Consider the following 57671-nt stretch of genomic DNA (forward strand, 5'->3'; position numbering starts at 1 on the left):
AGACACCATTTTAGAACAAGGTGAAGCAGCAGGTTTAATTATGCCTTATTCCTGCCGCGGTGGTATGTGTGGCAGTTGTAAAGTCAAACTAGAAAGTGGTGAAGTGAAGGTAATGGCTGACGATGGCTTACTTCCCTCAGAAAAAGAGCAAGGCTATATTTTAGCCTGTAGTTGCGTACCAGAATCCGATATTGTTATAACTAAGCCATAAAAACCAAGCTATAAAAACTAAGCCATAACGCCTTGTTACTTTTAAGATGAAAAGTTTTAAGGTAAAAAATTTTAAAATGAATAAGCGAAAGCCGCGATGACGCCAGCAGTAACCTTTGCCGATAAACTCAAGCTAACCTACAACTTGTTAGAATACCATCACGACGCCAATGCTCCTTCGTTTGGCTTAGAGGCAGTTGAGAAGTTAAATTTGCCGGCAGAAGCGGTTTTTAAAACCTTAGTGGTGGCCTTAGATACTGGCGCGTTGGCAGTAGCTGTTGTGCCAGTAGCGCATCAACTTAATTTAAAAAATTTAGCAAAAGCGGCTAAAGCAAAAAAAGCTAAAATGGCCGAGCAAGCGCTAGTTGAACGTACTACTGGTTATGTGCTTGGTGGCGTTAGCCCGCTAGGTCAAAAAAAGAAGTTAGCGACCTTTATTGATAACAGTGCCCAAGCGTTAGATAAAATTTATGTCAGCGCCGGCCGTCGTGGTTTGGAAATTGAACTGACTCCAGCTGATTTAATTCAAGCGACGCAGGGTAAATTCGCCGCTATTGCCGCTGAATAAAATACACTTGGCTATTTACTTTTGTATTAACGAGATAAATTTTGCAATCATCTAATTACAAGACACTGGCACTTAACTGCGACTTAGGCGAAAGCTTTGGTGCGTGGAGCATGGGCAATGATCAGGCGATTATGCCCTATATTGACCAAGCCAATATTGCTTGCGGCTTTCACGCTGGCGATCCCTTAGTCATGCAAAAAACAGTAGCCTTGGCTGTTGCTCACAAGGTTAGTATCGGTGCTCACCCTAGCTACCCTGACTTGCAGGGTTTTGGTCGACGTTCAATACAGATGCAGTCCGATGAATTAATTGCTTGTTTGCATTATCAGCTCGGCGCTTTATCCGGCGTGTGCCACGCTCAAGGTCGGCAACTGGATTATATTAAGCCCCACGGCGCGCTTTATAACGATATGATGAAAAATATCGAACTATTTGAAGTGATTTGCCAAGCAATTCAATCTTTTAAACAAACTCAAACTTTAGTGATTCAAGCACTACCTGAGCCGCAAGTTTTTTTAACAATTGCCAAGCAATATGGTGTTAGCTTGCGCTTTGAAGTATTTGCTGATCGCAACTATTTAGATAATGGTTTATTGGTACCACGTAGTGAGCAAAATGCGGTTATTCATAACCCTGAGCTGGTGGTAGAGCGCCTCAAACAATTAGCTAGTACTGGCACACTTTTCAGTGTTGATGGCAAAACCCTGTCGTTAACTGCTGATACGGTTTGTGTGCATTCTGACACGCCAGATGCCTTAGCCTTAGTAAAATTACTCAGTAACTCTTTGAAGAATGTCTAGCTTGCAACCAGAAAAATCCAACATCCGCTTTGAGTGTTTAGGGGAAGATGCACTGTTATTAAGCTGGCCGGAAAAAGTCAGTCTTAAGCAACATCAGGAAATTATCGCGGTTCAACGAATGATCACCGAACGTTTTCGCCCGCTAATTACTGATACCGTAGTGGCTTATCACACTTTGGCAATTTTTTATCATGTTGAAAAAATCGCGGCGAGCGAATTTATTGAGTTAATCAAGGGATTAATCAATAACTTTGTAAGTAATAACTTTATAAAAAATAAGGTTTTAGGTGATAGCCCCGAAACAACCAATTCAAATGGCCATACTAATGCCGGTAATCTAGTGGTGATCCCAACCTATTATCACCCAGAAGCTGGCTGGGATTTAGCGGATGTCGCTAAGCGCACAAATCTCACTATTGAGCAAGTAATTAAGCACCATACCAGTACCAGCTACCATGCTTATGCCTTAGGTTTTTTACCTGGTTTTTGTTATTTAGCCAGCCTGGATAACCAGCTGATACTACCTCGCAGAACAACACCTAGAACACAAGTGCCTGCTGGTGCAGTGGCGATTGCCGCTGAACAAACAGCGGTTTACCCGCAAGCAAGCCCTGGAGGCTGGCATATTATTGGTCAAACCCCAAAAGCTATGGTTCAAAAAACCGCCTCTGGTCTTATTCCCACCATCAAAGTGGGTGACACAGTGCGATTTCAAGCGATTAATCAGCTAGAATTTGTGGAGTTAGGTGGCAATTTGATGGTTGAGCGTAAATAACATGAATAGCCCACAACCTGCATTAACCGTAGCCAAAGGACAAGCCAGAGTTAGCCTTCAAGATTTTGGTCGTCAGCATAACTTATCTCTTGGCGTGTCAACTTCAGGCGTGGCCGACGAATACGGCATGTATCGCGCCAATCAACTAGTCGCCAATAACGCAAACTGCCCTATTTTAGAAATAATGTTGGGTGGTGTAGAAATTCACGCACAAACAAGGTGTACCATTGCCGTTTACGGGCTAGATATTCGCTTAGAAATTAATGACAAAGCGGTAAATACCACACAAGCCATTACCCTTGAATGCAATGACAAGGTTGCAATACTGCCGTTTCAAAAAGGAATATATGGCTATCTCGCCATCAGTGGTGGTTTTAGCGCACAGCTATGGCTTGGCAGTGTCGTTGAACAAAATGTCAATCAAAGCCAATATTTTCAGGGGAGTATTGAACCAACTGATCCCACAATCACTTCAAGCTATATACGGTCAAACTTAGCCAATAGCCGACAGTTTTATGCAGAAAAAGAACTAACTCTGCGCTTTATACCGAATAATAATTATCAACAACTTAGCAAGGAGCTGAAAAAGTCACTAGAAAATTTAACTCTGACCATTGATCATCAATCCAACAAAATGGGTTATCGATTAACAGTAACTGACGATAACGCAGATATTGCTAAGGATATTACCACTGAAATAACGGCCAATAGCGCTAAGTTATCAACCCCAGTTAACTTTGGTCAGCTACAACTGCCTAGTAGCAAGCAGTGGATTGTTTTAATGAAAGATCGCCAAACCATGGGCGGATATCCAACGCTGGGAACGATAATGAGAATCGACCTATTTCGACTGGCACAAATGCGCCCAGGGTTGCAAGTTTCACTCAAAGCGGTAACCATTGAGCAGGCGCAAAGCCAATTAACCGCCTTTTACCAAAAATTAAAACTCATACCCTAAGCTAACAACAAAGCGATAATCGTCTTTATCAGGGGTAATGCCATTTTCATTTCTCTTAGGATTATCCACTCGGTCTAAATAAAAGGCCATATCAACATCAATATTACCAATAACATCAAATGAAAATGCCGCTTTTAAATGGTGGATTTGCTTGCCAGCGTCTTTGCTAACCCGTTGCAGTTGATAGTCTAAATCCAGATCGATGTCGTCTGTCATTTCCCATTCAATATTATTACTGATAATTAATACTGCTGAGTTTTCAGAGACTTTCTCACCCGCCTCTACATTGATATAAGCAGTTTTTTGATAACTTGGACCTGCTGCAATATTCCAAGTAAGTTTTTTAGTATCATAAAAATGGTAACCGATGCCCGGACCTAAGGTAGTTCGGTAATCGATATTACCTAACTCATCACTAAAGTATTCAAATCCAATCAACCGAAAGAAGGTGCGATGGGTAAAGAACCAATCATAGTTGGTCTTTAAGCGATCACTGTTGGCACTTTCAGTAGTTTGCCCAGTATCTTGGTCTTTGCTTTTACTTAAATTGGCGACGTAATCTATATCAAAGCGACTAACTGCACTGCGACGGTGAGCTTGGGCAGCAAAAGTCAGGTCGAGTTGTTCAGTATTACCTTTACGTAAATTAGCCCCCAAGTTAACTTTTGCAGACCATAAATCCGACTCGTTAGACTCAAGCCCGGTAATCGATAATAATTCGCTAAGCTCTAGAGCAACCGACTGTTCAGGACTGATCACGGTTAGTCTGCCCGCATTAACCCAAACTTTACCGGTAATAATTTCACCAGATTTCATACGTACGCTTTGCATATTCATACTGCGTATTTGCGCGACATCGTCTAAATCAATGACCTGAATGCCAAACTGATCACTATCAAATTTAAGCTGATGCTCAAATAGCACAATAATGTCGCCTTTTAACCATTCGCCTGAGGTGGTTTGCACCCAATCAAATTTTTGTTCAAATACAGGGTTAGGCGCATTTATCGGAGTGACATTAGTTTGTTTTTCACCAATTTGTTCTGCACTAGCAGAGTGAAAAAAACACAAGCCAGTCAAAGACAAGAAAAATACCAAGGTGTTAATGACAAAATTTTTCATAAATACGTTATCTGCGTCGTTTTCACTTATTGTTTTCGCTTATTTATGTGAAATAACCACACTACATAAGCTTAGCCTAGCATATAAATTCCATTGATCTCGGCAAAATCATCCAGCAAAGATCAACCCACTCTCGCTTAATTTTTCGCTTAGTGAGAATCAGCCGATATTTCATAGCTTTTCGCCATTGACCACTATAAAATACTGCGGTTTTATCTGCTTGGAGTAACGCGTGCTATTAATGATCGACAATTACGATTCATTTACTTTTAATCTTGTTCACTATTTTGAATCACTCGGACAAGAAGTCAAAGTCGCACGTAATGATGAAATAACCCTTGAGCAGATAAGCGAGATGGCTCCACACTATATTGTGATCTCCCCAGGCCCATGTGATCCTGACCAAGCGGGCATTTCTTTAGCAGTAATTGAAGAATTTGCAGGAAAAGTTCCACTACTTGGTGTGTGTTTAGGTCATCAGGCCATAGCTCAATGTTTTGGCGCTAAAGTGGAAAAAGCCCGCCAAGTTATGCACGGTAAAACCTCTAAAATTCGTCATAGTGGTCAGGGGCTATTTAACAATTTAAATCAACCTTTAGAAGTCACTCGCTATCACTCGTTGATTGTTAATCGTCAATCTTTACCAGCATGTTTAGAAATTACCGCATGGTCAACCGATGAACACGGTGAGTTTGATGAAATTATGGCACTTAAACATAGCAATTTGCCGATTGCCAGTGTCCAATTTCATCCCGAGTCAGTTTTAACTGAACAAGGGCATATACTCCTGCAAAATTTCTTGGCAGAATACCAAACAAGTACCACATCTAATTAATGTATTAGGCGCTGGTGTCGATACAAATTTCATTGACGTTAATAATAATTATCTTACATGCTGCTTTTTGAACAAAACGATCTTACTTGGTCAATCTATCAACGCTATATTAGTTTACTGATCGGTAAGGACTTTGCCAAAAAACAAACGGGTAAAGTTACCGTTACCGCTCAGCAAGATAGTGAACAAGCCAATCGACGTCGCCAACTACTGGAAGTTGAAGAGCAAACCAATCAAAGCAAGCTGATTAAAGCCCACGGTGAACAACATTTTCGTAACCAAGTACAAAATAAGTTTTTCACCCAAGTTGGTATAGAAATCAATGAAGAATTTGAAAACAAACAAAAATTCTATCAACAGTTTTTATCCATTGAAGATGCCGCGCCAGCAATTTTAGAGCTGTTATCTTTGCGAGCAGCATCAATCAATCGAGTAACACCATTAGTTAGTAGCCTAAGTTGGTTGGCTAATGAGGTGGTCAATTTAGTCAATAAACCCCAATATAGAAAGCGTGCCGACGTTAAAGTTACCGACTCTAATTTAGCCATCAGCTATATAGGGTTAGAAAACCTCAAACTGGTGATGCCAACCTTTATTTTAAAACATTGGTTGCCAATAAGTACGTCACCCTACCCGTTAATGAAGCGGAAACTGTGGAATGACAGCCTATCAATTGCTTTAGCCTCACGAGTGTTGGCAGAACAAGAGAATATAGACTGGTACACGGCTTTTACCGCAGGCATGCTATCAAACGTTGGCATATTAGCTGTCAGCCGTTGTTTTCTAGCAAAATACAATGAACTTTATAACCAAGAAATAAAAGATGCCTATGATAATCGTGATAAACGATTACATGACGCCTTAGTAAGTTTGGAAAACTCGCCGGAATTAATTTTAGAGCAACTCTCAAGCCGCAGTTATCAAGTGGGTGCGGATTTAATTGAACAAATGAACTTTGATCGGTTACCGATTACCGAGCCATTGTTTGACTTGGCGTTTTCACGCACCACCCAACAAATGAGCAAAATAGCGCAGGTAGTCACTAAAGCTAAGGCCTATGTTGCCTTTAGAAGCCTTGCAAAAGAAGAACTCATTGATAATGATGAAGCCAAGCGCTTTTTAGCAGCAGCTAAAATTACCCCAGCCGATATTGCGATACTGAAAAAAAGCGATATTGACCACATTAAATTGCACTTTGCCTAACCACTAATTTCTATTTAGTCGCGAAAAAAACAAAATTAGTCGCAAATTCACAGATTTTTTTTTGATTAGTTATGAAGTCTAGCTATATCTAAAAATTGAGCGATGTCGCTTTCCACCGCTGACAACACACTATGGTTAACAATTTTTAGCCAAAACATAGTTATGCACCTCAAGTGAATAAAACCATTAACCCCTTGATTTTACTGGCCTACAAAGCAATTTAAACAAGACAGTTGGAAATTTATCTGCCATACTGTTCGCCTTAAATTTGGCTGTTTTAGCTACAATAAATTACACAAGCCCCTAATCTAGCCCCTAAAGAGGAGATACAAATGTCAGATCATTTTCCTGTAAACCGTGCGTTATTTGACGATGTTATGGTGCCGAACTATTCACCATCAAGCGTAATCCCTGTACGCGGTGTAGGCTCTCGAGTGTGGGATCAAGAAAACCGAGAATTTATCGACTTTGCCGGTGGTATTGCCGTGAACTGTTTAGGTCACTGTCATCCGGCATTAGTTACAGCATTAAAAGAGCAAGGTGAGAAAATTTGGCATTTATCAAACGTAATGACAAACGAACCAGCATTACGTTTAGCAAAAAAATTAGTCGATAATACGTTTGCTGAAAAAGTATATTTTGCCAACTCTGGTGCAGAATCAAATGAAGCCGCATTAAAGCTTGCTCGTCGTTGGGCACTAGACGTTCATGGCGCAGAGAAAACACAAATTATTTCATTTAAGCAAGGTTTCCACGGCCGTACTTTCTTTACGGTAACAGTTGGTGGTCAAGCAGCATATTCTGATGGTTTTGGCCCTAAGCCAGGCGACATTGTTCACGCTGAATACAATAACCTAGATTCATTAAAAGCACTGATTTCTGATAAAACTTGTGCGGTAATGATGGAACCACTACAAGGCGAAGGCGGTATTGTTTCGCCAACACCAGAGTTCGTTCAAGGTGTACGTGACTTATGTGACCAACACAACGCGTTATTAATTTTTGATGAAGTTCAAACAGGCGTTGGCCGCACTGGTGAGTTATATGCATACATGGGCTTAAATGTAACGCCTGATATTTTAACCACGGCCAAAGCATTAGGTGGTGGTTTCCCTATCGGTGCAATGTTAACAACAACGGAAATTGCTCAGCATTTAAAAATTGGTACTCACGGCAGTACATACGGTGGTAACCCATTAGCTTGTGCAGTTGGTGAAGCAGCATTTGATACGGTAAACAACCCAGCAGTATTAACCGGCGTTAAATTAAAACACCAACTTTATGTAGATGGTTTAAACGCGATTAACGCTAAATACAATGTTTTTAAAGAAATCCGTGGTAAAGGTTTATTAATTGGTGCTGTTTTAACAGATGACTACCAAGGCCGCGCTAAAGACTTCTTAAACGCAGCAATGGAAGAAGGTGTTATGACCTTAGTTGCAGGCGCCAGCATTGTGCGTTTTGCTCCTTCGCTAATTATCCCTGATGCTGATATTGCCGAAGGTTTATCACGCTTTGAAAAAGCTGTAGCTAAATTAGCTCAGTAATACCACGTTACGACAAAATGCTTGTCAATTATGGCAAGCATTAACATCTACCGAGAAAGTCTTATGATTATTATACGCCCTATTCAAGCCAGCGATTACGATGACTTACACCGTATTGCTATCGAATCAGGACACGGTTTTACATCACTTCCTGTTAATGAAGAACTACTTCAAAACCGTATAACACGCTCAGAAGTATCGTTTGATGCACAAGTTACCCAACCAGGTGATGAGGGTTACTTATTCGTTATGGAAGATACTGAAACGGGTAAAGTTGTCGGAACAAGCGGCATTGAAGCGGCCGTTGGTTTAGAAGATGCCTTTTATCATTATCATTTAGGTAAAGTTGTACACAACTCGCGAGAGTTAGGTATTTACAATACGGTCGAAACATTATCGTTATGTAACGATTACACTGGTGCCACGGAAATCTGCACCTTGTTCCTAAGTGAAAGTCACCGCAAGAATAACAATGGCCGCTTTTTATCACGCTTCAGGTTCTTATTTCTTGCAGAGCACAGTGAGCGCTTCGCCGATACCGTAATCGCAGAAATGCGTGGTGTGTCAGATGAAAATGGTCGTTCGCCATTTTGGGCATGGTTAGAAGAGTTTTTCTTTTCAATGGACTTTCCAACCGCTGATTACTTAACTGGCATTGGTAAAAAAGTATTTATTGCCGAGCTCATGCCTAAGTACCCTATTTACGTAAACTTACTGAGCAAAGACGCTCAGCAAGTGATCAATAAAGTACATGACAAAACGGTACCTGCATTACGTTTACTTGAAAACGAAGGGTTTTCTCGTCGCGGCTATGTAGATATTTTTGATGCAGGTCCAACTGTAGAAGCGAATAAAAATAAAATTCGCAGTGTCGTTGAAAGCCAGAAATGTCAGGTCATTATTGGCGATGTTCAAGAAAAAGCTAAATACATTATTTGTAATACCAGTGTTAAAAATTTCCGTGCAACGCAAGCGTGTATTTCTATTAGAGAAACGGCTAATCAAGTGGTCATCAATCAAGATGTCGCTGACGCGTTAATGGTCAGTGAAGGCGATTGGCTGCGTTTTGTCGCAATTTAACACTTAGGTTTAAGAGGAATTACCATGACACAACAAGTTCAATTTATTAATGGTCAATGGCTTGCAGGCCAAGGCCATGCAATCACCTCAGTTAACCCTGCTCGTAACGAAGTTATCTGGCAAGGTAACACAGCTACCCCCGAACAAGTTGAAACCGCGATTTTAAGTGCTCGCAAAGCATTTGAAACTTGGGGCACCACAACATTAGCAGAGCGTATCGCACTAGCTAATAATTTTGCCGCGCAACTTGAAGAAAATAAAGAAGCTTTAGCGGAAGTAATCGCCCAAGAAACGGGTAAACCAATTTGGGAAACCCGTACGGAAGTTGCGGCAATGGTTGGCAAGGTGGCAATTTCTATTCGCGCTTATGACGAGCGTACTGGCACCGTAGAAAACCCAATGCCAGGTGCCAAAGCATTTATCCGCCACAAGCCTCATGGTGTAGTAGCCGTATTTGGCCCATATAACTTCCCGGGACATTTACCCAATGGTCATATTGTTCCAGCGTTAATCGCCGGCAATACGGTGGTATTCAAGCCAAGTGAACTAACACCTAAAGTTGCAGAGTTCACGTTAAAATTATGGCAAAACGCGGGATTACCAGCTAGCGTAATCAACCTAGTACAAGGTGAAGTTGAAACGGGTAAAGCACTGGCATCACACCCGCAAATTGACGGCTTATTCTTTACTGGTAGCTCGCAAACAGGCCATTTATTGCACGAGCAATTTGGTGGACAGCCAGGTAAAATTTTAGCGTTAGAAATGGGTGGTAATAACCCGTTGATTGTTAACGATGTAAGCGATATTAATGCTGTTGTTCACGATATTATTCAATCTGCTTTTGTTACCACAGGACAACGTTGTACCTGTTCTCGCCGCTTATTTATTGAAGCTGGAGAACAAGGCGATGCGATTTTAGCTAAATTAATTGCCGCAACTAAAGCGATTAAAATTGGCTACTACAATGACGAAGAACAACCGTTTATTGGTTCGATGATCTCTGAAAAAGCAGCCCTTGGCTTAGTTGCAGCGCAAGCACAATTAGTAGAGCTTGGCGGTCAACCGCTAGTAGAGCTTAAGCACCTAGAAGCAGGTACTGGTTTTGTTTCACCTGGTATTATTGATGTTACTAACATTTCGGCAATGCCAGACGAAGAACATTTCGGCCCATTATTAAAAGTCTATCGTTACACTAATTTTGATGCAGCAATTGATGAAGCCAATAATACCAGCTTTGGTTTGTCGGCTGGCTTACTAAGTGATAGCAAAGCGTTATACGAGCATTTCTTTAGCCGTATTCGCGCAGGTATTGTTAATTGGAACAAGCCAATTACCGGTGCTAGCAGTGCAGCGCCATTTGGCGGCATTGGTGCCAGCGGCAACCACAGAGCTTCTGCTTATTATGCGGCGGATTACTGTGCTTACCCTGTAGCTTCAGTAGAAGCTGAGAAAGTCACATTGCCAGCAAGCTTAAGCCCAGGCCTTAGCATCTAATATTGTATAAACTTAAATCTAAAACTAGCAGGTATTACTTTTCAAACCCACCTGCTAGTTTTAATAAAATTTAAATTGAGTATTAACTTTAAAATCGATTAAAATATCGGCTATGAGTTTAAAATATCAACTACAAACGGCAGGCTTCCGTCCTACGTTTTTCAAAAGTATCGATCAAATCTAGAATTCTGACGAATAGTTAGCGCACGCTTTCGTCATCAAAAAACTCACGTAAGCCTACGCTGACCCCAAAACACTCCTTAATGTATGTTTTATTAGGAATCATAATGACTGCGCAAGTAACACATTTATTTAACAACATTTGGCAAAACTATTTAGAAGTAACGCCTTCTGCAAAAAAAGTTCACGAACTATTAGGCTCAGGTAATGATGTGATTAATGACCACGTTGCCTACAGAACGTTTAACATTGAAAAAGTTAACTTAGAAAAGTTAGCTGCTCATTTAATTAAATTAGGCTACAAAGAATGTGGCGAATATCACTTTGAAGCGAAAAAGTTATACGCTAAACACTTTGAGCATGAAAATGACACGCTACCTAAAGTGTTTATTAGTGAGTTATTGGTTGAAAAATTTTCTCCTCAAGTACAACAAATTATCCATAACTTAGTAGACCAGCTTCCTGAAACTGCCGTAACTGAAGATAACTTTTTATATTCAGGTAAGCAGTGGAATGTTAGCTATCAAGACTACCAAACATTGCTTGCAGAAAGTGAATATGCAGCATGGATGGCCGCTTGGGGTTACCGAGCTAACCACTTTACCGTGAGCATTAATCATTTAGCTAATTATGATTGTATCTCAGCGGTAAACGAAGCTGTCAAACAAGGTGGCTTTACACTTAATAGCGCTGGCGGTGAAATTAAAGGTGATGAAACAGTTAAATTAGAGCAATCGTCGACAATGGCAGATGTTGCCAACGTTCAATTTTCTGATCAATTAGTGGCTATTCCTAGCTGTTTTTACGAATTCGCCAAACGCTATCCATTAGCTGATGGCAAGTTATACAGTGGCTTTGTAGCGGCATCAGCTGATAAAATTTTCGAAAGCACTAACGCTGCTGCCTAGTAGGAGTCAAGCGTTTATTAGCCCGCTATTTATGCGGGCTTTTTTATTTCTAAAATTCATTGAGATCATGAACTTGCTATCAAAGGGTTAAAAAGAGTAAAGTATTAACCATCTGCAAGCAAAAATGATTGTTATATGGTTACGGATACTGAAGGCTACGTTCACATTATTGAATACCTAACAGAACACTTAAACTTGTTCGAAAATGCCGAACAAGCGGCAAGCAGTAGTGAGTCTGTGATGGAAGTAATAGAACAAGAGTTAAGTGAGCAAATCATTCTTGTTTGTAGCCAAAATGAAGATCTAACCTTCAACCAACGTAATATGATCATTCGTGAAGTAGACGCTATAGTATACGACTTGGAAGAGATTCTATCTGCCGTGGTGAATAACCCCGTATCAGATCGTCAACGCACGTTTATCAAAGAATTTGCCAGCTTAATTAAAAACCTATTTGATACCGAAATACATAGCCTTCCACATTAGGGTCTGTTGATCTTCCAGTTTATTACTCTGTTGTTTTTGAAAAAGCGGTCAATCGCAGCGCTTAATATAAAGTTTGATTGTGCCAAATGCATATTAAGCAACAAAGAGTGACACTTTTTCAAAACAACCCGAAGGGCAATGGCTCATTTTCAACCTAACTGCGTTGAAAATCGTTAATGTAGCATAACTACATTACACTCTGTTCGCCTTGTCACCTTAAAATGGCCTATAGCAGAAACTAAAATGAAAAATCAACAGACCCTAGCTAATAATAAAATACTCCTTTAGCCGACACAGTTTTATCGCTACAATCAGCGACAAAATTTAAGAAAGAGGTTTTTTATGAAAGCGACGGTTAAATGGGTTGGTGACGAGTTATTTTTAGCTACTTCAGAAAGTGGGCATCAAATAGTATTAGATGCAAATGGTGGTAAAACTGCACCTAGCCCACTAGAAAACGTCTTACTATCACTTGGTGGATGTTCATCTGTCGACGTCGTTAGTATTCTCGAAAAAGCCCGTCAAAACATTGCAGGTTGCCGCGTAGATATTGAAGGAACGCGAGTAGATACCGTACCGCGTTTATTTTCTAAGATTCACCTGCACTTTGTAATTACTGGCACTGATGTCGCAGAAAAACATGTTGAGCGAGCTGTCAGCTTGTCTGCTGACAAATATTGCTCTGTCGCATTAATGCTAAATAAAACGGTAAAAATTACTCACGACTTTGAAATTATCGACGCTTAGGCGATCAAAAATACAAAAAAGGCTGAAATATTTCAGCCTTTTTTGTGTGCAATATTACCTGATAATTTTATAAATCCGACATCCAGTCCAATTGTTTATTTGCCTCTGCTTTCTTATCCATTAAATCGCGAATTAACGGAGTTAAAATCAACTCCATAGCAAAGCCCATTTTGCCACCTGGCACCACTAAGGTGTTCACCCGAGACATAAAGGCGCCATCAATCATTGATAAATAAAAGGGAAAGTCGACATGGGTCGAGTCTCGAAAACGGATCACCACAAAACTTTCATCAAGTGATGGGATTGCCTTAGCGCTAAAAGGGTTCGATGTATCAACCGTTGGCACCCGCTGAAAATTCACATGTGTACGAGAAAATTGCGGTGTAATAAAGTTGATATAATCATCCATCGAGCGAACTATGCTATGGGTGACGGCTTCGCGACTATGACCTCGTTGACTGGTATCGCGAATAATTTTTTGCGTCCACTCAAGGTTTACTATCGGCACCATGCCAATCAATAAATCGACATATTGGGCAACATTGTTTTTCTCAGTTACTACGCCGCCATGTAGCCCTTCATAGAATAGTAAATCTGTACCTTCGCCCAGCTCTTCCCAAGGGGTAAATGTTCCTGGCATTTGGTTATAAGGTACAGCCTCGTCGAACGTATGTAGATACCGGCGCATGCTGCCTTTACCAGCCTCTGAATATTCACGAAACAGCATTTCCAATGCGTCAAAGTCATTAGCTTGGTCACCGAAATAACTAAGCTTTCGGCCTTCTTCATCAGCTTTGCGTCGCTCTAATTCCATCTCTTGGCGCGAATAACGATGGAAACTATCACCTTCTACTTTGGCAGAGGTAATACCTAAGCTTCGAAATATATGTTCGAACGATTCCGTTGTAGTAGAGGTTCCCGCGCCTGACGAGCCTGTGACAGCGATAATTGGATTTCTGGATGACATTTATCAAGTCTTACTAAATAAATTACTGTGACTTGTTATACGGAGATTTTAGGCGGATAGCAAGTAAGGCTATTGTTATAGATCAACGATAAATGATTAAAGCATATATTTTTGCCATAAAAAAACGGAGCAAATGCTCCGTTTTTTCAATGTTAATCTTTCGATTAAGCGTTAGCTTCTTCCGCTACTTCTGCTGTTTCTTCAACAACAGGACGGTCAACTAATTCTACATAAGCCATAGGCGCTTTATCACCAGTACGGTAACCGCATTTTAAGATGCGAGTGTAACCACCTGGACGCTCTTGGTAACGAGGACCAAGTTCGCTGAATAATAAACCTACTACTTCTTGATCACGTGTACGAGCGAATGCTAAACGACGGTTTGCAACGCTGTCAGTTTTTGCCAATGTAATTAATGGCTCAACCACGCGACGTAATTCTTTAGCTTTAGCAACAGTAGTTTTAATAACACCGTGCTTAACTAAAGAGCTTGCCATATTGCGGAACATCGCTTGGCGATGACTGCTATTACGGTTTAACTGGCGACCGCTTTTACGATGGCGCATAAGTTAATCCTTCTCTACTATTAGTTTACGATTCAATTTAGTCGTTATCAGCGATGCTTTCTGGTGGCCAGTTTTCTAAGCGCATGCCTAGAGATAAACCACGAGATGCTAACACATCTTTGATTTCAGTAAGTGACTTCTTACCTAAGTTAGGCGTTTTAAGAAGTTCAACTTCTGCACGTTGGACTAAATCACCGATATACTGAATTGCTTCTGCTTTTAAACAGTTCGCTGAGCGAACAGTTAACTCTAAGTCATCAACAGGACGAAGTAAGATTGGATCAAATAGAGGTTTCTCTTCTTTTTGTTCCACTTCAGTCACGTCACGTAACTCTACAAACGCATCTAACTGTTCTGCTAGGATGGTTGAAGCGCGACGGATTGCTTCTTCTGGATCTAACGTACCGTTAGTTTCCATGTCGATAATTAACTTATCTAGATCTGTACGTTGTTCAACACGTGCAGAATCTACATCATAAGCAATTCTTGCTACAGGACTGAATGAAGCATCAACCAATAAACGGCCAATTGCTCTTTCATCTTCTTCGGCTTCACGACGAGTAGAAGCAGGAACGTAACCACGACCCATTTCTACTTTGATGCGCATGCTGATAGAGCCGTCACCTGTTAAATGACAAATTACGTGCTCTGGATTTGCAATTTCTACATCACCATCATGCTGAATATCAGCAGCCTTCACAGGGCCTTCACCAGACTTTTCAATTGTTAGTACGGCTTCATTTTTGCCCTCTAAACGAACTGCAAGTCCTTTAAGGTTTAACAGTATCTCAATGATGTCTTCTTGAACACCTTCTTTACTACTGTATTCGTGTAATACGCCATCAATTTCTACTTCAGTAACTGCACATCCTGGCATTGAAGATAGTAAAATACGACGTAAGGCGTTACCTAAAGTGTGACCAAAACCACGCTCTAACGGCTCTAAAGTAACTTTAGAACGTGTAGGGCTGATAGTTTCAACATCTACTAAACGTGGTCTTAAGAATTCGGTTACGGAACCCTGCATTATGTCCTCTCTTAAAGTTCAGCTTTACTTAGAGTAAAGCTCGACAATCAACTGTTCATTAATTTCAGCAGACAAGTCTGAACGCTCTGGAACACGTTTGAAAACGCCTTCCATTTTCTTGTTGTCTACTTCAACCCAGATTGGTTTCTCACGTTGTTCTGCTAATTCTAAAGCAGCAACAATACGTGCTTGTGCTTTTGATTTTTCGCGAACAGAAACCACATCTTCAGCCTTAACAGTGAAAGATGGAATATTTACTACAACTCCGTTTACTACGATAGCTTTGTGGCTAACTAGTTGACGAGCTTCTGCACGAGTACTTGCGTAACCCATACGATAAACTACGTTGTCTAAGCGAGTTTCTAAAAGCTGTAACAAGTTTTCACCTGTGTTGCCTTTAAGACGAGCCGCTTCTTTGTAGTAGTTACGGAATTGCTTCTCTAATACACCGTAGATACGACGTACTTTTTGTTTTTCACGAAGCTGTACACCATAGTCAGATAAACGACCGCGACGCGCGCCGTGCTGACCTGGGATAGTTTCGATTTTACATTTAGTATCAATCGCGCGAACACCAGACTTAAGGAATAAGTCGGTACCTTCACGACGGCTAAGTTTTAGCTTTGGACCTAAATATCTTGCCATTTTCTTTCTCCAACTATCCTATTAAACGCGACGTTTCTTAGGAGGACGACAACCATTATGAGGAATAGGAGTAACGTCAGTAATGTTGGTGATTTTAAAACCAGCAGCATTTAAGGCACGGATTGCAGATTCACGACCTGGACCTGGACCTTTAACGAATACTTCAATATTCTTCAAACCAAACTCTTGTGCAGCTTTACCCGCACGATCTGCAGCTACCTGAGCAGCAAATGGAGTAGATTTACGTGAACCACGGAAACCTGAACCACCAGCAGTCGCCCAAGATAATGCATTACCTTGACGGTCTGTAAGAGTCACGATTGTGTTGTTGAAAGAAGCATGGATATGAGCCATGCCATCAGCAACTTGTTTTTTTACACGTTTACGTGTACGAACTGGAGTTTTAGCCATGTCTAATTACCTCGCTACTTCTTAATAGGCTTACGAGGACCTTTACGGGTACGCGCATTAGTTTTAGTGCGTTGACCACGTAGAGGTAGACTGCGACGATGGCGAATACCACGGAAACAGCCAAGGTCCATCAGACGCTTGATGTTCATAGAAACTTCACGGCGTAAGTCACCTTCAACAGTGTACTTATCCACTTCTGCACGAAGCAAATCAATTTGTGCTTCGTCTAATTCACTGATCTTAGTAGATTCTGCGATACCAGTTGCCGCTAAAATTGCTTTTGAGCGAGTTAAACCGATACCGTAAATCGCAGTAAGGGCGATTACTGCATGTTTACGATCAGGGATGTTAATGCCAGCGATACGGGCCACTAACACATCTCCTATTTTAAAATTAAAAATTACAGGTTGAAAAGCCCGTTAGGATACTCAACCTGTCCACTTTTTTGCAAATCGAAGCGGCATTATACAGATAAATCTGAATAATGCCACATCTAAAGATTTAGCCTTGACGTTGCTTGTGTTTTGGTTCGTTACAAATAACACGAACAACACCAGCACGTTTTACCACTTTACAGTTACGACAAATCTTCTTTACGGATGCACGAACTTTCATCTTACTACTCCGTTAAACCTAGCGGCCATAGCCTTTAAGGTTAGCTTTCTTAAGCACGCTGTCATATTGATGTGACATCAAATGAGTTTGTACTTGTGCCATAAAGTCCATAATTACTACCACGATGATCAGTAATGACGTACCGCCAAAATAGAACTGAACATCCCAAGCAATCATCATAAACTCAGGAACCAAACAAATAAAAGTAATATATAACGCACCAGCTAAGGTTAAACGCGTCATTACTTTATCGATATATTTCGAAGTCTGTTCACCCGGACGAATACCCGGAATAAACGCACCAGACTTTTTAAGGTTATCTGCAGTTTCACGCGGGTTGAATACCAACGCCGTATAAAAGAAACAGAAAAATATTATCGCAGCTGCAAGCAACATTACATACAAAGGTTGACCCGGAGAAACTGCCATTGACAGGTTCTGGAAGATGTCAGCCACTGCACCATCACCTTGACCAAACCAGCTCGCAAGCGTGCCAGGGAACAAGATAATACTTGAAGCGAAAATTGGTGGAATAACACCCGCCATATTCACTTTCAATGGTAAATGTGTACTTTGCGCAGCAAATACTTTACGACCTTGTTGACGTTTTGCGTAGTTAACAACGATACGACGTTGACCACGTTCAACAAAAACAACGAAGAAAGTTACTGCAAATACAATCACTGCAATTAACAATAATACTAATAAGTGCAATTCACCTTGACGCGCCATCTCTGCAGTTTGACCTACAGCTGATGGCATACCAGCAACAATACCAGCAAAAATCAGAATCGAAATACCATTACCGATACCACGCTCAGTAATTTGCTCACCTAACCACATTAAGAACATGGTACCAGTAACCAAAGATACTACCGCAGTAAAGTAGAAGCCTATGCCTTCATTAATAACAAGGCCAGGCATCATCGCCGGTAAACCACGAGCAATCGCGATTGACTGAACTGTTGCTAATACTAAAGTACCGTAGCGTGTGTACTGGCTGATTTTACGACGTCCAGCTTCACCTTCTTTCTTAAGCTCTGCCATGGCAGGATGAACTACCGTGAGCAATTGCATAATAATCGAAGCTGAAATGTACGGCATAATACCTAGTGCCAGTACAGAGGCGCGCTCAAGTGCACCACCAGAGAACATGTTAAACATTTCTACGATGGTGCCCTTTTGTTGTTCAAACAACTGAGCTAATACAGCGGCGTCAATACCAGGGATTGGCACAAATGATCCTAATCTGAACACGATAAGTGCTAAGAACACGAACCATAATCTTTGTTTAAGCTCGGTTAAACCACCTTGAGCTTTATTTTCCATTCCTGGTGTAGCCATACTCTGTATTATTCCTCGATTTTACCGCCAGCAGCTTCAATGGCTGCACGTGCGCCTTTAGTAACACCAAGTCCACGAACTGTAACAGGCTTAGTGATCTCGCCCGCAAGCATGATCTTAACTGTTTCAATGTTACGTGTAACAAGGTTAGCGTCTTTTAGCGTGTGAATATCAACAACATCGCCTTCGATTTTATTTAACTCGTGTAAACGAACTTCAGCGTGAACTAAAGACTTACGAGAAGTAAAACCAAATTTAGGTAAACGTTGTTTTAAAGGCATTTGACCGCCTTCGAAACCTGGACGTACACCGCCGCCAGAACGAGACTTCTGACCTTTGTGACCACGACCACCTGTTTTACCTAAACCAGAACCGATACCGCGACCTACACGTTTCTTGGCTGATTTAGCACCTGGTGCAGGAGATAATGTATTTAAACGCATCGATTAGTCCTCCACCTTAATCATGTACTGTACTTGATTAATCATACCACGTACAGATGGAGTATCTTCTAACTCAACTGTATGATTGATACGACGTAAACCAAGACCTTTCAATGTAGCTCTATGCTTCGGTAAACGACCGATAGAGCTTTTTACTTGAGTTACTTTAACTGTTTTAGCCATGCTTAATTACCCCAAGATATCTGCAACGTTTTTGCCACGTTTTGCAGCTACAGCTTCTGGCGATTTCATGTTCGCTAGAGCGCCGATAGTTGCACGGACAACGTTGATTGGGTTAGTAGAACCGTATGCTTTTGACAATACGTTCTGTACGCCTGCTACTTCAAGTACTGCACGCATTGCACCACCGGCAATGATACCTGTACCTTCAGAAGCTGGTTGCATGTAAACTTTAGAACCTGAGTGACGACCCTTGATAGGGTGTTGAAGAGTAGTACCCTTCAAGTCAACAGTTACTAAGTTACGACGAGCCTTTTCCATTGCTTTTTGGATAGCAGCAGGTACTTCACGTGCCTTACCGTAACCAAAACCAACACGGCCATTACCGTCACCAACTACAGTTAATGCTGTGAAACTGAAAATACGACCACCTTTAACCACTTTTGATACGCGGTTAACGGCGATTAGCTTTTCAGCCATATCTGTTTGCTGTTGTGTGTTTTCTACATTAGCCATGATCAACTCCTAGAACTGAAGGCCAGCTTCACGAGCTGCTTCTGCTAACGCTTTTACGCGACCGTGGTAACGGAAACCAGAGCGATCAAATGCAACAGACTCAATGCCTTTTGCTTTTGCGCGTTCTGCGATTGCTTTACCTACAGCAGTAGCTGCAGCAACATTACCGGTTTTTTCAACTTGTGCTTTTACTTCTTTATCTAAAGTAGATGCAGCAGCAATTACTTCAGAACCTGAAGCAGCGATAAGCTGAGCGTAAATGTGACGAGGAGTACGGAACACGACTAAACGATTCGCACCCAACTCGCTGATTTTTGCACGTGCACGTTTTGCACGGCGTAAACGAGATGTTTTCTTATCCATCGTATTACCCTACTTCTTCTTAGCTTCTTTACGACGTACGATTTCGTCTGAATAACGGATACCTTTACCTTTATAAGGCTCTGGCTCACGGTATGAACGAATGTTTGCCGCAACTTGACCAACCAACTGCTTGTCTGCACCTTTAAGTACAACTTCAGTTTGGCTAGGAGTTTCACACGAAATTCCCGCAGGAATTGCGTGGTCAACTGGATGTGAGAAACCTAATGCAAGGTTTAAGCTCTGACCAGCAGCTTTAGCACGGTAACCAACACCATTTAAGATAAGTTTCTTTTCGAAACCTTGGCTTACGCCAACTACCATGTTGTTGATAACTGCACGTGCAGTACCGGCTTGTGCCCAAGCAGCTTTGCTTTCTTCTTTCACAGTTGTAGTGATTTGGTTCTCTTCTTGAGCAACCGCTACTAAATCGTGAATAGTGCGAGAAAGTTCGCCTACTGGACCTTTAACTTTAATGTCTTGACCTGATAACGTAACTGTAACGCCAGCAGGAATAGAGACAGGTGCTTTTGCAACACGAGACATATTCTTGCTCCTTACGCTACGAAACCAAGGATTTCACCGCCAAGACCCGCAGTGCGAGCGGCGCGATCCGTCATTAAACCTTTAGAAGTAGATACAATCGCGATACCCATGCCAGCTAAAACTTGTGGAATTTCAGTTGCGCCTTTGTATACACGAAGACCAGGACGTGAAACACGCTTGATCGTTTCGATTACTTCTTTACCTTCAAAATACTTCAACTCTACAGTTAACTCAGGTTTAACACCTTCAGTAACTGCGAAATCTGAAATATAACCTTCTTCTTTAAGTAAGTTAGCAATAGCTACTTTTAGCTTAGAAGAAGGCATAGTTACTACAGTTTTAGCTGCAGATTGACCGTTGCGGATGCGTGTAAACATGTCCGCGATAGGATCAGTCATCATAATTGCGTTCTCCCTTGATTACCAACTAGCTTTCTTAAGACCAGGTACTTCACCGCGCATCATGTGCTCACGCAACATAATACGGCTTAAACCGAATTTACGTAGGTAGCCGTGTGGACGACCAGTAACGTTACAACGGTTACGCTGACGTGATGAACTTGAATCACGTGGTAAAGCTTGAAGTTTTAATACTGCATCCCAACGATCTTCTTCAGAAGTATTTACGTTAGAGATAATTTCTTTAAGTGCACGGCGCTTTTCTGCGTACTGAGCCACTAATTTAGTGCGCTTAGCTTCGCGTGCTTTCATAGATGATTTAGCCATAACTCTACACCTTATTTCTTAAACGGGAAGTTAAAGGCAGTCAGCAAAGCACGACCTTCCTCGTCAGATGCCGCAGTAGTAGTGATAGTAATATCCATACCACGGATCTTATCGACTTTATCATAGTCGATTTCAGGGAAAATGATTTGCTCACGCACGCCCATGCTGTAATTACCACGACCATCGAACGACTTAGGGTTCAAGCCACGGAAATCACGGATACGAGGAACTGAAATAGAGATTAAGCGCTCTAAAAATTCCCACATGCGCTCGCCGCGTAAAGTTACTTTTGCGCCAATAGGGTAGCCTTCACGAATTTTGAAGCCAGCAACTGATTTGCGTGCTTTCGTGATTAAAGGCTTTTGACCAGAGATTGCAGTAAGATCATTTGTGGCGTTCTCTAATACTTTTTTATCAGTAATAGCTTCACCAACACCCATGTTTAGGGTGATCTTTTCAATCCGAGGGACTTGCATGACACTTTTGTATTCGAACTTCTTTTGAAGCTCTGCAACAACTGTATCTTTGTAAAAATCATGCAGTTTCGCCATCGTTTACTCCAATAATTAAACTAATTCGTTATTAGATTTGAAGAAACGAACTTTTTTGCCGTCTTCAACTCTAAAACCTACACGATCTGCTTTACCCGTTTTAGGGTTAACGATCGCTACGTTTGAAACGTGGATAGGTGCTTCTTTTTCAATGATGCCGCCAGGTTGCTGTAACTGAGGTACAGGCTTCTGGTGCTTCTTAACTAAGTTAACGCCTTCCACAAATACTTTGCTGTCTTCAACAAGAACTTTAGTAACTTTACCAGTTTTGCCCTTGTCTTTGCCTGCAAGTACGATTACTTCATCATCACGACGAATCTTATGTGCCATTATCGTGACTCCTTATAGTACTTCTGGTGCAAGTGACACGATTTTCATGAACTTTTCAGTTCTTAATTCACGTGTTACCGGCCCGAAAATACGAGTACCAATTGGCTGTAAGTTTGCATTAAGCATTACAGCCGCGTTGCCGTCAAAGCGAATGGCTGAGCCATCCTGGCGACGAACGCCCTTTTTAGTGCGCACCACTACCGCGTTTAGTACATCACCTTTTTTTACTTTGCCGCGAGGAATAGCTTCCTTCACTGCAACTTTGATGACGTCACCTATGCGTGCATAGCGACGGTGCGAGCCACCAAGGACCTTAATACATTGCACGCGTCGAGCGCCACTGTTATCAGCAACGTCTAGCTGTGTTTGCATTTGGATCATTTTTTGTGCTCCGCTGTTAAATAAATTCAAGGCCAGAAATTTGACCCGTCACTGCCTTTATAACCCGACCGTAAATCGGCGGGCGCGAGATTATAACACCACCAATTTCAAATTGGTACTTTATTTGTACAATTTATTAGGCGAAGCGCAATTAGGCTATTAAGGAAGTAACTTGGGGAAAATTTATAATAATTCAAGCCAGCGATTGATAAATTTTTAATTACTAAGAGCTAATAAAATAATTAATTTTTATAAATTGCAATGAAATGACTAAGGGCATCAATTTGTGCATTAATTTCATCATCGCCAATTGTTCTCAGTTCATGCAACATTGTTTGACGATAAAGGCTATCTTCCAGCATTTGAGTTGGCGATATTGAAATTTCGAATTCAGCTTTAACCTTTCTGCCAAGTTGTTTGACAGCTCTTTTTATATCAGTCGCTACCGGTTTGACTGGGCATACACTAAAATAATTCAGCATTTTCTCTATCCTTATCCTTAACTTTGGCTGAACTTTTTAAACTTGAAAGTCAATTCACCCAACAACGCTAACTAGAGCGTGTTGAAAGCGTAATAAACTTGTATGTCATTTTTATTAACATTAATTCAAAGTCAGACAGCTCAAATAAGCTATTGTTATAAATTTCCCAAGACTATTGGCGGAAAAACACCGATAATTAGGTCATTAATTTGCTCTGGTGCCGACCTTAATCATTAATAAAAATGAACATTGGTATTTGCACACAACACTGGAAGCCCTCATGGAAATCAAAGTTAATTTTCTCGACAACCTTAGATTAGAAGCCAAATTTGATGACTTTACTGTTATCGCCGACCAACCAATTCGCTATAAGGGTGATGGTTCAGCACCGGGGCCTTTTGATTACTTCCTTGCTTCTTCTGCTATGTGCGCCGCCTATTTTGTTAAGGTTTACTGTAATTCACGCGATATCCCTACCGACAATATTCGTTTATCACAAAACAATATTGTTGATCCTGAAAATCGCTATAACCAAATTTTTCAAATTAATGTTGAATTGCCTGACAGTATTTCTGAAAAAGATCGCACCGGAATCTTACGCTCTATAGATCGCTGTACAGTTAAAAAAGTAGTACAAACTGGCCCTGAATTTAAAGTCGATATTGTAGACAGCTTAGATCAAGATGCACAAGCGATGATTATGGTGTCGCCAGATAACAAACATGAAACCTATATTTTAGGTAAAGATTTGCCATTAGAGGCAACAATCAAAAATATGACCAGCATACTAGAAAACCTCGGTATGAAAATCGAAGTTTCCTCATGGCGTAATATCGTGCCAAATGTCTGGTCATTGCATATTCGAGATGCCGCATCACCAATGTGCTTTACCAATGGCAAAGGTGCCACTAAAGAAAGTGCACTTTGCTCAGCCCTTGGTGAATTTATCGAACGGTTAAACTGCAACTTCTTTTATAACGACCAATTCTTCGGTGTTGATATCGCCAATGCCGACTTTGTTCATTACCCTAATGAAAAATGGTTTCAGCTAACTGATGATGACTCGCTGCCAGAAGGTTTACTCGATGACTATTGTCTTGAAATTTATAACCCCGATGATGAACTTTGTGGCTCACATCTAATTGATACCAACTCTGGCAATACTGATCGTGGTATTTGTGCCATTCCTTATATCCGCCATTCTGATGGTGAAACCGTATATTTCCCATCAAATTTAATAGAAAACTTGTTCCTAAGTAATGGTATGAGTGCGGGCAATAATCAGCATGAAGCACAGGTACAGTGCCTATCAGAAATATTTGAGCGCGCAGTAAAACGCCAAATTATCGAACAAGAAATTGTACTACCAGATGTACCAACAGAAGTACTTGCCAAATTCACCAGCATTGTTGCAGGTATTGAAGGGTTAGAAGCGCAAGGTTTTCCGGTAGTAGTTAAAGATGCTTCGCTTGGTGGCCAATTCCCCGTAATGTGCGTTACTTTAATGAACCCAAAAACCGGCGGTGTCTTTGCTTCTTTTGGTGCACACCCAAGTTTTGAAGTGGCGCTTGAGCGTAGTTTAACCGAGTTACTACAAGGCAGAAGTTTTGAAGGACTCAACGACGTGCCAAAACCAACATTTAATAGCATGGCAGTTGCTGAGCCAGAAAACTTTGTTGAACACTTTATTGACTCAACTGGTGTTATTTCATGGCGCTTTTTTAGTAGTAAACATGATTACGATTTTGTTGAGTGGGATTTTTCTGGCAGTAATGAACAAGAAAATGCTCAGCTTCTAGCAATTTTAGAAGCTATGGGTAAAGAAGTGTACATCGCAACATTCAATGGTCTTGACGATAACAATACCGCCGCAGCTTGCCGAATTTTGGTGCCGGATTATTCAGAAGTTTATCCCGCTGAGGATTTAATCTGGGATAACACTAATAAAGCATTGGAATATCGTGAAGACATTCTTAACTTACATCGTTTATCAGAAGATGAGCTAATTGATTTAGTCGAGCGTTTAGAAGACAGCCAGCTGGATAATTATATCGACATCAAAACCTTGATTGGTATCGAATTTGATGAAAATACCGTTTGGGGTCAACTTACGATTATTGAACTTAAGATATTAATCTATCTTGCGGTTGGTGGCTTAGAGCAAGCTTACGAACTAATTGGTGACTTTTTACAATATAATGATAATACCGCTGATCGGGTATTGTTTTATCATGCGGTGCACAACACGCTAGAAGTTGCCTTGAGTGATGATCTCGAATTCGAACACTACGCGAATAGCTTTGATCGTATGTATGGTAAAGAGCGTATGGCAGAGGTGATTGGTTTAATCAACGGTACCGCAAACTTCCACGGCTTAACCGAAACCAGTATTCACCTTGAGGGCATTGAGCCGCATTTGCGCTTGATAGAAAGCTACAAAAAGCTCCATCAAGCACGTGCGAAATTTGCCAGTAAATAGTATTAACCATTAAAGAAAACTATTAAAGTAAGTAGGCGCTGACAAACCAGCGCCTTTTTTATTTTTATGGGTTAACGCTTTTAATTAAATTGCTGGGATCGCCTGAATTAACATTGCTTCTATTTGCTCAACAATCGCCTTAACTTCAGCTTGTTGCCAGTCTTTTATCCGTGGAGTATGAATATGACCAACTGGCAATGTTGGCTTTAATTGATCGCGCAATAAAATACTACGATACGATATTTCATTTGATAAATAACCGCCGCCAGAGCCATTAACTGAAATTTCGCCATTAAGTTCGTCCAACGCTTTCGGTTCAAACTTACCTTTAGCTAGCGTTTCAATTTTATGATTGTCAATAACTTGGTACTTACCTTTGGCCTTTTGCATTGCGGTTATTGGCAGCGAGAACTCAACAAACTCTGGTCCTTGCAATTCAACGCCATTTAAAAATGGTTTTAGCGGATTAGTTGAAGTTGCGCCAGTATAAATATTTAAATTACCCGGTGCTTTTGCACTGCGCCTTAATGCTGGAAATCGCTCCAGATCAAAATCTTCCCGCCCCATGCTAATGGTGGTGATCATATCGACCTGATCGTAATAATCACTTAGTAGAGTCTCAATCATGCCTTGATCGAAGTCTGAAAACCTTACCGGCACAATAAACGCCTGAATTTCCGCGGTTTCACCATTTAGTTCAATCACTTTGTTATTTAACATTAACGCGGCAATACCTGATGGATTTGATTGGGTAATATTGCGATCTAAGAAAAATGGATCAAAGCCAGTAATTAAAATTTTCTTCGTGGTATTTTGAGTAAATTCTGCCTGACCATATCCTCTGCTTGCTAATTCATAGTCAAACATTAGCTTAGCTTGTTCATTTTCTGCTAAGCCTCGGTAAACTTCGTTGCCACGTAATAACTTGGCCATTTGCAATCGCGCCCAATATAGCGGTCTGTCATCATAGCTTTGAGTCGATTGAGTTTGCTTGGTTGCCAAGCTAAATAAATCGCTTGCCTGATGTTTAATAACTTGCTTAAGTTGGCTTACCGAATTCACTTCATTCAGTGCAGAACCAAAGGCATTAATTTCTTTATTGAACAAACTAACCATTTTTGGCGACGCATCATTAGCTTGCTGAATACGCGCTTCTTCTATCGATAAGTAGGTGGCATTTTTGGCGAAAGCAGTTGTTGTTAATAACACTGTGCTTAGTGCAATTGAAGTAAGAATGTTTTTCATCATATAAGACTACCGATAAATAAAGACCAAGCAGTATAAACATCTTTCTTTTAATATCACTAGCTTAACTACAGAAAGTTACACTTCACTATATGTTCAGCATCTCTAAGGTTTAGTAGAGAGTTAGAAAAGTTAGGTTTGAGCATTAAAAAAGCCCCGCAGTTACCTGCGAGGCTTTTTAATGACTTCAACTATGTGAATTGTAAATTAAAGCTCTTTAGCTTTTTCTACAACGTCAACTAAAGTCCAAGACTTAGTCTTAGAGATAGGTGCACATTCACGAATAGTTACTACGTCGCCCATGTTACATACGTTAGCTTCATCATGTGCTTTCAACTTAGTTGAACGCGTAATGAATTTACCGTAGATAGGGTGTTTTACACGACGCTCAATCAAAACTGTGATCGACTTGTCCATCTTGTCGCTAACAACGCGACCTTGTAATGTACGGATTTTATCAGTCATTACGCACCTGCCTTCTCAGTGATGATAGTTTTAACGCGTGCAATGTTGCGACGCACAGTACGTAGCAAATGTGTTTGAGCTAACTGACCAGTACTTGCTTGCATACGTAAGTTAAATTGCTCACGTAATAAGTTAAGTAGTTCAGCATTTAACTCTTCAATGCTCTTTTCTTTAAGTTCGTTCGCTTTCATTACATCACCGTTCTAGTTACGAAGGTTGTTTTGAACGGAAGTTTAGCAGCTGCTAAAGCAAAAGCTTCGCGTGCTAAGTCTTCTGATACACCTTCCATTTCATAAAGAACACGACCAGGTAAAATTTGACATACCCAGTATTCTACAGAACCTTTACCTTTACCCATACGAACCTCAAGAGGTTTCTTGGTAATTGGCTTGTCCGGGAATACACGGATCCAGATTTTACCTTGACGCTTAACGTGACGTGTCATTGCACGACGAGCCGCTTCGATCTGACGAGCAGTCATACGACCACGCTCAACAGATTTTAAACCGTAAGTACCGAAGCTTACTGTGCTACCAGTCTGTGCAAGACCACGGTTACGCAGTTTAAATTGCTTACGGAATTTAGTACGTTTTGGTTGTAACATTACTTAACTCCTACTTGCTCTTGCGGTTGTTTCTTTTCTTAGGTTTAGCTGGAGCATCTGCTTGTTGAGCAGGCATACCACCAATTACTTCACCTTTGAAAATCCAAACTTTAATACCGATAACACCGTAAGTAGTGTCAGCACGCGCGATAGCGTAATCGATGTCAGCACGTAAAGTGTGTAATGGTACACGACCTTCACGGTACCACTCCGAACGAGCGATGTCCGCGCCGCCTAAACGACCACTTACTTCAACTTTGATACCTTTAGCACCTAAACGCATTGCGTTTTGTACTGCACGCTTCATAGCGCGACGGAACATAACACGACGCTCTAATTGGCTAGCAATGCTATCAGCAACTAGTTGTGCATCCATCTCTGGCTTACGTACTTCAGCAATGTTGATTTGCGCAGGTACACCAGCGATTTTAGATACGTGTAAGCGTAACTTTTCTACGTCTTCACCTTTCTTACCGATAACAACACCAGGACGAGCTGTGTGAATAGTTACACGGATAGATTTAGCTGGACGCTCAATTACGATTTTTGATAACGAAGCACGCTTTAATTTTTCAGTTAAGTACTGACGAACTAAGTGATCGCCATGAATGTTAGCTGCAAATTCTTTAGTGCTTGCGAACCATGTAGACGCGAAAGGCTTTGTGATACCTAAGCGAATACCGGTAGGATGTACTTTTTGACCCATACTAATATCTCCTAGCTATCAGCAACAATCACAGTAATGTGACTTGTGCGCTTAAGGATACGATCCGCGCGACCTTTCGCACGAGGCTTAATACGTTTCATCGTTGGACCATCGTCAACCATAATAGTTTTAACGAATAATTCATCGATGTCTGCACCTTCGTTGTGCTCTGCATTCGCAATCGCTGAGTTTAGAACTTTCTTAACTAAAACAGCAGCTGATTTGTTGCTGTATTCTAAGATTTCTAACGCTTTTTCAACGTGTAAACCACGAATTTGGTCTACAACTAAACGTGCTTTTTGCGCAGAACCACGGGCAAATTTATGTTTAGCAATAGCTTCCATTTAACTTCCCCTTACTTCTTCTTCGCTTTCTTATCCGCAGCGTGACCACGGTAAGTGCGAGTTGGTGCAAATTCACCTAATTTGTGACCGATCATTTCATCAGTTACAAATACAGGTACGTGTTGACGGCCATTATGGACAGCGATGGTCAATCCGATCATGTTAGGGATGATCATTGAGCGACGAGACCAAGTTTTGATAGGTTTCTTGTTCCCGCTTTCCAAAGCTTTCTCTACCTTCGTCAACAAGTGTAGGTCAATAAATGGACCTTTCTTGAGAGAACGTGGCATGGTATTTCCTCTTAATTAATAACTAGTACTATTACTTAGTACGACGACGTACGATGAACTTATCAGTACGCTTGTTCTTACGAGTCTTGTAACCCTTAGTAGGTACACCCCAAGGTGATACTGGGTGACGACCACCTGAAGTACGACCTTCACCACCACCGTGCGGGTGATCAACCGGGTTCATCGCCACACCACGTACGGTTGGACGAACACCACGCCAGCGCGAAGCACCAGCTTTACCAAGAGAACGTAACATGTGTTCTGCGTTACCGATTTCACCTAAAGTTGCACGACAATCCGCTTCGATTTTACGCATTTCGCCAGAGCGAAGACGTACTGTTACGTAAGCGCCGTCTTTTGCAACTAATTGTGCATAAGTACCAGCAGCACGCGCGATTTGAGCACCTTTACCAGGCTTCAATTCGATTGCGTGAATAACGCTACCTAAAGGCATGTTGCGAAGTGGCAACGTGTTACCTGCCTTGATAGGCGCATCAACACCAGACTGGATTGCATCGCCAGCACTAACACCTTTAGGTGCTAAGATGTAACGACGTTCACCGTCTGCGTATAATACTAACGCGATGTTTGCACTACGGTTTGGATCATATTCCAAACGCTCTACTTTCGCAGGAATGCCATCTTTGTTGCGTTTAAAGTCAATTACGCGATAGTGATGCTTGTGACCACCACCAACGTGACGAACTGTAATACGACCAGTATTGTTACGACCCCCAGACTTAGAGTTTTTCTCTAATAATGGAGCGTAAGGCTTACCTTTGTATAAGTCCGGGTTAACCACTTTAACAACGTGGCGGCGACCCGGAGAAGTTGGTTTACATTTAACAACAGCCATTTGTACTTCTCCTATGCTTCTGCGCCAACGAAGTCGATATCGCTACCTTCAGCAAGAGTAACGTACGCTTTTTTCCAGTCGCTACGACGACCAAAACGAGCACCTGTACGCTTTGTTTTACCCTTAACATTTAAAGTGCGAACACCGTCAACTTTAACTTCAAAAAGTGTTTCAACAGCAGCTTTGATTTCAGCTTTTGTAGCATTAGTAGCAACTTTGAAAACAACTGTGTTATTTGCTTCAGCAGCCATTGTTGCTTTTTCAGAAATGTTTGGTGCTAAAAGCACCTTTAACAAACGTTCTTCGTTTATCATGCGAACATCTCCTCAACTTGCTTAACCGCGCTAGCAGTCATTAATACTTTTTCGAAACCAACTAAAGAAACTGGGTCGATTGCTTGTACGTCAACCGCGTCAACTTTGTATAAGTTGCGAGCTGCTAAGAATAAGTTTTCAGAAACTTCTGAAGACACGATTAACACGTCTTTAAGTTCTAAACCTTTTAACTTAGCTACTAAGTCTTTAGTTTTAGGTGTATCTACTGAGAAGTCGTTAACAACCACTAAACGGTCTTGACGTACTAACTCAGAAAGGATGCTTTTGATCGCACCACGATACATTTTACGGTTTACTTTTTGGCTGTGGTCTTGAGGACGAGCTGCGAATGTTACGCCACCAGTTCTCCAGATTGGACCACGAGTTGTACCAGCACGTGCACGGCCAGTACCTTTTTGACGCCATGGCTTCTTGCCACCGCCGCTAACTTCTGAACGAGTTTTTTGCTTAACAGTACCTTGACGAGCACCTGCTGCATAAGCAACAACTACTTGGTGTACTAACGCTTCGTTGAACTCACGGCCGAACGTCGCTTCAGAAACTTCAACAGCGCCTGACGCGTCTTTTAATGCTAATTCCATCAAAATTCTCCTCAGACGTTAGGCTTTAACAGCTGGTTTGATGATAATGTCAGCGTTAACGTGACCAGGAACTGCACCTTTTACAAGAAGCAAGTTACGTTCAGCGTCTACACGAACTAACTCAAGGTTTTGCGTAGTAACTTTCGCAGCACCCATGTGACCAGACATTTTTTTGCCTTTGAATACGCGACCTGGAGTTTGACATTGACCGATTGAACCGTTTGAACGGTGCGACAATGAGTTACCATGAGTCATATCTTGAGTACGGAAATTCCAACGCTTGATACCGCCTTGGAAACCTTTACCTTTAGATGTGCCTGTCACGTCTACTAATTTTGTATCGTTGAATAATTCAACAGTGATTTCGCTACCAGTTGCTAAATCAGCACCTTCGCCTTCCGCTAAACGGAATTCCCATAAACCACGACCAGCTTCAACACCTGCTTTAGCAAAGTGACCAGCTGCTGGCTTGTTTACACGGTTAGCTTTTTTAGTACCAGTAGTAACTTGAATCGCTGAGTAACCATCGTTGTCTACAGTTTTTACCTGAGCAACACGGTTAGCTTCAACTTCTAGGACTGTTACTGGAGTAGAAACGCCATCTTCAGAGAAGATACGAGTCATACCAACTTTACGTCCAACTAGACCTATAGTCATGTTAAAACCCCCTATTAACCCAAGCTAATTTGAACGTCGACACCAGCTGCTAAGTCTAAACGCATTAATGCATCAACAGTCTTTTCAGTTGGTTCTACGATATCAATTAAACGCTTGTGAGTACGAATTTCGTACTGGTCACGCGCATCTTTGTTAACGTGTGGAGAAATCAAAACAGTGAAACGCTCTTTGCGCGTAGGTAATGGAATTGGACCACGAACCTGAGCACCAGTGCGCTTAGCAGTGTCAACGATTTCTGCTGTAGATTGATCAATCAAACGATGATCAAACGCTTTCAAACGAATGCGAATTCTTTGATTTGACATTAATCAAATCCCCTTTTAAAAGAACGAACAAAATACAACCCATCACCTTTATTTTGGATAAAGGGGGGTGTATCGATTAAATCATTCAGCCCCCAATCGGGGCTGCTGTCGCGGTAAATAAACTGCCGAAGCCGATTAATTTACACTAAACTCACGAGAGCATAGCTCAACGTGGACGCGCATTATACCTAAACTGATTAAAAGTACAACACTTATTTTACTTATCACTTTTTACTTTGCAAAATAGTTCTACCTATATATAAGCAGAACGAGTATTAAATTTTATCGAATAAAAAAGCGTAAAAAACCACCAAAAACCTAGGGCATTTTCGGCTATTTCTACAATTTTTGGTGTAGGTTTACTTTTAGTTCTGGTATACTCGCGCGGTTTTTATTCACTAACCACCTAACATTAGGTAAGAGCAATACAATGGCAGACTTAAGCAAATACAGAAATATTGGTATTTTCGCTCACGTTGATGCTGGTAAAACCACAACAACTGAACGAATTTTGAAACTTACAGGTATGATCCATAAGATCGGTGAAGTTCACGATGGTGAATCTACAACTGACTTCATGGAGCAAGAAGCTGAGCGTGGTATTACTATCCAGTCAGCAGCTGTTACTTGTGAGTGGAAAAAACACCGTTTCAACGTAATTGACACTCCGGGCCACGTTGACTTCACAGTTGAAGTATACCGTTCATTAAAAGTTCTTGATGGTGGTATCGGTGTATTCTGTGGTTCTGGTGGTGTTGAACCGCAATCAGAAACTAACTGGCGTTACGCGAACGACTCTAAAGTAGCTCGTTTGATTTTCGTAAACAAATTAGACCGTTTAGGTGCTAACTTCTTCCGCGTTAAAGACCAAGTTAAAAACGTTCTTGGTGCTAACCCACTTGTTATGACTTTACCAATTGGTGAAGAAGATAACTTCGTTGGTGTTGTAGACGTATTATCTCAAAAAGCTTACGTATGGGATGATTCAGGTCAACCAGAAAACTACGAAGTACAAGATATTCCTGCGGACATGGTAGAACAAGCTGCTGAGTACCGTGAAATGTTAATCGAAACTGCTTTAGAAGCAGACGAAGACATGTTAATGGAATACTTAGAAGGCGAATTAGATCCAACTGAAGAACAAATCAAAGCGTGTATCCGTAAAGGTACTAACGAATTGTTATTCTTCCCGACATACTGTGGTTCTGCTTTCAAGAACAAAGGTATGCAGTTACTTCTTGACGCTGTTGTTGATTACTTACCATCGCCAACAGAAGTTCCACCTCAGCCGTTAACTGACGAAGAAGGTGCTCCAACTGGTGAATACGCGATCGTTGACGCAGACGAGCCATTCCGTGCATTAGCATTCAAAATTATGGATGACCGTTTCGGCGCACTTACTTTCGTACGTATCTACTCTGGTCGTCTTAAGAAAGGTGATACAGTACTTAACTCATTCACTGGTAAAACAGAGCGTATCGGCCGTATGGTTGAGATGCAAGCTGATGACCGTACTGAGTTAACTGAAGCGCAAGCGGGTGACATCTTAGCTATCGTTGGTATGAAGAACGTTCAAACTGGTCACACTTTATGTGATGTTAAGAACCCTTGTACGCTTGAAGCAATGGTATTCCCTGAACCAGTTATCTCAATCGCTGTTTCTCCTAAAGAGAAAGGTGGTGCTGAGAAGATGGGTATCGCTATTGGTAAAATGGTTGCAGAAGATCCAACATTCCAAGTTGAAACTGATGAAGATTCAGGCGAAACCATCCTTCGCGGTATGGGTGAATTACACTTAGATATCAAAGTTGATATCTTGAAGCGTACTTACGGCGTTGAATTAGAAGTTGGTAAACCACAAGTTGCTTACCGTGAAACTATCACGCAGCAAATTGAAGATTCTTACACGCATAAGAAACAATCTGGTGGTTCTGGTCAATTCGGTAAGATTGATTACCGTATCAAGCCAGGCGAGCCAAACACTGGCTTCAAATTCGTTTCAACAGTTGTTGGTGGTAACGTTCCTAAAGAATTCTTCCCAGCAATCGAGAAAGGTTTTGCTGGTATGATGGAACAAGGTCCAGTAGCAGGCTTCCCAGTACTAGACGTTGAAGTAGAATTATTCGACGGTGGTTTCCACGCAGTTGATTCATCAGCCGTTGCTTTCGAAATCGCTGCTCGTGGTGCATTCCGTCAATCAATGCCAAAAGCTGGTCCACAACTTCTTGAGCCAGTAATGAAAGTTGACGTGTTCACTCCAGAAGATCACGTTGGTGACGTAATCGGTGACCTTAACCGTCGTCGTGGTATGATCAAAGACCAAGAAGCTGGCGCAACTGGCGTTCGCATCAAGGCAGACGTACCATTATCAGAAATGTTCGGTTACATCGGTCACTTACGTACTATGACTTCAGGCCGTGGTCAATTCTCTATGGAATTCAGCCACTACTCAGCAGCTCCACAAAACATTGCTGAAGAAGTTATCGCTGAAGTTAAAGAGCGTAACGCTAAGAAGTAATAACCTAGTTATTAATTACTTAGAGTAATATCGAAAGCCCGCATAATGCGGGCTTTTTTATTTATCTCATTTATGTCCGTAGAAACATTTAAAAAGTACATTAAATAACAGACATAAAAAAACCGCCATATAGCGGTTTTTTGTTTGCACTTAAGCAACTTAGAATTCGTACTTATAGCCAACTGTCATAGTACGTGGTTTACCTACCATAATCGAACCATGTGTTTTAGTTGTTACATACTCTTCATCTAATAAGTTATCTATATTAAATGTAACCTGTTGACGTTGTGCAAAAGCATAGTGAGCAGCAAAATCTATAACTGTTCTGCTTTCTATATCGTCTTGGCTATAGCTTCCTTGGCCTGCTTTAGTACGCATTTTACCCATATAACGAGCTAGTACATCAGCGCGCCAGTTATTAGCTTCCAAACCAACGGTTAGTTGTAACTGGTTTTCAGGAACATAGGGTAACTCATCACCAACCAATACATCTCCCCAGGTTTCGAGGTCTGAAGAGAAGTCATTCTTAAACTCAGTATCGGTATATGTATAAGTAAGGTTTACAGGCATAGCCAAATTGCCTAAATCAGCTAGGTATCCGGCTTTGACCTCTAGGCCTTTAACGTCAACTTCACCAGCATTATATTGGTTGCCTATATTATCATCCTCACAACCTTGGCTAGCAGTACAGTTGCCATGCATATTAGAGTAGTCAGAGTAAAACGCTATTGCTTCTGCGCTCATATTGTTTTGATTAAAACGCAACCCGAACTCGTAGTTAATGCTTTCTTCGCTTTCGGCAGAGTCATTGCCCGGCGCTGGTGGCGCAAAGCCTTTCTGTATGCCTCCAAGTAAAACAAGATCTTGATTTAGCTTATAAGTTAATGCCAAGGAAGGTAACCATACATCAGTGTCATTCTTCTTATGTGATGAAATACCATTACGACCAGGGTCAGACTTACCCCAGTCGTTCCGTTCAATGCTCATATCTTCAAAGCGTAAACCCGCATTAATGACAAAATCTCCAACTGTATATTCGTCGTGTACAAATATGGCTAAAGCTTTAGCACTATCAATGCGATTTGAATCCGTTCCAGGAATGCCCGCACTTGTTTGCGTCATGTCATAGTTCTGGTCGATAGTATATTTATCAACCCACTGGAATCGATCCATCTCGTCTTCATGATATCGAACACCAAATTTGACTTGGTGATCATTTAAATCCGCAAATAGTGTCGATTGAATACCTTGCGCCAAATATGCACGATTATTTGCCTTAACATCAACGGCTAAATTTCCAATTATTGAGTCAGTATCAAATTCAGCTGCTGCTTCAATGCCACCAGAACCTAAACTTAAACCGTTTACCTTGCTTGTTTTGTACCAATTGCGTTTGAAATCATTGTAGTAAGCCGTTGTGCCTAAAGAGTAGCGCGCTGATATATCAATACTGTGATTAATTTGCAGCTGCTTATGTTCAGTACTCATGTTATCTAATTGTGAAGCCGAATAACGAGTATAAGGGTTTTGATCAAAATCATGTTGAGTTAACCCCATATAGGTTTCATCAGAGCTTTCATCTGCATACTTCAATTTAAATTCTAATTCCTGATAGTACTTAGCTGACTTTTTAGAATTAACTTTAACCTTGGCTAAAATATCGTTTTTCTTGAAACCTGTTTCAGCATCACTGTAATTGATATCTTTAAAGCCATCAGCTTGATAATGAAATACTTCAAAAACTGAACTTACTTGTTCACCGCTGCCTCCAACATAGCCATGCACTTTAGCAAAGCCATCTTCGCCCGCTTGCAAAGCTAAACGCCCTGCTAAAGATTCAGTAGGAATTTGTCGCGATAACATGTTAACTACGCCACCGGTTGTGCGAGGACCAAATATCGCACTAGACGTGCCTTTTAGCACCTCAACGCTTTGCATGCGGCCAGCGGTTGGGAAGTAGTATGCCGAAGGTGCAGAGTATGGTGCTGGTGCCGCTAAAACACCATCTTCCATAATTGTTACTTTTTCACTACGGTTTTGTCCTGTGCCTCGCATTCCTATGTTAGGACGTAGACCATAGCCATCTTCTTCTAACACATACACACCTGGCACTGTTGTTAAAGTACGCATAATATCTGTGTAGTCAAATCGCTCTAGTTCTTCTTGATTTAAATGATGGGCACTGCCGGGAATATTATTGACTGAATTAGCGTGACCAAAAATTGATAAATGTTCAATATCATCCGCGGTGTCATCAGCTAACGCTAAAAATGAAATAGCAGAAGTAATTGCTGCGGCTACCAGCGCAGGTTTGAATATTTGATTAGAAGCCATTGGTAATACTCTAAATAAGATGATTATTAATTTATTGCGACATTAAAACAGAACTCGTAATGAGAATCAATGTCATTTCCATTTTATTTGTGATTCAGATCAAATTATTAGTAATGAGTCTTAAATTTAGCTAACTAGCGTTGTTTAAAACTCAGAAACTATACTCAGAGGTGAATACAGGTGCATGTTGGATAAAGCATGAAGATGATGGCAAGATGTTTAAGGGATGGGAATTCCACTTCCAAAGTCGTAGCAAATTAATTATTGTTGCCTTTTTGAGCAAATTTAAAAATCCACCTGCATAGTAGATGTCTTTGACACGGCTCCATGTAAGGGAGCTTTTTTATTCATCAACATCTAGTAGTAATTGACACTCTTCCTCCTCTTTAGCAACTTTGTCTTAGTATTTTACATACCTTTTATTATTGCGTCGTTAGCGCCAAACCGAATCAACAAGGTATCCTCTTTGCCAGAAATGATTACCTCATAGTTTTTTCTTTCGTAAGTATGGAAATTTAGCAAATATTCGGATTGTCACTCGACCTTTTACATACCCACCAACTCTGAAACACTCAAACTTGGTGGAGTTCGAACTAAAAGGTGAACATGGTCTATCTGCACATTTAGCTCCACAATGTAACATTTCTTCATATTGCAGTAGACGTAAATGCTTTGATAAACCTCTTTTCCAAGCTTACCTTTTAAAATTTTAAACCTATACTTAGGCGTCCAAACGATGTGATACTGACATAGATAGAACACGTGTGATGCTTGTTCATATCTGCTCATGTTATTTACTCTTTCATTTGCAGGTTACAAACAAAAATAGTATTTAACATGGCCACTTTACGGGCAAAGCCCCCGACTGAACGGTCACCATATCCATAGGAGGCGGTTTAAAAATTGACAACAAAAAAGGCCGCTTACGCGACCTTTTTCAGGGTGTATTCTAGAAAATCTATCGATTATTCGATGATTTTAGATACAACACCAGCACCTACTGTGCGACCACCTTCACGGATAGCGAAGCGTAAACCTTCGTCCATCGCGATTGGGTTAATTAGCTCAACAACAAACTTCAAGTTGTCGCCTGGCATTACCATTTCTACACCTTCTGGTAACTCTACTGCACCAGTGATGTCAGTTGTACGGAAGTAGAACTGTGGACGGTAACCTTTGAAGAATGGTGTATGACGACCACCTTCATCTTTCGTTAATACGTAAACTTCTGATTCAAACTTAGTGTGTGGCTTGATTGAACCTGGCTTACATAATACTTGACCACGTTGTACTTCATCACGCTTAGTACCACGTAATAACACACCACAGTTCTCACCAGCACGACCTTCGTCTAGAAGCTTACGGAACATTTCTACACCAGTACAGGTTGTAGTTGTTGTGTCTTTGATACCTACGATTTCTACGTCGTCACCTACACGGATGATACCACGCTCAACACGACCTGTTACTACTGTACCACGACCTTGGATTGAGAATACGTCTTCGATTGGTAAGATGAAATCACCGTCAATCGCACGCTCTGGCTCTGGAATGTAAGTGTCTAAGTGACCCGCTAATTCAAGAATCTTCTCTTCCCATTGTGCTTCACCGTTAAGTGCGCCTAATGCTGAACCTTGAACTACTGGTAAGTCATCACCTGGGAAATCGTATTCTGAAAGTAACTCACGTACTTCCATCTCTACTAATTCTAATAACTCTTCGTCGTCTACCATGTCACATTTGTTTAAGAAAACAATAATGTAAGGTACACCTACTTGGCGAGATAATAAGATGTGCTCACGTGTTTGTGGCATTGGACCATCTGTTGCAGCACATACTAAGATTGCGCCGTCCATTTGTGCAGCACCTGTGATCATGTTTTTAACATAATCGGCGTGACCTGGACAGTCTACGTGCGCGTAGTGACGGATTTCTGTATCGTATTCGATGTGAGAAGTATTGATTGTAATACCACGCTCACGCTCTTCTGGAGCGTTATCGATTTGTGCGAAATCGCGTACATCACCACCGTAAGTTTTAGTTAATACTGCAGAGATAGCAGCTGTTAATGTAGTTTTACCGTGGTCAACGTGACCGATAGTACCAACGTTAACGTGCGGTTTCGAACGTTCAAATTTTTCTTTAGCCATTTTAAATGTACCTTAAAGATTACCAATTAAATTTATTTTTTAGCACTTAGCGACTGTTGACCACTGAGCAGCAAGGCACGTATTTTAGAGAAACAGATATCTGTTGTCAAAACAATGCCAGTGCCTTGAGCACTATCGCGTAAGCGCAAGATAACTAACTCGATAAAAGTTAGCCACCTCGAGATTCAATAACTGTGTCAGCTACTGCTTTTGGAGCTTCAGCATACTTAGAAAACTCCATAGAGTAGGAGGCGCGGCCTTGTGTTGCACTACGTAAATCAGTTGCGTAGCCAAACATCTCTGCAAGCGGCACTAATGCATTCACTAGCTTCATACCTGCTGGGCCTTCGTCCATACCATCGATCATGCCGCGACGACGATTTAAGTCGCCTACCACATCACCCATGTTCTCTTCTGGCGTTGTTACTTCTACCTTCATCATTGGCTCAAGTAACGCAGGATTTGCTTCCATTGCGCCCTTCTTGAAACCCATTGATGCGGCAATTTTAAACGCCATTTCGTTAGAGTCAACATCGTGGAATGAACCATCATATAATGTGACTTTAACGCCAAGCAAAGGATAACCGGCTAATACGCCTGATTCCATTTGCTCTTTACAACCTTTTTCAACTGCTGGTATGTATTCTTTAGGAACCACACCACCAACAATTTCATTAACAAATTCGAAGCCATCGCCTTCGAGCGGCTCCATCTTCAGCCAAACGTGACCAAATTGACCACGACCACCAGACTGACGAACAAACTTACCTTCAACTTGCACTGCTTTACGAATTGACTCACGATAGGCTACTTGCGGCTTACCAACGTTACAGTCAACTTTAAATTCACGCATCATGCGATCAACAATGATATCTAAGTGTAGCTCACCCATACCAGAAATAATGGTTTGTCCTGATTCTTCATCAGTTTCAACGCGGAACGACGGATCTTCAGCGGCTAGCTTACCTAAAGCAATACCCATTTTTTCTTGGTCAGCTTTAGTTTTAGGCTCTACTGCCACCGAGATAACCGGCTCTGGAAACTCCATCCGTTCTAACGTGATTATGTGATTTGGATCACATAAGGTGTCACCTGTGGTGACATCTTTAAGGCCGATAGCCGCGGCAATATCACCCGCGCGAACTTCTTTAATTTCTTGACGATCATTAGAGTGCATTTGCACAATACGACCAAATCGTTCTTTCTTTTCTTTAACTGGGTTATAAACAGCATCACCCGTTTTAACCACACCAGAATAACAGCGGAAGAAAGTTAACGTACCTACAAATGGGTCAGTCGCGATTTTAAATGCTAGTGCAGCGAACGGCGCATTATCATCTGCTTCACGAACGCCTTCAGATTCGTCTTCATTAATACCTTTAATCGCAGCAACTTCTGTTGGTGCAGGCAAGTATTCAACTACCGCATCAAGTACGGCTTGTACACCTTTGTTCTTAAAAGCTGAACCACAAGCGCATAAAACGATTTCATTATTTAGCGTGCGTTGGCGAAGACCTGCTTTAATTTCTTCTTCTGAAAGCTCACCTTCTTCAAGGTATTTTTCCATTAGGTCATCAGAGGCTTCTGCCGCTTCTGATACTAAATTTTCACGCCATTCTTCAGCAAGCTCGACCATGTCAGCTGGAATGTCTTCATAAGTGAAGGTCATACCTTGATCAGCTTCATTCCAATTAATCGCTTTCATTTTCACTAGATCTACAACACCAGTGAAATCTTCTTCGCTACCGATCGCCAATTGCATTGGTACCGCATTCGCGCCTAAACGGTTTTTGATTTGACCAACAACGTTAAGAAAATTGGCACCCATACGGTCCATTTTGTTAACGAATACCATGCGTGGTACATGATATTTTTCCATTTGTCGCCAAACGGTTTCTGTTTGAGGTTGTACACCTGATGAGGCACAAAGCACTAGTACAGCGCCATCAAGTACACGTAAAGAACGCTCTACTTCAATGGTAAAGTCAACGTGGCCTGGAGTATCGATGATATTGATACGATGATCATCAAATTGAGCATCCATACCTTTCCAGAAACAAGTTGTTGCCGCAGAGGTAATAGTAATACCACGCTCTTGTTCTTGTTCCATCCAGTCCATGGTGGCTGCGCCATCATGCACTTCACCGATCTTATGCGAAAGACCAGTATAAAATAATACGCGTTCTGTAGTGGTTGTTTTACCTGCATCAACATGAGCACAAATACCAATATTTCGATAACGCTCAATAGGTGTCGTACGACTCACTTTATATTCCTCTGTTTTTAGGTGTTGCCTAAAACTAACTTTAGAAACGGCTCAAACTTAGATGACGATTTAATTCAGTACGAATTAAGCTTTTTCTAAAGTTAATCAAATTTTAAGTATAGAAAAGCGTAGTGACAAAAATATGTCACTACGCTCATTTTTATTACCAGCGGTAATGTGCGAACGCTTTGTTCGCTTCAGCCATACGGTGAACGTCTTCACGTTTCTTAACCGCAGAGCCTTTGTTGTCAGACGCATCTAACATTTCGTTAGCTAAGCGCTGAGCCATTGATTTTTCACCACGTTTACGAGCTGCTTCAACTAACCAGCGCATGGCTAGCGCGTTACGACGCACTGGACGAACTTCAACTGGAACTTGGTAAGTAGAACCACCAACACGACGAGATTTAACCTCTACTTGTGGGCGAATGTTATCTAGAGCGATTTCGAAAAGCTCTAAATGTTCTTTATCACTTTGTTTCTCAGCTAAAATGTCTAATGAATCATAAACGATTTTTTCTGCAACAGCTTTTTTACCATCAACCATAAGGATGTTGATGAATTTTGCTAAAAGTTCATTACCGAACTTAGGATCTGGCAATATTTTACGTTGCCCTACGACGCGTCTTCTTGGCATCTTGAATTCTCCGTTTAATTCAGGGATTTCCCAAAATTGTTAAAATTTAAATTTGGCCTTACTTCACGGAAACCGTTAAGATTTAGGGCGCTTCGCACCGTATTTAGAACGGCCTTGTCTACGATCGTTAACACCAGAACAATCTAGTGCACCACGAACGGTGTGATAACGTACACCTGGTAAGTCTTTAACACGACCACCACGGATTAAGATTACGCTATGCTCTTGTAAGTTGTGACCTTCACCACCAATGTATGAAGTTACTTCGTAACCGTTAGTTAAACGAACACGAGCAACTTTACGAAGTGCTGAGTTTGGTTTCTTAGGCGTAGTTGTATATACGCGAGTACATACGCCACGACGTTGTGGACAAGCTTGTAACGCTGGAACGTTACTTTTTGCAACTTGTCTGACACGTGGTTTACGTACCAATTGGTTAATAGTTGCCATTATAGCTCCTGATTAAGTTAAAACTGTGTGCTACTAGCGCATAATGCTAAAAACACACTCTCATAAACGTGTAAAAATCAATCCTTTTAAAAACCGCGCAACGAGGCACAGATTAAAAGGTCGCAGAATTCTAATGGTCAAGCTTTAAGCTGTCAAGCAAAACAAGTAGAGGATCGGTTAAACAGCGGGATTTAGATCCTTTTTATTAAAAACTCACTGTTTTTATAAAAAGTAGGTAATAAAAAAGCCGCTATTTAATAATAAATAGCGGCTTTTAATGAAAGGTTAACTAATGATTACAAAACTGGATCGTTTTGATCATTTGCTTCCATATCTGCATTTAGGGCATCAGTTAATGCTTGTGCAGCTTCATCGGCTGAAACCGTTGTCTCTTGCTCAAGTGCAGCATTACGTTTGCGAATGCGATCTTGGTGATACGCATAACCAGTACCAGCTGGAATTAAGCGACCAACAATAACGTTTTCTTTCAGACCACGTAAGCCATCTTTCTTACCAGCAACAGCTGCTTCAGTAAGAACACGCGTTGTTTCTTGGAACGACGCCGCTGAAATAAACGATTCTGTAGCAAGTGAGGCTTTAGTAATACCCATCATTTGCATTTCGTATTCAGCTGGTTGCTTACCTTGCGCTTCAAGTTCACGGTTTGCGATGTTAACGCGTGCCACTTCTACTTGTTCGCCTTTTAAGAATTCTGAATCACCTGCATCAATGATTTCACACTTGCGAATCATTTGACGTACGATAACTTCGATGTGCTTGTCGTTGATTTTTACACCTTGTAAACGGTATACGTCTTGTACTTCGTTTACGATGTAGTTAGCAACATCAGCTACACCACGTAAGCGTAAGATGTCATGTGGTGACTCTGGACCATCGGCAATAACTTCACCTTTAAGCACTGATTCACCTTCGAACACGTTAAGTTGACGCCATTTTGGAATCATCTCTTCGTATACGCTACCATCTTGTTGCGTGATTAATAAACGACGCTTACCTTTAGTTTCTTTACCGAAACCAATGATACCAGTCTTCTCAGCAAGAATTGCAGGCTCTTTAGGCTTACGCGCTTCGAATAAGTCAGCAACACGTGGAAGACCACCGGTAATATCACGAGTTTTCGACGACTCTTGTGGAATACGTGCTAATGCGTCACCGATACCAACTTCTGCACCATCTTCTAGGTTAACAATCGCGTTACCTGGTAAGAAGTATTGTGCAGGAATATCAGTACCTGCAATCATTACGTCATTACCTTTAGCATCAACTAGCTTAACCATTGGCCGCATTTCTTTACCCGCAGAGCTACGTTGGCTAGCGTCAGTAACAACCGTGCTAGATAAACCAGTTAATTCATCAGTTTGACGTGTCATGGTTAAACCATCGATAAGGTCAACAAATTTGATCTTACCCGCTACTTCCGTGATGATTGGATGCGTATGTGGATCCCAGTTTGCAACTACTTCGCCCGCTTCGATAGCTTCGCCATCTTGCTTGCCTAGTACCGCACCGTAAGGCACTTTATAACGCTCTTTTTCACGACCTAATTCGTCGATAACTGTTAATTCAGATGAACGTGAAGTAATAACTACTTTGTTGTCACTGTTGTGAACAAACTTAGCGTTTTGTAACTTCAAGGTACCAGTATTCTTAACTTGTACAGAGTTCTCAGCTGACGCACGAGATGCCGCACCACCGATGTGGAACGTACGCATGGTTAACTGTGTACCTGGTTCACCGATTGATTGTGCAGCTACAACACCAATCGCTTCACCTTGGTTGATCATATGACCACGTGCTAAGTCACGGCCGTAACAGTGAGCACAGATACCGTAGTCTGTAGAACAAGTAATAATTGAACGTACTTTAACTTGGTCAACTGAGTGTTCTTCTAATAAGTCACACAGTTTTTCATCAATCAATGTGTTACGTGGAAGTAATACATCTTCAGAACCTGGAACTAATACGTCTTCACAAACAACACGACCTAATACACGCTCACGTAATGGTTCTACAACATCACCACCTTCAATTAGTGGTGTCATTAATAGGCCTTCTTCAGTGCCACAGTCATGCTCTGTTACAACTAAATCTTGCGCTACATCAACAAGACGACGTGTTAAGTAACCCGAGTTAGCCGTTTTAAGTGCCGTATCGGCAAGACCTTTACGCGCACCGTGAGTTGAGATGAAGTACTGTAATACGTTTAGACCTTCACGGAAGTTTGCAGTAATTGGCGTTTCGATGATTGAACCATCTGGTTTTGCCATTAGACCACGCATACCCGCTAACTGACGGATCTGAGCGGCACTACCACGAGCACCCGAGTCAGCCATCATGAAGATTGAGTTGAATGAGTCTTGCTCTTCCATCTCACCGTCACGGTTTTCAACTTGCTCTTTCGATAAGTTGTCCATCATCGCTTTTGAAACTTTTTCGTTAGCTGATGACCAGATATCGATTACTTTGTTGTATTTCTCACCGGCAGTTACAAGACCTTGCTCGAACTGGGCTTGAATTTCTGCAACTTCTTCTTCTGCACCTTCGATGATAGTGTACTTCTCATCTGGAATTACCATATCGTCGATACCAACTGACGCACCTGCGATCATCGCATAGTGGAAACCAGTATACATAATGTGATCAGCAAAGATTACAGTCTCTTTAAGACCTAAGTTACGGTATGCATGGTTAATTAAGCGAGAAATTGGCTTCTTGCCTAGAGGTTGATCGATAACTTCGAACGGTAATCCTTTAGGACAAACTTGCCATAAAATTGCACGACCAATCGTAGTATCACGTAAAGTTGTAGTTGCAACTAACTCACCTTCGTCATTGCGAACGTGCTCAGTAATACGAACTTTAACGCGAGCATGTAATTCTGCAGCACCAGTGCGGTAAGCTTTTTCAGCTTCAGCGGCACTTGCTAATACCATGCCTTCACCTAAACCGTTAACACGATCACGTGTTAAGTAGTAAAGACCTAATACAACGTCTTGTGATGGTACGATGATTGGGTCACCGTTAGCAGGAGAAAGTACGTTGTTCGTTGACATCATTAATGCACGTGCTTCTAGCTGTGCTTCTAATGTTAACGGTACGTGAACCGCCATTTGGTCACCATCGAAGTCAGCGTTATACGCCGCACACACTAATGGGTGTAAGTGAATCGCTTTACCTTCGATAAGTACAGGTTCGAATGCTTGAATACCAAGTCTATGAAGTGTAGGTGCACGGTTAAGCATTACTGGATGTTCACGAATTACTTCGTCTAATACATCCCATACTTCTGCGCCTTCACGCTCTACTAATTTTTTAGCCGCTTTAATCGTTGTTGCTAAACCACGTGCTTCTAATTTTCCGTAGATGAATGGCTTAAATAACTCAAGAGCCATTTTCTTTGGAAGACCACATTGGTGTAAACGTAATGTAGGACCTACGGTAATTACAGAACGTCCTGAATAGTCAACACGCTTACCAAGAAGGTTTTGACGGAAGCGACCTTGCTTACCTTTGATCATATCAGCAAGCGATTTTAATGGACGCTTGTTTGAACCAGTAATTGCACGACCACGACGACCGTTATCTAATAACGCATCAACTGACTCTTGTAACATACGCTTTTCGTTACGTACGATAATGTCTGGTGCAACTAAGTCTAATAAACGCTTCAAACGGTTATTACGGTTAATTACGCGACGATATAAATCATTCAGATCTGAAGTCGCAAAACGACCGCCATCTAGTGGTACTAGTGGACGTAAATCTGGTGGAAGAATTGGTAATACCGACATAATCATCCATTCAGGCTTGTTACCTGACTGGGCGAATGCTTCCATTAATTTAAGGCGCTTAGTGATTTTCTTACGCTTAGTTTCGCTGCCGATTTCAGGTAGCTCTTCACGCATTTGCGCAATATCACCTTCAAGATCGATTTGTTGAAGAAGCGCTAATACCGCTTCAGCACCCATCTTCGCATCGAACTCATCGCCGTGCTCTTCTAGTGCATCTAGGTATTCTTCTTCTGTAAGAATTTGGCTCTTTTCAAGTGAAGTCATACCTGGCTCAGTTACCACGTATGATTCAAAGTAAAGTACGCGCTCAATATCACGTAATGTCATGTCTAATAATAGACCGATACGAGATGGTAATGATTTTAAAAACCAAATATGCGCAACCGGGCTGGCTAATTCAATGTGACCCATACGCTCACGACGTACTTTGGTTAATGTAACTTCAACGCCACATTTTTCACAGATAACACCACGGTGCTTAAGGCGCTTGTATTTTCCACAAAGACATTCGTAGTCTTTTACTGGGCCGAAAATACGCGCACAGAATAAACCGTCACGCTCCGGCTTGAACGTACGATAGTTAATAGTTTCAGGTTTTTTAACTTCACCAAATGACCAAGAACGAATCAGGTCTGGCGATGCTAATCCGATGCGGATGCCATCGAATTCTTCCGTTTGATTTTGTTGCTTAAGAAACTTAAGTAAATCTTTCACACTCTATCTCCTGTCGGAGTTAACCTTGATAGAGAGCAGAATATCTGCTTCTGCTCTCTACGTGTACTGACTATTGTCAGCGTTTTAGCTCTTGCTTGGCCAGTTATTCTGCATCTAGCTCAATGTTAATACCTAAAGAGCGGATCTCTTTAAGCAATACATTGAACGATTCAGGCATACCTGGTTCCATACGGTGATCGCCGTCAACAAGGTTTTTGTACATCTTAGTACGACCGTTAACGTCATCCGACTTAACCGTAAGCATTTCTTGTAACGTGTAGGCAGCACCGTATGCTTCAAGTGCCCATACCTCCATCTCACCGAAACGCTGACCACCGAACTGAGCTTTACCACCAAGTGGTTGCTGAGTAACCAGACTGTAAGAACCTGTTGAACGCGCATGCATCTTGTCATCCACTAAGTGGTTTAGTTTCAGCATGTACATGTAACCTACCGTTACAGGGCGTTCAAATTTACGTCCAGTACGACCGTCAGTTAAAGTGAACTGGCCGCTTTCTGGCATGTCCGCTAACTTGAATAAGTCTTTAATTTCACGCTCACTTGCACCGTCAAATACAGGAGTTGCAATTGGAAGACCTGCACGTAAGTTATCAGCTAAACGTAATACTTCGTCGTCAGAGAAGTTATCAATATCCACTTCCTGGCGAGACTCACCTAAGGTGTAAACTTCTTTTAAGAAGTCACGTAACTTAGCAAGTTCACGTTGTTCTTCAAGCATACGGTTGATCTTCTCACCGATACCGCGTGCTGCCATACCTAAGTGAGTTTCTAAAATCTGACCGATGTTCATACGTGATGGTACACCTAACGGGTTAAGTACGATATCAACTGGTACACCGTTCTCGTCGTATGGCATATCTTCTACCGGAACAACGTTTGAGATAACACCCTTGTTACCGTGACGACCGGCCATTTTATCACCTGGTTGGATGCGACGCTTAACTGCTAAGTAAACTTTAACTATTTTAAGTACGCCTGGTGCTAAATCATCACCTTGAGTGATCTTACGACGCTTAGTTTCATACTTCTTATCAAACTCAGCTTTGATTGCATCGTATTGCTCGGCAATTTGCTCAAGCTCAGATTGCGTGCCTTCGTCAGATAAGTTCTGTACTAACCACTTGTCACGAGACATGCTGTTTAAGTCAGACTCATTCATGCCAGCAGAAAGTAATAATTTCTTAGCACGAGCATAAATGCCGTCTTCTAAGATAGCGAATTCATCGCCTAAGTCTTTCTTAACTTGCTTAAGCTGCATTTCTTCAATTTCTAATGCACGCTTGTCTTTCTCAACGCCGTCACGAGTAAAGATTTGAACATCGATAATAGTACCTGAAACTGAGTTAGGTACACGTAATGAACTATCTTTAACGTCTGCTGCTTTCTCACCGAAAATAGCGCGTAAAAGTTTTTCTTCTGGTGTAAGTTGCGTTTCACCTTTAGGCGTTACTTTACCTACTAAGATATCGCCGCCTTTTACTTCAGCACCGATATAAACAACACCAGATTCATCTAGTTTGCTTAATGCAGATTCACCAACATTAGGAATATCAGAAGTAATTTCTTCTGAACCTAATTTAGTATCACGAGCAATACAGCTTAATTCTTGAATGTGAATCGTTGTGAAACGGTCTTCTTGAGCTACTCGCTCAGATAACAACATTGAATCCTCAAAGTTGTAACCATTCCAAGGCATGAACGCGATACGCATGTTTTGACCAAGTGCTAATTCGCCCATATCAGTTGATGGGCCATCAGCAAGTACATCACCACGAACCACTGGTTCACCCATGTGAACATTTGGACGTTGGTTAATACATGTGTTTTGGTTAGAACGTGTGTATTTTGTTAAGTTGTAGATGTCGATACCCGCTTCACCTGGGATCATTTCATCTTCATTAACTTTAACAACGATACGTGATGCATCAACGTATTCAACAACACCGCCGCGCTTAGCAACTGAGGTTACACCTGAGTCAACCGCAACGATTTTTTCCATACCTGTACCAACAAGTGGCTTGTCTACTTTTAACGTAGGAACCGCTTGACGTTGCATGTTCGAGCCCATAAGTGCACGGTTAGCATCATCGTGTTCAAGGAATGGAATTAATGATGCCGCCACAGAAACGATCTGTTGTGGAGAAACGTCCATGTACTGAACTGCTTCTTTAGACATCAAAGTAAATTCATTTTTGTGACGACAGTTAACTAGGTCATCAGTTAGTTGACCGTTTTCGTCACGTGCAGCATTTGACTGAGCGATAACAAAGTTACCTTCTTCAATTGCTGATAAGTAATCAACGTCATCGGTTACTAAGCCGTCAACAACACGACGGTATGGCGTTTCTAAGAAACCATAGTCGTTAGTACGAGCGTAACAAGATAAAGAGTTGATTAGACCAATGTTTGGACCTTCAGGCGTTTCGATTGGACATACACGACCATAGTGAGTTGGGTGAACGTCACGTACTTCGAAGCCTGCGCGCTCACGCGTTAAACCACCTGGGCCTAATGCAGAGATACGACGCTTGTGCGTTACTTCCGATAACGGGTTGTTTTGATCCATAAATTGTGAAAGTTGTGATGAACCAAAGAACTCTTTAACCGCTGCAGAAATTGGCTTAGCGTTGATTAAATCTTGTGGCATTACTGCGTCTAAATCACCTAGTGATAAACGCTCACGTACAGCACGTTCAACACGAACAAGACCTACGCGGAATTGGTTTTCAGCCATTTCGCCAACGCTGCGGATACGACGGTTACCTAAGTGATCGATATCGTCCACTTCGCCTTTACCGTCACGAATAGCAATTAAAGTTTTCATTACCGCGATGATGTCATCGTTAGATAACGTACCTTCGCCAGTTGACTCATCGATACCAACACGACGGTTGAACTTCATACGACCAACCGTTGATAAGTCGTAACGCTCTAATGAGAAGAATAAGTTCGCGAATAAACCTTCAGCTGCATCTTTTGTTGGTGGCTCACCAGGACGCATCATACGGTAAATTTCAACTAACGCTTCTAAACGGTTAGTTGTGCTATCTACACGTAATGTATCTGACATATATGAACCAACATCAAATTCGTTCATATATAAAGTAGAAAGTTTCTTATGGCCGGCTTGACTTAGCTCAGCTAATAACTCTAAGGTAATTTCAGCATTCGCTTCAGCAATAACTTCACCAGTAGACTCGTCAATATAAGCTTGAGATAGCACTTTACCAACGATGTATTCCGCTGGTACTTCTAACTCATTTACATTTTCTTTTTCTAAGGTGCGGATATGACGAGCAGTGATACGACGACCTTGCTCAACAACTACATCACCATTTGGCAATTTAATATCAAATGTCGCAGTTTCACCACGTAAGCGCTCAGGAACAAGTTCCATGATCAGCTTGTCGCCTTTGATTTCATAACCAGTAGTGCTATAGAACATGGCTAAGATTTCTTCGGTAGAGTAATCTAGCGCACGTAAAATAATAGATGCTGGTAATTTACGACGACGGTCAATACGAACGAATAAGTTATCTTTCGGATCAAACTCAAAGTCTAACCAAGAACCACGGTAAGGAATAACACGTGCATTATAAAGCACTTTACCTGATGAGTGTGTCTTACCTTTGTCGTGATCAAAGAATACACCTGGTGAACGGTGTAGCTGAGAAACGATTACACGCTCAGTACCATTAATAACGAACGTACCGTTCTCTGTCATTAATGGGATTTCGCCCATGTAAACTTCTTGTTCTTTGATATCTTTAACTGTACCTGCTGGCGCTTCTTTATCGTAAATTACTAAACGTAATTTAACGCGTAAAGGCGCTGAATAAGTGACACCGCGAATTTGACATTCTTTCACGTCAAATAATGGCTCACCTAAACGGTAGCTAACGTATTGTAATTCTGAACTACCAGAATATGCCTTAATTGGGAAAATAGAACGAAACGCGGCTTCTAAACCTGTTTCACCTGTTGGATCAATATCAATAAACTTTCTAAAAGATTCGAGTTGAATGGATAACAAGAATGGATAATCCATTACTTGTGCACTTTTACCAAAGTCCTTTCTAATTCGTTTCTTCTCAGAGTAAGAGTAAACCATGGGGTTCCTCAGCTAGCTGGGTTGTACCGAACCTGCCTTATATTTGTCGACTAAATCTAAGGCAGCCTTAATGCTATGACATCAAATGCCAAGTTGATTAAATACTGGAATCACTCAATATTTAATCAACTTGGCAGCGTCTAAACTTTTAATATTGCACTGTTTTGCTTATAAAAAAAACTAATTTATTCTAGGTTTTAAAAAATAGCGTTATTTAGCGCAAAAAGGCCGGTGACGTTTAAATCACCAGCCATTGCCTATTAGGCAGCTAATCTGTCAAAAGACAGATTACTTGATTTCAACAGTTGCGCCTGCTTCTTCAAGTTCTTTCTTAAGAGCTTCTGCTTCTTCTTTAGAAACACCTTCTTTAAGAGCTTTAGGAGCTGATTCAACAACTTCTTTCGCTTCTTTAAGGCCAAGACCTGTAGCGCCACGTACTGCTTTGATAACAGCAACTTTGTTAGCGCCGAAGCTTGCTAATACTACGTCGAATTCAGTTTGCTCAGCAGCAGCGCCACCAGCGTCAGCAGCAACAGCTACAGCAGCTGCAGCAGATACGCCGAACTTCTCTTCCATTGCTTCGATTAATTCAACTACGTCCATTACTGACATTTCAGCAATAGCATTTAGGATATCGTCTTTAGAAATAGACATTGTGTAATTTCCTACTTGTAATAAACAGTCTTGTAAAAAGTAAGACCTGTTTTAAATAACTATAAATACAAAAAGTGCTTATTATGCTCGTTACATGTGAGCCAATTAAAATTAAGCAGCTTCTTGCTCTTTCTGATCGCGAATTGCAGCAATCGTGCGGCAAAGTTTGCCAGCAGATGCTTCTTTCATAGCGCTCATTAGGCGTGCAATAGCTTCGTCGTAAGTAGGTAGCTTAGCTAACATATTTACGTCTACAACTTCACCTTCGTATGCCGCAGTTTTTAATTCAAAGATATCGTTTTCTTTAGCGAAATCAGCGAATAAACGCGCAGCAGCACCCGGGTGCTCGCTTGAGAATGCAATTAATGAAGGACCTACGAATGAATCTTTTAAACATTCGAAAGGAGTACCTTCTACTGCGCGACGTGCTAAAGTGTTACGGACAACTTTCATCCATACACCTGCTTCACGTGCTTGCTTACGCAATACAGTAATTGCTTCAACTGTTACACCGCGAGAATCGGCAACAACAGCTGATTGAGCGCCATTGGCAGCTTCTTGAACTTCAGCAACAATTGCTTTTTTATCATCAAGATTGATAGCCATCGGCTTTAACTCCTGGTTTAACCGGAAATATCCGGTATTAACATCTCTGGGCCAGTAATAATTACTGCCCCAGCCATTACGGCGAGAGCCAGAATTTAAGGAAATATCTGGGTAATCACCATCTACGTAGGCATTAATTAAGGTTACTAATTACTAAGTAACTACAACCACCTACGGTCTTTGACGGGACTGTTCAAACTAACTGTAAACAGAGAATTCCAACAGTTCCTACCAAAATTAAGGGGCGAAATTATAGTTCAATATTTCACCCCTGTAAAGCTTCTAAAAAAGAAGATTAGAAGTTTAAGCTACCTTGGTCTACTGATACACCAGCACCCATAGTAGTTGAAACAGAGATCTTCTTAATATATTGGCCTTTAGCATTTGCTGGTTTTGCTTTCTTAAGCGCTTCCAATAATGCTTCTAAGTTCTGTTGTAACTTAGCGTCGTCGAAATCAACCTTACCAATTGTAGTATGGATGATGCCGTTCTTGTCGTTACGGTAACGAACTTGACCAGCTTTAGCGTTGTTTACCGCTGTGACTACGTCAGGAGTTACTGTACCAACTTTCGGGTTAGGCATAAGGCCACGTGGACCTAAGATTTGACCTAACTGACCTACAACGCGCATTGCATCTGGAGTAGCAATAACTACGTCGAAGTCCATTTGACCTGCTTTAACTTGTTCAGCTAAGTCATCCATACCAACAACGTCAGCACCGGCTTCTTTCGCTTTTTCTGCATTTGCACCTTGAGTGAATACAGCAACGCGAACGTCACGACCAGTACCGTTTGGAAGTACAGTTGCACCACGAACGTTTTGGTCTGATTTACGAGCATCGATACCTAAGTTAACAGCAACATCAACACTTTCTTTAAATTTAGCAGTTGCTAATTCTTTTAAAAGCGTTAATGCTTCGTTGATTTCATAATCTTTTAATACGTCTACTTTTTCACGGATAAGACGAGCGCGCTTTGATAATTTAGCCATTGATTAGTCCTCTACCACTAAACCCATTGCACGAGCGCTGCCCGCGATAGTACGTACAGCAGCTTCCATTGAGCCAGCTGTAAGATCTGGTTCTTTCATCTTAACGATTTCTTCAAGTTGTGCTGTAGTTACAGTACCCACTTTTTCAGTGTTAGGACGACCAGAACCTGACTTGATACCAGCAGCTTTCTTAAGTAAGAATGATGCAGGTGGAGTCTTTGTTTCGAACGTGAAAGAACGATCGTTGTACACAGTAATTACTACTGGTACTGGAGCGCCTTTTTCTAAAGAATCTGTTTTTGCGTTGAACGCTTTACAGAATTCCATGATGTTCACACCGTGTTGACCAAGAGCTGGACCAACTGGTGGTGACGGGTTAGCTGCACCAGCAGCTACTTGTAGCTTGATTAAAGCTTGGACTTTTTTAGCCATCTTTAAATTTCCTATGTTTGGGTTCAAACGCCCTGCTCTTTTGAGCACCGCTACTGCTTTAAAACAGTATGGAACCTTAACGGTTCAGCTCCCCGTGGATTAAAAACTGCGTTTTTTTGTTGAACTTTTTAAAAAGCCAAATAAAAACGGCAGCGGATTATAAATTAATCAACGCTGCCGTTTCAAGTTCTTTTTCGGTTTAGGCTAAAAACAGTACCTAAACTGGTTATATTTAGTGAAAAAAGCTATTAAGCGCCTTTTTCTACTTGACCAAATTCTAGGTCAACTGGTGTAGAACGCCCAAAAATAAGTACCGATACTTTGATGCGGTTCTTTTCGTAATCAAGCTCTTCTACCACACCATTAAAGTCAGCAAATGGGCCATCGATAACACGTACCACTTCACCCACTTCAAATAAGGTTTTAGGCTTAGGCGCATCAGTCTCTTCAAGACGCTGTAAAATGCGATCAGCTTCTTTTTGGGTGATCGGCATTGGGCGATCTGATGTACCACCAATAAAACCTAATACGCGAGGTACAGATTTCACTAAATGCCATGCTTCTTCATCCATTGCCATTTCAACTAATACATAGCCTGGGAAGAATTTACGTGCAGATTTACGCTTTTGACCAGCACGCATTTCAATAACTTCTTCAGTTGGTACAAGTACTTGACCAAACTTGTCTTGTAAGCCATGAATTTCAATGTGCTCTAATAGCGTTTTTTGCACACGTGCTTCATAGCCTGAAAATGCTTGAACTACGTACCAACGTAATTTCGGCTTATTCTCTTGGTTTGTGTTTTCTGTGATTGATTCGTCAGACATAATCTATACCTGTAAGCCAGTGATAAAACCAACAACCCAGAATAATACTGAGTCTAAGCCCCACATTAGCAGCGACATAATTAGCGTTGCTACTAATACGATACCCGTAGTTTGCACGGTTTCTTGGCGAGTTGGCCATACTACTTTACGTACTTCAGTGCGCGACTCTTTAGCAAATGTTACCGCTGCACGACCTTTTTCCGTCTGCATTGCGAGTAAACCCGCCACAATTACCGCAGCTACTACACCAATCGCACGAACTAATACTGATTGATCTGCAAAATAATAGTTACCTACAACAGCACCAATTAAAATAAGGAAGATAACCCCCCATTTTAAACCATCTAGAGAACCATTCGTTTGGTTTTCTGTACTTGCATTCATAAATACGACCTGTAATTTTCGTCTAATCGACTACAAACCTTCGCGTTACGCAAAGTCTACAGTACAACAGTTTGTACTTTTAAAATTTGGCAGGGGTAGAGAGATTCGAACTCCCAACCGTCGGTTTTGGAGACCGCTGTTCTACCAATTGGAACTATACCCCTAAATTCTGTTTACACTTATCGAGTGTTTCTTAGTTTGTTTTGGGAAAAATTAAGAGATACTCTAGAAGTGAGCTCGCTATTATACTCAGTCAATCACTATACTCAAGCGCTATTTGTTAAATAGAACACCAAAATATTTAACTTAGCTAAAAGGCAATTAAAATTTACTGAGTTAACAGTCCTTGGCGTAGCCAAAAAGGTTTATCTCTAAACCAAAGTGTCATTACCCATTTTTCTCCAGAGGTCACTTCACTGCCTCGATGAATGCTAGCGATTAATCGATTATGCTGCGCATCAACATTGGCAAAGCTAATAATTTGTCCATGTTTAGGGGTGATGGAATAATGAGGCTGTTTAAACTGGGTTTCACCACCGGTAAAATTATCGTTTAGGTTGAACAAACCTGTTCTAATACGTTGTCCAAATTGGTTTAACTGCGCCTGAATTGATTCATTATGTGGGTAAATATGGTCATAATGCCATTTGTAATATTCACCGGGTAAATAGCGTAACACCACAGGTGGCTCGGCATACTTCATCGCTAGGCCAACGACGTTAGCAGTTAGACGCTCAATAATAGCTAGTTCTATTGAGGTGTTTGGCAACGGCGTTAAAAATTGACTGTTATTACGAATGGATTGGTTTTTACTACCCGCACCTTGATCGCCAAATAAAGTAACATCCCGTAATAGCGGCAAAACATCGTTTTGTATTTCTTCCGTTAATGATTTAGCAATATCGGTTTGCGAAATAGCGATGTGTTCATCTACTTGCTCGCTGCTTGGTGTTTTTATTATCAGTTGCCAAATAGACGCTGCAACTGGCGCAATAGCATCGAAGGGCAGTCCTTCGATTAATGTTTGATTGGACTTAATTGCCAGTGCAATATCATCTTCACATTCACTGGATATCGACAAAGAAGCCAAATAGTTATTTAGCTTTGCCAATGCTGGCACTTGCCAATGAACGGCATAACTTGCGGCCAAAAGTACTTCATCAATGCCAACCTCACTTCGTAACACGTGAATTAGCCATTGCTCAGCGAATTGCTTATTAGTTTGAGCCTGTTTTATTACGGCCGCTAGCGTTAACTGGCCAACATGCTTTAATTCAAGCAACTCCTGTAATGACATAGATAGTTAATCCAAAGCAAGGTTTTTAAATTCTACGGTAGTATAAAGTGCTAGCAATAGAATTAAAACGATTCAACCGACTCTTGTTTAACAATAAATTTCAGACACAAATTCGATGCGTTTCTTTAGGTAAGGGCAGATACAACACCAGCCCTTCTCTGCAACGTTAGCTTCGTCGCAAAGCCCCTCGCCTTCACTTGCTAACATTGGTCCACTCTGACAATTGCTTAACACGCTCAATCATCAGGATTCTCTTTGATGTTGGTCGTACCAACAATAAATTTCAGACAACAAAAAAGGCCGCTTACGCGACCTTTTTCAGGGTGTATTCTAGAAAATCTATCGATTATTCGATGATTTTAGATACAACACCAGCACCTACTGTGCGACCACCTTCACGGATAGCGAAGCGTAAACCTTCGTCCATCGCGATTGGGTTAATTAGCTCAACAACAAACTTCAAGTTGTCGCCTGGCATTACCATTTCTACACCTTCTGGTAACTCTACTGCACCAGTGATGTCAGTTGTACGGAAGTAGAACTGTGGACGGTAACCTTTGAAGAATGGTGTATGACGACCACCTTCATCTTTCGTTAATACGTAAACTTCTGATTCAAACTTAGTGTGTGGCTTGATTGAACCTGGCTTACATAATACTTGACCACGTTGTACTTCATCACGCTTAGTACCACGTAATAACACACCACAGTTCTCACCAGCACGACCTTCGTCTAGAAGCTTACGGAACAATTCTACACCAGTACAGGTTGTAGTTGTTGTGTCTTTGATACCTACGATTTCTACGTCGTCACCTACACGGATGATACCACGCTCAACACGACCTGTTACTACTGTACCACGACCTTGGATTGAGAATACGTCTTCGATTGGTAAGATGAAATCACCGTCAATCGCACGCTCTGGCTCTGGAATGTAAGTGTCTAAGTGACCCGCTAATTCAAGAATCTTCTCTTCCCATTGTGCTTCACCGTTAAGTGCGCCTAATGCTGAACCTTGAACTACTGGTAAGTCATCACCTGGGAAATCGTATTCTGAAAGTAACTCACGTACTTCCATCTCTACTAATTCTAATAACTCTTCGTCGTCTACCATGTCACATTTGTTTAAGAAAACAATAATGTAAGGTACACCTACTTGGCGAGATAATAAGATGTGCTCACGTGTTTGTGGCATTGGACCATCTGTTGCAGCACATACTAAGATTGCGCCGTCCATTTGTGCAGCACCTGTGATCATGTTTTTAACATAATCGGCGTGACCTGGACAGTCTACGTGCGCGTAGTGACGGATTTCTGTATCGTATTCGATGTGAGAAGTATTGATTGTAATACCACGCTCACGCTCTTCTGGAGCGTTATCGATTTGTGCGAAATCGCGTACATCACCACCGTAAGTTTTAGTTAATACTGCAGAGATAGCAGCTGTTAATGTAGTTTTACCGTGGTCAACGTGACCGATAGTACCAACGTTAACGTGCGGTTTCGAACGTTCAAATTTTTCTTTAGCCACTTTTAAGTCCTCAAAGGTAGAGTAAGTTAAAAAATATCAAAAGATA

The 57671-nt window shown here is 41.3% G+C and carries 62 protein-coding genes, 1 tRNA gene and 1 pseudogene (1 of these 64 only partly in view); 15 read left to right on the top strand and 49 right to left on the bottom strand.

The window, feature by feature from the left end; genetic code table 11:
* From ACOB82_RS11890 to ACOB82_RS11910, 5 genes are all read left to right on the top strand, one after another.
* A protein-coding gene (locus tag ACOB82_RS11890) for an MOSC N-terminal beta barrel domain-containing protein (RefSeq protein ID WP_448213214.1) crosses the window boundary here: on the top strand, window positions 1-211 show its 3' portion. 1697 nt of this gene lie to the left of the window's left edge; only the last 211 of its 1908 coding nucleotides appear in the window; its start codon lies beyond the left edge, outside the window; the stop codon is at window positions 209-211.
* A gap of 96 nt (window positions 212-307) precedes the next feature.
* Entirely contained in the window at window positions 308-778 is a 471-nt protein-coding gene (gene ybaK / locus ACOB82_RS11895) for a Cys-tRNA(Pro) deacylase (protein WP_448213215.1), read from the top strand.
* Window positions 779-819: 41 nt separating this feature from the next.
* Window positions 820-1578, top strand: coding sequence for a 5-oxoprolinase subunit PxpA (locus tag ACOB82_RS11900; protein WP_448213216.1), 759 nt, complete (start codon window positions 820-822; stop codon window positions 1576-1578).
* Complete coding sequence (gene pxpB, locus ACOB82_RS11905) at window positions 1571-2353, top strand: 5-oxoprolinase subunit PxpB (RefSeq protein ID WP_448213217.1); 783 nt, start codon at window positions 1571-1573, stop codon at window positions 2351-2353. The genes ACOB82_RS11900 and pxpB overlap by 8 nt, the downstream gene beginning before the upstream one ends.
* A 1-nt stretch (window position 2354) precedes the next feature.
* Entirely contained in the window at window positions 2355-3311 is a 957-nt protein-coding gene (locus tag ACOB82_RS11910) for a 5-oxoprolinase subunit C family protein (protein ID WP_448213218.1), read from the top strand.
* Here the strand turns inward: ACOB82_RS11910 and ACOB82_RS11915 are convergent.
* A complete protein-coding gene (locus ACOB82_RS11915; RefSeq protein WP_448213219.1) occupies window positions 3294-4433 on the bottom strand; it encodes a DUF481 domain-containing protein in 1140 nt (379 codons plus the stop codon). The genes ACOB82_RS11910 and ACOB82_RS11915 overlap by 18 nt on opposite strands.
* Before the next feature lie 232 nt (window positions 4434-4665).
* Between ACOB82_RS11915 and ACOB82_RS11920 the strand changes: the two genes are divergently transcribed.
* From ACOB82_RS11920 to ACOB82_RS11955, 8 genes are all read left to right on the top strand, one after another.
* On the top strand, window positions 4666-5268 hold the full coding sequence (locus tag ACOB82_RS11920) for an anthranilate synthase component II (RefSeq protein ID WP_448213220.1): 603 nt from the start codon (window positions 4666-4668) through the stop codon (window positions 5266-5268).
* A 57-nt stretch (window positions 5269-5325) separates the two neighbouring features.
* Window positions 5326-6471 carry an HDOD domain-containing protein gene (locus tag ACOB82_RS11925; RefSeq protein ID WP_448213221.1) on the top strand — a complete coding sequence of 382 codons (1146 nt, stop codon included), beginning with the start codon at window positions 5326-5328 and terminating at the stop codon, window positions 6469-6471.
* Window positions 6472-6803: 332 nt separating this feature from the next.
* Complete coding sequence (locus ACOB82_RS11930) at window positions 6804-8018, top strand: aspartate aminotransferase family protein (RefSeq protein ID WP_448213222.1); 1215 nt, start codon at window positions 6804-6806, stop codon at window positions 8016-8018.
* A gap of 63 nt (window positions 8019-8081) precedes the next feature.
* On the top strand, window positions 8082-9098 hold the full coding sequence (gene astA / locus ACOB82_RS11935) for an arginine N-succinyltransferase (RefSeq protein ID WP_448213223.1): 1017 nt from the start codon (window positions 8082-8084) through the stop codon (window positions 9096-9098).
* A 24-nt stretch (window positions 9099-9122) separates the two neighbouring features.
* Window positions 9123-10592: a succinylglutamate-semialdehyde dehydrogenase gene (gene astD / locus ACOB82_RS11940; protein ID WP_448213224.1), complete on the top strand. Its 1470-nt coding sequence runs from the start codon at window positions 9123-9125 to the stop codon at window positions 10590-10592.
* A 287-nt stretch (window positions 10593-10879) separates the two neighbouring features.
* On the top strand, window positions 10880-11680 hold the full coding sequence (locus ACOB82_RS11945; protein WP_448213225.1) for a 2-oxoadipate dioxygenase/decarboxylase family protein: 801 nt from the start codon (window positions 10880-10882) through the stop codon (window positions 11678-11680).
* 135 nt (window positions 11681-11815) lie between these two features.
* The gene (locus ACOB82_RS11950) at window positions 11816-12166 is read left to right on the top strand and encodes a DUF3802 family protein (protein ID WP_448213226.1); all 351 of its coding nucleotides are present in this window, start codon (window positions 11816-11818) and stop codon (window positions 12164-12166) included.
* A gap of 342 nt (window positions 12167-12508) precedes the next feature.
* Window positions 12509-12913, top strand: a complete 405-nt coding sequence (locus ACOB82_RS11955) for an OsmC family protein (protein ID WP_448213227.1) — start codon at window positions 12509-12511, stop codon at window positions 12911-12913.
* Between the two features lie 67 nt (window positions 12914-12980).
* Here the strand turns inward: ACOB82_RS11955 and ACOB82_RS11960 are convergent, their stop codons facing one another.
* The 19 genes from ACOB82_RS11960 to ACOB82_RS12050 form a co-directional block, all read right to left on the bottom strand.
* Entirely contained in the window at window positions 12981-13880 is a 900-nt protein-coding gene (locus ACOB82_RS11960; protein WP_448213228.1) for a phosphoribulokinase, read from the bottom strand.
* A 164-nt stretch (window positions 13881-14044) separates the two neighbouring features.
* The gene (gene rplQ, locus ACOB82_RS11965) at window positions 14045-14446 is read right to left on the bottom strand and encodes a 50S ribosomal protein L17 (RefSeq protein ID WP_448213229.1); all 402 of its coding nucleotides are present in this window, start codon (window positions 14444-14446) and stop codon (window positions 14045-14047) included.
* Window positions 14447-14483: 37 nt separating this feature from the next.
* Complete coding sequence (locus ACOB82_RS11970; RefSeq protein WP_448213230.1) at window positions 14484-15473, bottom strand: DNA-directed RNA polymerase subunit alpha; 990 nt, start codon at window positions 15471-15473, stop codon at window positions 14484-14486.
* A gap of 24 nt (window positions 15474-15497) precedes the next feature.
* A complete protein-coding gene (gene rpsD, locus ACOB82_RS11975; RefSeq protein ID WP_448213231.1) occupies window positions 15498-16118 on the bottom strand; it encodes a 30S ribosomal protein S4 in 621 nt (206 codons plus the stop codon).
* Between the two features lie 21 nt (window positions 16119-16139).
* A complete protein-coding gene (gene rpsK / locus ACOB82_RS11980; RefSeq protein WP_076420861.1) occupies window positions 16140-16529 on the bottom strand; it encodes a 30S ribosomal protein S11 in 390 nt (129 codons plus the stop codon).
* Between the two features lie 14 nt (window positions 16530-16543).
* Window positions 16544-16900: a 30S ribosomal protein S13 gene (gene rpsM / locus ACOB82_RS11985; RefSeq protein ID WP_115998826.1), complete on the bottom strand. Its 357-nt coding sequence runs from the start codon at window positions 16898-16900 to the stop codon at window positions 16544-16546.
* Window positions 16901-17030: 130 nt separating this feature from the next.
* Window positions 17031-17144, bottom strand: coding sequence for a 50S ribosomal protein L36 (gene rpmJ / locus ACOB82_RS11990; RefSeq protein ID WP_448213232.1), 114 nt, complete (start codon window positions 17142-17144; stop codon window positions 17031-17033).
* A gap of 18 nt (window positions 17145-17162) precedes the next feature.
* Complete coding sequence (gene secY, locus ACOB82_RS11995; RefSeq protein WP_448213233.1) at window positions 17163-18488, bottom strand: preprotein translocase subunit SecY; 1326 nt, start codon at window positions 18486-18488, stop codon at window positions 17163-17165.
* An 8-nt stretch (window positions 18489-18496) separates the two neighbouring features.
* On the bottom strand, window positions 18497-18931 hold the full coding sequence (gene rplO / locus ACOB82_RS12000) for a 50S ribosomal protein L15 (RefSeq protein WP_448213234.1): 435 nt from the start codon (window positions 18929-18931) through the stop codon (window positions 18497-18499).
* Window positions 18932-18934: 3 nt separating this feature from the next.
* Window positions 18935-19114 (bottom strand): 50S ribosomal protein L30, encoded by a 180-nt coding sequence (rpmD, locus tag ACOB82_RS12005; protein ID WP_448213235.1) that lies wholly within the window; start codon window positions 19112-19114, stop codon window positions 18935-18937.
* 6 nt (window positions 19115-19120) lie between these two features.
* On the bottom strand, window positions 19121-19627 hold the full coding sequence (gene rpsE, locus ACOB82_RS12010) for a 30S ribosomal protein S5 (protein ID WP_169075005.1): 507 nt from the start codon (window positions 19625-19627) through the stop codon (window positions 19121-19123).
* 9 nt (window positions 19628-19636) lie between these two features.
* Entirely contained in the window at window positions 19637-19990 is a 354-nt protein-coding gene (gene rplR / locus ACOB82_RS12015) for a 50S ribosomal protein L18 (RefSeq protein ID WP_448213236.1), read from the bottom strand.
* 9 nt (window positions 19991-19999) lie between these two features.
* Complete coding sequence (gene rplF, locus ACOB82_RS12020) at window positions 20000-20533, bottom strand: 50S ribosomal protein L6 (protein WP_448213237.1); 534 nt, start codon at window positions 20531-20533, stop codon at window positions 20000-20002.
* Between the two features lie 11 nt (window positions 20534-20544).
* The gene (gene rpsH / locus ACOB82_RS12025) at window positions 20545-20937 is read right to left on the bottom strand and encodes a 30S ribosomal protein S8 (protein WP_448213274.1); all 393 of its coding nucleotides are present in this window, start codon (window positions 20935-20937) and stop codon (window positions 20545-20547) included.
* A gap of 15 nt (window positions 20938-20952) precedes the next feature.
* On the bottom strand, window positions 20953-21258 hold the full coding sequence (gene rpsN, locus ACOB82_RS12030; RefSeq protein ID WP_448213238.1) for a 30S ribosomal protein S14: 306 nt from the start codon (window positions 21256-21258) through the stop codon (window positions 20953-20955).
* An 11-nt stretch (window positions 21259-21269) separates the two neighbouring features.
* On the bottom strand, window positions 21270-21809 hold the full coding sequence (rplE, locus tag ACOB82_RS12035) for a 50S ribosomal protein L5 (protein WP_115998818.1): 540 nt from the start codon (window positions 21807-21809) through the stop codon (window positions 21270-21272).
* A 15-nt stretch (window positions 21810-21824) separates the two neighbouring features.
* Window positions 21825-22139: a 50S ribosomal protein L24 gene (gene rplX, locus ACOB82_RS12040; protein WP_448213239.1), complete on the bottom strand. Its 315-nt coding sequence runs from the start codon at window positions 22137-22139 to the stop codon at window positions 21825-21827.
* A gap of 12 nt (window positions 22140-22151) precedes the next feature.
* Window positions 22152-22520 (bottom strand): 50S ribosomal protein L14, encoded by a 369-nt coding sequence (gene rplN, locus ACOB82_RS12045; protein WP_074496222.1) that lies wholly within the window; start codon window positions 22518-22520, stop codon window positions 22152-22154.
* A 242-nt stretch (window positions 22521-22762) separates the two neighbouring features.
* Window positions 22763-23002: a hypothetical protein gene (locus ACOB82_RS12050; RefSeq protein ID WP_448213240.1), complete on the bottom strand. Its 240-nt coding sequence runs from the start codon at window positions 23000-23002 to the stop codon at window positions 22763-22765.
* Window positions 23003-23282: 280 nt separating this feature from the next.
* On the opposite strand from ACOB82_RS12050, the gene ACOB82_RS12055 reads away from it, so the two are divergent.
* A complete protein-coding gene (locus ACOB82_RS12055) occupies window positions 23283-25481 on the top strand; it encodes an OsmC domain/YcaO domain-containing protein (protein ID WP_448213241.1) in 2199 nt (732 codons plus the stop codon).
* 84 nt (window positions 25482-25565) lie between these two features.
* Here the strand turns inward: ACOB82_RS12055 and ACOB82_RS12060 are convergent, their stop codons facing one another.
* The 12 genes from ACOB82_RS12060 to rpsJ form a co-directional block, all read right to left on the bottom strand.
* Entirely contained in the window at window positions 25566-26729 is a 1164-nt protein-coding gene (locus ACOB82_RS12060; protein WP_448213242.1) for a pyroglutamyl-peptidase I family protein, read from the bottom strand.
* Window positions 26730-26933: 204 nt separating this feature from the next.
* A complete protein-coding gene (gene rpsQ / locus ACOB82_RS12065; RefSeq protein WP_448213243.1) occupies window positions 26934-27191 on the bottom strand; it encodes a 30S ribosomal protein S17 in 258 nt (85 codons plus the stop codon).
* Window positions 27191-27382, bottom strand: a complete 192-nt coding sequence (gene rpmC, locus ACOB82_RS12070) for a 50S ribosomal protein L29 (protein ID WP_448213244.1) — start codon at window positions 27380-27382, stop codon at window positions 27191-27193. Before rpmC ends, rpsQ begins: the two co-directional genes overlap by 1 nt.
* On the bottom strand, window positions 27382-27795 hold the full coding sequence (rplP, locus tag ACOB82_RS12075; protein WP_448213245.1) for a 50S ribosomal protein L16: 414 nt from the start codon (window positions 27793-27795) through the stop codon (window positions 27382-27384). Before rplP ends, rpmC begins: the two co-directional genes overlap by 1 nt.
* A gap of 10 nt (window positions 27796-27805) precedes the next feature.
* A complete protein-coding gene (gene rpsC, locus ACOB82_RS12080) occupies window positions 27806-28501 on the bottom strand; it encodes a 30S ribosomal protein S3 (RefSeq protein WP_448213246.1) in 696 nt (231 codons plus the stop codon).
* 11 nt (window positions 28502-28512) lie between these two features.
* Window positions 28513-28845: a 50S ribosomal protein L22 gene (rplV, locus tag ACOB82_RS12085; protein ID WP_115998805.1), complete on the bottom strand. Its 333-nt coding sequence runs from the start codon at window positions 28843-28845 to the stop codon at window positions 28513-28515.
* An 11-nt stretch (window positions 28846-28856) separates the two neighbouring features.
* Window positions 28857-29135 carry a 30S ribosomal protein S19 gene (gene rpsS, locus ACOB82_RS12090; RefSeq protein WP_115998804.1) on the bottom strand — a complete coding sequence of 93 codons (279 nt, stop codon included), beginning with the start codon at window positions 29133-29135 and terminating at the stop codon, window positions 28857-28859.
* 31 nt (window positions 29136-29166) lie between these two features.
* Complete coding sequence (rplB, locus tag ACOB82_RS12095; protein ID WP_448213247.1) at window positions 29167-29991, bottom strand: 50S ribosomal protein L2; 825 nt, start codon at window positions 29989-29991, stop codon at window positions 29167-29169.
* Window positions 29992-30002: 11 nt separating this feature from the next.
* Entirely contained in the window at window positions 30003-30305 is a 303-nt protein-coding gene (rplW, locus tag ACOB82_RS12100; RefSeq protein ID WP_448213248.1) for a 50S ribosomal protein L23, read from the bottom strand.
* Window positions 30302-30907, bottom strand: a complete 606-nt coding sequence (gene rplD, locus ACOB82_RS12105; RefSeq protein ID WP_448213249.1) for a 50S ribosomal protein L4 — start codon at window positions 30905-30907, stop codon at window positions 30302-30304. Before rplD ends, rplW begins: the two co-directional genes overlap by 4 nt.
* A gap of 18 nt (window positions 30908-30925) precedes the next feature.
* A complete protein-coding gene (gene rplC / locus ACOB82_RS12110; RefSeq protein ID WP_448213250.1) occupies window positions 30926-31564 on the bottom strand; it encodes a 50S ribosomal protein L3 in 639 nt (212 codons plus the stop codon).
* Between the two features lie 14 nt (window positions 31565-31578).
* Window positions 31579-31890: a 30S ribosomal protein S10 gene (gene rpsJ, locus ACOB82_RS12115; protein ID WP_115998799.1), complete on the bottom strand. Its 312-nt coding sequence runs from the start codon at window positions 31888-31890 to the stop codon at window positions 31579-31581.
* Between the two features lie 430 nt (window positions 31891-32320).
* On the opposite strand from rpsJ, the gene fusA (ACOB82_RS12120) reads away from it, so the two are divergent.
* Window positions 32321-34408, top strand: a complete 2088-nt coding sequence (fusA, locus tag ACOB82_RS12120; RefSeq protein WP_448213251.1) for an elongation factor G — start codon at window positions 32321-32323, stop codon at window positions 34406-34408.
* 159 nt (window positions 34409-34567) lie between these two features.
* Here the strand turns inward: fusA (ACOB82_RS12120) and ACOB82_RS12125 are convergent, their stop codons facing one another.
* From ACOB82_RS12125 to tuf (ACOB82_RS12205), 17 genes and pseudogenes are all read right to left on the bottom strand, one after another.
* Entirely contained in the window at window positions 34568-36742 is a 2175-nt protein-coding gene (locus ACOB82_RS12125; RefSeq protein WP_448213252.1) for a TonB-dependent receptor family protein, read from the bottom strand.
* A 400-nt stretch (window positions 36743-37142) separates the two neighbouring features.
* Window positions 37143-37531 (bottom strand): annotated as a pseudogene (gene tnpA, locus ACOB82_RS12130) (IS200/IS605 family transposase).
* A gap of 176 nt (window positions 37532-37707) precedes the next feature.
* A complete protein-coding gene (tuf, locus tag ACOB82_RS12135; RefSeq protein ID WP_448213253.1) occupies window positions 37708-38892 on the bottom strand; it encodes an elongation factor Tu in 1185 nt (394 codons plus the stop codon).
* Window positions 38893-39061: 169 nt separating this feature from the next.
* Window positions 39062-41158 carry an elongation factor G gene (gene fusA / locus ACOB82_RS12140; RefSeq protein WP_448213254.1) on the bottom strand — a complete coding sequence of 699 codons (2097 nt, stop codon included), beginning with the start codon at window positions 41156-41158 and terminating at the stop codon, window positions 39062-39064.
* Between the two features lie 163 nt (window positions 41159-41321).
* Window positions 41322-41795: a 30S ribosomal protein S7 gene (gene rpsG / locus ACOB82_RS12145; RefSeq protein ID WP_448213255.1), complete on the bottom strand. Its 474-nt coding sequence runs from the start codon at window positions 41793-41795 to the stop codon at window positions 41322-41324.
* Window positions 41796-41870: 75 nt separating this feature from the next.
* Window positions 41871-42245, bottom strand: a complete 375-nt coding sequence (rpsL, locus tag ACOB82_RS12150) for a 30S ribosomal protein S12 (RefSeq protein WP_044842190.1) — start codon at window positions 42243-42245, stop codon at window positions 41871-41873.
* 296 nt (window positions 42246-42541) lie between these two features.
* Complete coding sequence (rpoC, locus tag ACOB82_RS12155) at window positions 42542-46771, bottom strand: DNA-directed RNA polymerase subunit beta' (RefSeq protein WP_448213256.1); 4230 nt, start codon at window positions 46769-46771, stop codon at window positions 42542-42544.
* 103 nt (window positions 46772-46874) lie between these two features.
* Window positions 46875-50903 (bottom strand): DNA-directed RNA polymerase subunit beta, encoded by a 4029-nt coding sequence (gene rpoB / locus ACOB82_RS12160; RefSeq protein WP_448213257.1) that lies wholly within the window; start codon window positions 50901-50903, stop codon window positions 46875-46877.
* 288 nt (window positions 50904-51191) lie between these two features.
* The gene (rplL, locus tag ACOB82_RS12165; protein ID WP_448213258.1) at window positions 51192-51557 is read right to left on the bottom strand and encodes a 50S ribosomal protein L7/L12; all 366 of its coding nucleotides are present in this window, start codon (window positions 51555-51557) and stop codon (window positions 51192-51194) included.
* A gap of 111 nt (window positions 51558-51668) precedes the next feature.
* Window positions 51669-52163 carry a 50S ribosomal protein L10 gene (gene rplJ, locus ACOB82_RS12170; protein ID WP_448213259.1) on the bottom strand — a complete coding sequence of 165 codons (495 nt, stop codon included), beginning with the start codon at window positions 52161-52163 and terminating at the stop codon, window positions 51669-51671.
* Window positions 52164-52458: 295 nt separating this feature from the next.
* Entirely contained in the window at window positions 52459-53154 is a 696-nt protein-coding gene (gene rplA, locus ACOB82_RS12175; RefSeq protein ID WP_448213260.1) for a 50S ribosomal protein L1, read from the bottom strand.
* 3 nt (window positions 53155-53157) lie between these two features.
* Window positions 53158-53586, bottom strand: coding sequence for a 50S ribosomal protein L11 (rplK, locus tag ACOB82_RS12180; protein WP_448213261.1), 429 nt, complete (start codon window positions 53584-53586; stop codon window positions 53158-53160).
* A gap of 248 nt (window positions 53587-53834) precedes the next feature.
* Complete coding sequence (nusG, locus tag ACOB82_RS12185) at window positions 53835-54413, bottom strand: transcription termination/antitermination protein NusG (RefSeq protein ID WP_448213262.1); 579 nt, start codon at window positions 54411-54413, stop codon at window positions 53835-53837.
* A 3-nt stretch (window positions 54414-54416) separates the two neighbouring features.
* The gene (gene secE, locus ACOB82_RS12190; protein ID WP_448213263.1) at window positions 54417-54797 is read right to left on the bottom strand and encodes a preprotein translocase subunit SecE; all 381 of its coding nucleotides are present in this window, start codon (window positions 54795-54797) and stop codon (window positions 54417-54419) included.
* An 87-nt stretch (window positions 54798-54884) separates the two neighbouring features.
* Window positions 54885-54961 (bottom strand) — tRNA-Trp (locus tag ACOB82_RS12195).
* Between the two features lie 164 nt (window positions 54962-55125).
* Complete coding sequence (locus ACOB82_RS12200) at window positions 55126-56094, bottom strand: prolyl hydroxylase family protein (protein ID WP_448213264.1); 969 nt, start codon at window positions 56092-56094, stop codon at window positions 55126-55128.
* 346 nt (window positions 56095-56440) lie between these two features.
* A complete protein-coding gene (gene tuf, locus ACOB82_RS12205; RefSeq protein WP_448213265.1) occupies window positions 56441-57625 on the bottom strand; it encodes an elongation factor Tu in 1185 nt (394 codons plus the stop codon).
* Window positions 57626-57671: the final 46 nt, after the last annotated feature.

Source organism: Colwellia sp. MEBiC06753 (assembly GCF_053470325.1).

Excerpts from the sequence above, each read along its gene's own strand:
- rpsJ (WP_115998799.1), bottom strand. The coding sequence starts at position 31,890 with ATGTCAAATCAAAGAATTCGCATTCGTTTGAAAGCGTTTGATCATCGT.
- rplF (WP_448213237.1), bottom strand. The coding sequence starts at position 20,533 with ATGTCTCGTGTTGCAAAAGCACCTGTCTCTATTCCTGCTGGCGTTACA.
- tuf (WP_448213253.1), bottom strand. The coding sequence starts at position 38,892 with ATGGCTAAAGAAAAATTTGAACGTTCGAAACCGCACGTTAACGTTGGT.
- ACOB82_RS11945 (WP_448213225.1), top strand. The coding sequence starts at position 10,880 with ATGACTGCGCAAGTAACACATTTATTTAACAACATTTGGCAAAACTAT.
- ACOB82_RS11915 (WP_448213219.1), bottom strand. The coding sequence starts at position 4,433 with ATGAAAAATTTTGTCATTAACACCTTGGTATTTTTCTTGTCTTTGACT.
- secE (WP_448213263.1), bottom strand. The coding sequence starts at position 54,797 with ATGAATGCAAGTACAGAAAACCAAACGAATGGTTCTCTAGATGGTTTA.
- ACOB82_RS12050 (WP_448213240.1), bottom strand. The coding sequence starts at position 23,002 with ATGCTGAATTATTTTAGTGTATGCCCAGTCAAACCGGTAGCGACTGAT.
- ybaK (WP_448213215.1), top strand. The coding sequence starts at position 308 with ATGACGCCAGCAGTAACCTTTGCCGATAAACTCAAGCTAACCTACAAC.
- rpmD (WP_448213235.1), bottom strand. The coding sequence starts at position 19,114 with ATGGCTAAAACAGTTAAAGTAACTCAAGTAAAAAGCTCTATCGGTCGT.
- pxpB (WP_448213217.1), top strand. The coding sequence starts at position 1,571 with ATGTCTAGCTTGCAACCAGAAAAATCCAACATCCGCTTTGAGTGTTTA.
- rplW (WP_448213248.1), bottom strand. The coding sequence starts at position 30,305 with ATGATAAACGAAGAACGTTTGTTAAAGGTGCTTTTAGCACCAAACATT.
- ACOB82_RS11925 (WP_448213221.1), top strand. The coding sequence starts at position 5,326 with ATGCTGCTTTTTGAACAAAACGATCTTACTTGGTCAATCTATCAACGC.
- ACOB82_RS11960 (WP_448213228.1), bottom strand. The coding sequence starts at position 13,880 with ATGTCATCCAGAAATCCAATTATCGCTGTCACAGGCTCGTCAGGCGCG.
- ACOB82_RS11930 (WP_448213222.1), top strand. The coding sequence starts at position 6,804 with ATGTCAGATCATTTTCCTGTAAACCGTGCGTTATTTGACGATGTTATG.
- ACOB82_RS12055 (WP_448213241.1), top strand. The coding sequence starts at position 23,283 with ATGGAAATCAAAGTTAATTTTCTCGACAACCTTAGATTAGAAGCCAAA.
- rpsD (WP_448213231.1), bottom strand. The coding sequence starts at position 16,118 with ATGGCAAGATATTTAGGTCCAAAGCTAAAACTTAGCCGTCGTGAAGGT.
- rpsE (WP_169075005.1), bottom strand. The coding sequence starts at position 19,627 with ATGGCTAATGTAGAAAACACACAACAGCAAACAGATATGGCTGAAAAG.
- rplJ (WP_448213259.1), bottom strand. The coding sequence starts at position 52,163 with ATGGCTATCAATCTTGATGATAAAAAAGCAATTGTTGCTGAAGTTCAA.
- astD (WP_448213224.1), top strand. The coding sequence starts at position 9,123 with ATGACACAACAAGTTCAATTTATTAATGGTCAATGGCTTGCAGGCCAA.
- rpsQ (WP_448213243.1), bottom strand. The coding sequence starts at position 27,191 with ATGACTGATAAAATCCGTACATTACAAGGTCGCGTTGTTAGCGACAAG.
- rplK (WP_448213261.1), bottom strand. The coding sequence starts at position 53,586 with ATGGCTAAAAAAGTCCAAGCTTTAATCAAGCTACAAGTAGCTGCTGGT.
- rpsG (WP_448213255.1), bottom strand. The coding sequence starts at position 41,795 with ATGCCAAGAAGACGCGTCGTAGGGCAACGTAAAATATTGCCAGATCCT.
- ACOB82_RS11970 (WP_448213230.1), bottom strand. The coding sequence starts at position 15,473 with ATGCAGGGTTCCGTAACCGAATTCTTAAGACCACGTTTAGTAGATGTT.
- rpsC (WP_448213246.1), bottom strand. The coding sequence starts at position 28,501 with ATGGGTCAAAAAGTACATCCTACCGGTATTCGCTTAGGTATCACAAAG.
- rplO (WP_448213234.1), bottom strand. The coding sequence starts at position 18,931 with ATGCGTTTAAATACATTATCTCCTGCACCAGGTGCTAAATCAGCCAAG.
- rpsN (WP_448213238.1), bottom strand. The coding sequence starts at position 21,258 with ATGGCTAAATCATCTATGAAAGCACGCGAAGCTAAGCGCACTAAATTA.
- fusA (WP_448213251.1), top strand. The coding sequence starts at position 32,321 with ATGGCAGACTTAAGCAAATACAGAAATATTGGTATTTTCGCTCACGTT.
- rplP (WP_448213245.1), bottom strand. The coding sequence starts at position 27,795 with ATGTTACAACCAAAACGTACTAAATTCCGTAAGCAATTTAAACTGCGT.
- ACOB82_RS11910 (WP_448213218.1), top strand. The coding sequence starts at position 2,355 with ATGAATAGCCCACAACCTGCATTAACCGTAGCCAAAGGACAAGCCAGA.
- ACOB82_RS12125 (WP_448213252.1), bottom strand. The coding sequence starts at position 36,742 with ATGGCTTCTAATCAAATATTCAAACCTGCGCTGGTAGCCGCAGCAATT.
- secY (WP_448213233.1), bottom strand. The coding sequence starts at position 18,488 with ATGGCTACACCAGGAATGGAAAATAAAGCTCAAGGTGGTTTAACCGAG.
- rpmC (WP_448213244.1), bottom strand. The coding sequence starts at position 27,382 with ATGAAAGCGAACGAACTTAAAGAAAAGAGCATTGAAGAGTTAAATGCT.
- rpsS (WP_115998804.1), bottom strand. The coding sequence starts at position 29,135 with ATGCCACGTTCTCTCAAGAAAGGTCCATTTATTGACCTACACTTGTTG.
- rplL (WP_448213258.1), bottom strand. The coding sequence starts at position 51,557 with ATGTCTATTTCTAAAGACGATATCCTAAATGCTATTGCTGAAATGTCA.
- nusG (WP_448213262.1), bottom strand. The coding sequence starts at position 54,413 with ATGTCTGACGAATCAATCACAGAAAACACAAACCAAGAGAATAAGCCG.
- rplC (WP_448213250.1), bottom strand. The coding sequence starts at position 31,564 with ATGACTATAGGTCTAGTTGGACGTAAAGTTGGTATGACTCGTATCTTC.
- rplD (WP_448213249.1), bottom strand. The coding sequence starts at position 30,907 with ATGGAATTAGCATTAAAAGACGCGTCAGGCGCTGTTGAAGTTTCTGAA.
- rplN (WP_074496222.1), bottom strand. The coding sequence starts at position 22,520 with ATGATCCAAATGCAAACACAGCTAGACGTTGCTGATAACAGTGGCGCT.
- rplQ (WP_448213229.1), bottom strand. The coding sequence starts at position 14,446 with ATGCGCCATCGTAAAAGCGGTCGCCAGTTAAACCGTAATAGCAGTCAT.
- rpmJ (WP_448213232.1), bottom strand. The coding sequence starts at position 17,144 with ATGAAAGTTCGTGCATCCGTAAAGAAGATTTGTCGTAACTGTAAAGTG.
- rplE (WP_115998818.1), bottom strand. The coding sequence starts at position 21,809 with ATGGCGAAACTGCATGATTTTTACAAAGATACAGTTGTTGCAGAGCTT.
- ACOB82_RS12060 (WP_448213242.1), bottom strand. The coding sequence starts at position 26,729 with ATGATGAAAAACATTCTTACTTCAATTGCACTAAGCACAGTGTTATTA.
- rplX (WP_448213239.1), bottom strand. The coding sequence starts at position 22,139 with ATGGCACATAAGATTCGTCGTGATGATGAAGTAATCGTACTTGCAGGC.
- rplA (WP_448213260.1), bottom strand. The coding sequence starts at position 53,154 with ATGGCTAAATTATCAAAGCGCGCTCGTCTTATCCGTGAAAAAGTAGAC.
- astA (WP_448213223.1), top strand. The coding sequence starts at position 8,082 with ATGATTATTATACGCCCTATTCAAGCCAGCGATTACGATGACTTACAC.
- rpsK (WP_076420861.1), bottom strand. The coding sequence starts at position 16,529 with ATGGCTAAAACTCCAGTTCGTACACGTAAACGTGTAAAAAAACAAGTT.
- rplV (WP_115998805.1), bottom strand. The coding sequence starts at position 28,845 with ATGGAAGCTATTGCTAAACATAAATTTGCCCGTGGTTCTGCGCAAAAA.
- ACOB82_RS11950 (WP_448213226.1), top strand. The coding sequence starts at position 11,816 with ATGGTTACGGATACTGAAGGCTACGTTCACATTATTGAATACCTAACA.
- rpsL (WP_044842190.1), bottom strand. The coding sequence starts at position 42,245 with ATGGCAACTATTAACCAATTGGTACGTAAACCACGTGTCAGACAAGTT.
- rplB (WP_448213247.1), bottom strand. The coding sequence starts at position 29,991 with ATGGCTGTTGTTAAATGTAAACCAACTTCTCCGGGTCGCCGCCACGTT.
- rplR (WP_448213236.1), bottom strand. The coding sequence starts at position 19,990 with ATGGATAAGAAAACATCTCGTTTACGCCGTGCAAAACGTGCACGTGCA.
- ACOB82_RS12200 (WP_448213264.1), bottom strand. The coding sequence starts at position 56,094 with ATGTCATTACAGGAGTTGCTTGAATTAAAGCATGTTGGCCAGTTAACG.
- ACOB82_RS11955 (WP_448213227.1), top strand. The coding sequence starts at position 12,509 with ATGAAAGCGACGGTTAAATGGGTTGGTGACGAGTTATTTTTAGCTACT.
- rpoB (WP_448213257.1), bottom strand. The coding sequence starts at position 50,903 with ATGGTTTACTCTTACTCTGAGAAGAAACGAATTAGAAAGGACTTTGGT.